Origin of the sequence: Pseudomonas sp. C11, assembly GCF_034683865.1 — a bacterium.
Taxonomy (GTDB): domain Bacteria; phylum Pseudomonadota; class Gammaproteobacteria; order Pseudomonadales; family Pseudomonadaceae; genus Aquipseudomonas.
This window is the reverse complement of the sequence record NZ_JAWIIP010000001.1, coordinates 1-57,671: the sequence shown is the minus strand read 5'-3', so window position 1 is coordinate 57,671 and position 57,671 is coordinate 1. Positions and strand designations below refer to the sequence as shown.

The window sequence follows — 57,671 nt, the reverse complement described above, 5'->3', positions numbered from 1 at the left end:
CTCACGGCGAAGGCGCGCCTCGCCAACAGCACGCTACGCCTCGGTACCCTGCAGCCCGTGCTGCCGGTGGTGATGTACAACGATACCCGACTCCTATCGAGCGCCTTCAATGGCGGCATGCTCACATCCGACAAGGATATCCCCGGCCTGACCCTAAACGCCGGTCGCCTGAACCAGGTCAACCAGCGTGACTCCAGCAGTTGGGATGACCTGAGCTTCGTCTACAACGGTGCCCAGAGCGATCACTTCAGCTTCGCCGGTGGCGCTTATGACCTGCTCGACAACCTCAGCGCCAGTTACTACTACGGCAAACTGGACAACATCTACGATCAGCACTTTCTGGGGCTGGTGAACACCCTGCCACTGGCAGACAAGATCAGCCTGCGCACCGACCTGCGCTACTTCCGCAACAGCGATAGCGGCGAAGGGCTCGGCGGCAAGATCGACAACGACACGATCATGGGCATGCTCACCCTGAGTGTGGGAGCACACAAGTTCGGCGCGGCCTATCAGCAGATGTCGGGCGACGGCAACTTTCCGTTCCTGGCCGGCGGCGACCCCTACAGTGTCAATCTGGTCACCTACAACACCTTCGGCAAAGCGGATACCGATGCCTGGCAACTGCGTTATGACTATGACTTTGCCAGCCTGGGCATTCCCGGTCTGAGCTTCATGACCCGGTACGTGAACGGTTCGGACATCGATACGCCGGTCGTCAGCAACGGCAAGGAATGGGAGCGCGATACCGACCTGGCCTACGTCATCCAGGATGGCAGCCTGAAAGGTCTGAATGTGCGCTGGCGTAATGTCACGTTCCGTTCCGGCAACGGCCTGACCAACGACCTCGACGAGAACCGTCTGATCATTGGCTATACCTTGCCACTGTGGTGATAGCTGAAATCTCTCCTGTGTGAAGAGTCCATTTGGCGCCGCAAGGCGCCATTTTTTTTGCCTGCATCATGCATCGCGCGTTGCGCGTCTGTGTTGGTCGGCGTGTTCTATGGCTGTGAAGTCATCATGTGGGCGTACCGGTACACCGGCCGCTCGGAAGCAATAACGTCATTGGTGGGTAAGTCATTACCCTTTAGCGCAGGACGACCGAATCGCCAGCTTGAAGGCAAGCAGACTGCCTATCCCGGAGCCCCCCATCAGCAAGCTCATGGGCACAGCAGTGCCGTCGTGGAAAACGCCTACCAGCCCACTGAAGACCACACCCAAGCCAAACTGCAGGGAAACGGCCAGCCCGGAAGCGGCCCCAGCCTGCTGAGGGAAGTGCGCCAGCAGGCTGGCCAGGCAGTTGGCGCCGATCAGCCCGGTCACGCTGACGTAGAGCAGGATGCAGATGACCACGGCAGGCAAGCCGCCCAGGCCCAGGCCTCCCACGAGCGCTAGCGCCACCCCGGCCAATGCCACGATAGCGGTGCCGCCTTTGAGCATCTGCTGCGTACCGAATCGGGAAACCAGTCGAGCATTGAGCAGTGTGGCGACGATCACCCCGGCGATGTTCAGCGCGAACAAGCCACCGTAGTGCTGCGGTGATACGCCGAAATACTCGATATAGACGAAGGGCGAGGCTGTGATGAAGGCAAACATGCCAGCGAAGGACAAACCCATGCACAGGATGAAACCCAGCGCCACTGGAGCCCGGAGCATCTGCCCATAAGCGCGAAAGACCTGCCCCAGCGAAGCCCCGCGCTGCTGCAGCGGATGACTTTCCGGCAAATTGAAAGCCACTAGGGCGAGGCAGACGCTGGCGAACGCCAGCAGCAGCAAGAACAGCGAGCGCCAGCCTGCCAGTAGCATCAGATAGCTACCCAGCAAGGGCGCCACCAGCGTCGCCAACATGGTCACCAGGTGCATGAGCGAGAACACCTTGGCGGCCTCGGTCAGGGGAAACAGATCACGCACCACCGCCCTGGCCAACACCGCGGCAGCCGCGCCTCCCAAAGCCTGCAGGAAGCGATACAGCAACAGGGACTCGGCGCTGCTCGCCAACGCACAGCCCAGGCTGGCCGCCACATAGAGGCTGATGCCGAAGAGCAACAGCGGACGCCTACCGAAACGATCCGAAAGCGGTCCGTAGAACAGCATGCCCAGGCACAGGCCAGCCAGAAATACGCTGATGGTGAGCTGAATACCCGCCTCCTGAGCGCCCAGATCAGCCGCGATCAATGGCAGGCTGGGCAGATACAGGTCGATGGAGAGCGGGCCGAAAGCCGTCAGTGCGGCGAGCAGGACAATCAGACGCTGCGGATTGGCGACTGTGGACATACATAATCTCTCGAGGTTGGGGCCGGACAGCTGCCAGATAGTTTGCTGCGGAAGATGAAGAAGCCTTTGCAGGCCAAATGGGAGTTCACTCGACGCGCAAACTAGTTAACAAATTAACAATTTGAATGACCCTGTCAACCTCGGCCTACCACCAGCGCCGGAAAGACGCTCGGAAATACCATTAAGAATCATGTTGATCAGATAGAGATGAAACGAATGACCAGGCGGGAATCGCACACATCAGTTCCTAGGCGACAGCATGGCGAGAGATCCCACAGGTAACCGATGAGCGATAACGAAAAGCACCGAGCGGCCTGAGGCCGCTCGGTCTTTGAGCGCGTGCAAACCAGGCGTCGCCATCCGCATATCGCCAGGTGGAGGCTGCTACACCAACGCCTTTACCTCAGAAGGGAACGGCCACGGTGAACTGGCTGTAAACGTTTGTGCCGTTGCCACCACCCTGCACACCGCCGTTATCCAGACTCTTGTCAGGCTGATACAGGCCGATCAGGGGGGTAATGATCAGGTGATCACTGACAGCCCATTCGGCATACAGATCCAGCTCACGCCCGCTGGTATCGGTGTTGCCACGGGTCTGCAGGGTGTCGAAGTCGAAATACAGCACACCCAGTTTCAGACCTTCCTGCGGAGTGGCCGTGAGACCGACATGGTGGATCTGCGTGTTGCTGTTGAACGGGCCGGCATAGTTGGCGGCCACTTCGCCCTGGAACCAGGTGCCGTAACCACGGCTGAAGCCGTTGAACATCGAATCCCAGCCTTCGGAATAGCGGCTGTAGCGATAGGTAAGGTTGGGCGACCAGGTCACATCGGCAAAGGTGTAGCCTGCCTCGACATACCAGGCTTTTTCATCGCCAGCCGACTTGTCCTGCCAGGCGTACTCGAAGGCGAAGTTGGCGTTCTCCACGCCTGCATTACCCGCCCCGCGCACGCTGTAGATGTCCATGCCGTCACGCTGACGCTGGAAGTCGCTGGCATAGCGCTCATCGACACCAATGCCGTGGATATAGGTGAATGCCAACTCACCCGGCTCGGTGGTGTAGGCCAGTGTGCCAGCGGCCAGCTCGGTCTTGGCCTGGGCGCGGTTATCCGACTTCATCCACATCAGGTCGCCATGCAGGCCTTGCTTGCCACCGATGCGTACCACCGCAGTCTGATCAAAGGCATGACGAGCGGCGAGGTAATAGGCACCGCCTCGGTTCAGCTCGCCATCGGCCACGCCTTTGCCAAAGTTCAGGCCGTCATCGTTGATGATGAAGCCATCACCGATCTTCACCACCTGGCGACCAAAGGAGACATCCAGGCCGTCCTCGCCGAGAACTGGCATCAGGTTACCGGAACGCCAACCGAGATAGGCGTCGTCGATCTTGGTGGTGCGCTCGCTGCCATCCGTGATGCCAGCAGCGTCACCGCTGCCCCAAGTGCCGGAGCTGACCCAGTTAAGCGCGCCATAGGTGGTACCGTTGCCAGAGAGGCCTTGTTCGAAACTCACACCGTACTTGATAAAGCCCTCACGCCAACTGGTACCACCACTGTTGCCGTCATAGCTCTTGCGGCTGTTGAACCAGCCATATACGGCAAGAACATCGGCGTTCAGCTTGGTTTCGCCTTGGTTATAGAACTCATAAGCCTGGGCAGACTGGCCGGCACCAAGGACGGCGACAGCAAGCCCAACGGCTGCGGAGATAGAGATATAGCGACGTTGCTGCATGAGCTGCTCCTATTGTTCTTCTGGCCCGTCCGATAGGACAGGTCTCCAGGTTTGCGCCCTGCAGCGCAGGACGTACCACCGCCCAGCCCTGGTACCCTCCCTCGGCATACCGGATGAGCCTCGACAGCGATGACGACCTATTAGGGAGCGTGTGGATCGGCAATGCTTGACCGCACTTGCCATCGAACTTGACGCCCCACGCCAACAGCGGCGACGCACTCGTTGTGTGCAGCAGTAACAACGGGCGCACCGGGAGTCAGCAACCGAACCGCCGCGGCATAGGGTTCCAGCCCTTGGCAATGGTGTTGCCGACCTTTTGAATGCATTACCTGGACACGGCACGGTTCATGCTTAACATGTTAACGGAAGTGCCAATGCTTCATTCAGTAACATATTAATAATTACAAAGAGGTCGCCATGCACGCTCAGCAGGCCACGTACAGCTCACTCGAAAACTGGCAGCGCTCGATCCAATCGGTTTGTGGCAATTACGAGACCCGCCTGGCTTTCAACGGCACCCTGTTCATCGGTGATGTCTATGCCAAGGAACATGCCGGTCTAACACTGGCGCACCTGAAGACCAATGCCGGCCTGATCTCCCGCACGGCCAAGGCGGATCGCGATGACGACCGTTACTGCTTTCTGGTCAGCCAGCGCAGTGGCTGCTCGCAGATATCCCAAAACGGCCAGACCGTGCACTTGGCACCGGGCGACCTGGTGCTCATGGACTCGGTAGGCTCGTGCGAAATAACCCCACAGGGATTGATCGAGCATGCATCCCTGCACCTGCCGCGAGAAGATGTCCTGCGCACACTCCGTAATGACCGCTCGCTGTTCGGCAAGGTTTCGCCTCGCTGCACCAGCGGCCGCATGCTGCGTCTGCTGGTCGACCAGCTATATCTCAACGAAGCAGGCATCCAGGCCGACGCCAGTGAAGGCGAAGCCATGCTGAGTGCCTTCACCAGCTTGCTCGGCCCCGCCCTGACACAGCGTGATCAGGAAGCAGAGGTCGCCGATTCGATTGCTGGCAATAGCCTGCGGCGCCAGGCGCAACAGTTGATCGAAGAGTCGCTGAGCCACCCCAACCTGACGCCTGTCGCGCTGGCAAGCCGTCTGCAGATATCTGTACGCCAGCTCTATCGACTCTTCGAGGAACAAGGCGACAGCGTATGCCGTTATATCCAACGTACCCGCCTGCAACGCAGTGCCAGTGACCTGATCAACCCCAACCTGCGCCGTGAATCGATTACCGCCATTGCCTACAAGTGGGGTTTCACGGACTCGGCGCACTTCAGCCGTGCATTCAAGAAACAGTTCGAACAATCGCCTAAGGAGTACCGCGTCCAGGCCATCGATCAGTAGCGCAAGGTCGCTGCCCGTAGGAGTCGGCTGAGGCGACCGAGGGTCGCCACGGCCACAGGCTCAGCCAAGCGCGGCCTGGGTTTCCGGAAGAGTCGCACCACCATCCACTACGATGGTCTGACCAGTGATGTAGCTAGCCGCATCCGAAGCTAGGAAAAGCATGGCACCGGCAATATCAGCAGGCTCACCCAGACGCCCCAAGGGTACCCCGCGAGCGATATCTGCGCTGTGGGAGCCATCGCCCAGATTGCCCATCGCCGGGGTGCGGATCATACCCGGCTCGACGCCATTGACCCGCACCCCGCGCCTGGCCAGCTCCAGCGCCGCACTGCGGATGAAGCCATTGACCCCGGCCTTGGACGCCGCGTAGTGGCTCAACCCCGGATAGGCGACCCGTGGCCCGGTGACCGACGAGGTGACCAGCACGCAGCCCTTGCCGCGCTGCTCGAACAACGGCAACGCGCCCTGGGTCAGCCAGAACAGCGCACTGAGATTCACCGCCAGGGTGCGCTGCAGGATCGCCGGGGTGATCTCGGCGAAAGGCGTCAGGGGAAAGTAGCCGGCGTTGTGCACCAGGATGTCCAGGCGCTCCAGCCCGCCCAGCAAAGCGCCGATGGCGGCTTCGTCGGCCAGGTCGATAGCCAGCGCCTGCACCTCATGCCCCTGGCTCTGCAGCTCGCGCGCCAGAGCCTGGGCCGACTGCACCTGCAGGTCGGCAATCAGCACGCGCGCGCCGCTGCCGGCAAAGCCCTCGACGATGCTGCGACCGATACCCTGGGCGCCACCGGTGACCAACACGGTCTGTCCGGCGAAATCGAAGCGCACGGTCATCAGGCACCTCCCAGGCGGTCGAACACCAGGGTCGGCACGTCGACGATACTGGAACCACCATCGGCGACGATACTGGCGCCGGTGATGATCGAGGCTTCGTCACTGATCAGGAAACGGCACACGCTGGCGATCTCCTCGGCACTGGCCGGACGCCGCAGGGGCACGTCGGCGGTAACACGGGCGTAGGCGGCGTCGAGATCTTCGCCGAAGTGCTGCATCAGCGGCTGCATCTCCTCGTCGGCCATCGGCGTGCGCACCCAGCCAGGGCACACGCAGTTGACGCGCACGCCCAACGGGCCATAGTCCCGCGCCAGCGAACGATTGAGACCGAGCAACGCATGCTTGGCTGTGGTGTAGCCGCACACCTGCGGGCCGGCAGCCAACGAGGCGATGGAGCCGAGCAGGACGATGCTACCGCGCCGCTCGATCAGCAACGGCAGGCAGGCCCGGGCGCTGTGGAAAGCACTGTCGAGATTGCTGCGCATAGCGGCCTGCCAGCCTTCGTCGGAAGTTTGTGTAGCAGTGCCGAGGCCATGACCGCCGGCACAGGCCAGCAGCGCATCGAGGCCACCGAAACGGCTGCGGATCTGCTCGACGAAGCCGCTCCAAGCCTCAGCACTGGCGGCATCGCCGACCAGCACCAGGGCACCGGTTTGCGCTGCCACCCGATCCAGTGGCTGACGGCGACGGCCGAGCAGCACCAGGTTGTGCCCGTCCTGTGCCAAGCGCCGGGCGCAGGCTTCACCGATGCCGGTACCTGCCCCGGTGATAACGATAGTCTTCACCTTATTCATCGGGGTATTCCGTACGGTTGATCACACTGCAGTAGGAAGCCACTGGAAAATTGGACAGCTCGTCGAAACCGCCGCCAGCATAGCCGAAGATCTTGCCATCGCTGCGGTGGTTGGCCATGTCGATCATCACCAGGCCCAGGGTCGGCACGATCTTCTCGCGCCAGACGAACAGATACAGCTCATCGGCGATCTTGTAGTAGTGGCAACGATCGGTGTCGCACAGACCCGCCTCCACACCTTTCAGGCACTGCCAGGTGTAAAAGTTTTCGTTGAGGTAGATGTGTTCATAAACCTCAGTCGGGCTATAGCGATAAAGGTTGCGTAACCCTACCAACTCACGGGTCGGCGCATGGGGGCAAGCGCCATCCTGCCACGGCTTTTCCAGGCTGCCATGGAAGAACTCGACGTCCACGCCGGTCAGCAGCTTGCCCGCCAGAGCGCGGTGGTAGAGGCCTTCATGGGTGGTCTGAGCCTCCGGCATGCGGCCGATCACGGCAGTGAAGGAGGTACTGTTGAAATCCAGCACCAGGCTGATTGACCAGTCTTGGCCTTGCTCGTGCTTTAGGAAATCTACCAGGTAGATACCGGGGCGTACCGAAGTGGCGCGGTAGGCTGCGCTGCCCTGCGAATGGCCATCGGCCGCCTGCCAGCTCAGGCTTTCGGACTCGAAGTGGTGAGCGATCTGCCAACCATTGGCGAAGTACAGAGTCAGGTTTCGACCAGCGAGGTCGGCCAGCTTCGGCAGGATGAAGGATTCCGGGGCGAAGCCATCAGCCAGGGCCCCTACAGTGATCCAGTCAGATTTCGTGCTCATGCGGACATCTCGAAGTGGTGGGTGGAGCCTGCATGGTGATGGCTCCAGCCAGTTACGCCTATCAACCAGATGGTTGATAGGCCTGTTATTGCCCTGTGCCTCGATCAGTTCGCGCACCCACTCCGCCGGGCGTTTACCGGGGGCACGCGAGGCGCCCAAGGCTGAGCTTTCTCCAACTGTGCGGCCAAGGCCAGCAGGGTGGCATCGCCGCCGAAGCGCCCGGCAAAATGCGCGCCGATGGGCAAACCACTTGCCGTCCAGTACAGCGGCACCGACATCGCCGGCTGGCCGGTAGCGTTGAAAAGCGCAGTGAATGGCGAATAGCTATGGAACTGCGCAATCATTTCGGCCAGGCTGAGCTGCTCATCGAAAGCATCTAGCTCACCGATGCGTGGCGGCTCACGGGTCAGAGTTGGCGTGAGAATCACGTCGAACTTCTGCAGGAATCCGGCGAAGACGCGCCCCAGCGCGTGAATCCAGTCGACCGCCGCCGCATATCGTGCGCCAGCGATCTCGCCACGCTCACGCAGGATGATCCGGGTACGGGGTTCCAGCTCCTCCAGTGCCACCGGTTGACCACGCATTTGCCCAAGCATGTCGACATAGCCACGAGTGCTCGCCCCGATGATGTCGAAGACACGATCCAGGAAGACCGGCATGTCGACCGGCAACCGAGCCACCTCGACAGAGTGGCCGAGGCTTTCGCACAAGCGAGCGGCATGCCGCACTGCCGCCAGACTTTCGGCAGTGCTTGGCCAGGGGTCGAGATTCTCGATCAGCGCGATACGCAATGGGCGCGACGGCCCCTGCGCAGCAGCGAGATAGGAGGTGTTGTGCAAGGGCGCTGCGTAAGGCGCGCCCAGATCCATGCCTGCCGTCACATCGAGCAGTGCGGCGCTGTCACGTACGGATAGGGTGATCGCATGCGGTGTCCCCATACCGGCCCACCCCTCACCTACCAGCGGCCCGGAGGGCATGAGCCCACGACTCGGCTTGAAGCCGAACACGCCACAACAGGACGCAGGAACCCGCAGTGAACCGCCACCATCGTTGCCATGGGCGAAAGGCACCGCCCGTGCGGCGACCAACGCCGCGGCACCACCGCTGGAACCACCGGCACTGCGTTCAGTATTCCAGGGATTACGAGTGGCTCCGAAGCGCGTCGACTCCGTTGTGTAGGAGGTACCGAATTCGGGCGCCGTGGTGCTACCCGCAAATACGCACCCAGCCTGCCGTAGCCGCATCACCACCTCGGCCTCGAAATCCGCACGCACCTCTCCGCAGGCCAAGGAGCCGTTGGTCATCAGCGCACCACGCAGCGGAGAGAACAGATCCTTGATCAGGGTTGGCACACCGGCGAAGGTGCCCTGGTTAACGCCGGGCGACTGCACATCGAGACGAGCCCTGTCAAAGAGTCTTTCGCAAACCGCGTTGAGCTGAGGTTCGACCTGCTCGATACGCTCGATAGCCGCTTCCAACAATTCGCCGGGCAGCACCTCCTTCTGGCGTACCAGCTCGGCAAGCCCATAGCCATCGTGACTGTCCAGCAGCGAGTGAATGCTGTGCATAGTGAGTTTCCTTGGAATCAGGAGTGGGTAGAGATGAGTAGGCCAGCCGAGCGTTTGCGCTGGATCAACCCGGTGACCAGCCACAGCGAAGCAGCCAGAAGGCTGGCCAGCGCCAGCCAGTGAATCGAGGCGCGCAGATCGCCGGTGAACGCACCAACCAGTGCCACCACCAACGGGCTGACGAACTGGCCGATGTACAGACAGGCCGTGAACAGGCCGAGACCGCGTCCCCGGGTATTGATGTTCAGGGCGTTCATCACAGGTGCCATGGCATTGGGCACCAGCAGGCCGGCGCCGAGGCCGTGAACGCTTACAGCCAGCAAGACCTCGTTGTAGCTTTGCGCACGGGTGAGCAACCAAAGGCCCAGTGCCAGCAAGGTCAGCAGCGCCACATTGCAACCGGCAATTCCCATACCTCGACGCAGCAGCGGCCAGATCAGCGAGCCGCCAAGAGTGGCCAGCAGCCCCAATCCGGCAGACAGACCAATCAGGGTGCTGGAGGTGATACCCAGCTCCACCAGCAGAACAGGTGTCTGTACCGGCACGATCAGACTGAGGATCATCCCTCCCAGAATCAGCAGGTAGCCACTGACCAGCGTCGGAATCGAGACCTGCTGATTGTCCTCGTCGGCTGCCGTCTCCGCCCGCTCGCGAACCGGCTCCCAGAGCACCCGGATCATCGCTGGCACCAACAGCAGCGGCAGCAGATAGAGGTAGAACGGCAGGCGCCATGACTGCTCGCCCAGCGCCCCGCCGACGACGAAGAACAGTGCACCCACCAGGCCGATGGTGACCACCTGCAGGTTGACGTAGCGCATGCGTGCCTCCCCTCGCCAGTAGTCGGCGATCAAGGTGGCGCAGCAGGTCATGATCGCCGCTTCGGTGCAACCGAAGAGCAGGCGTACCCCGACGATGGCCGTGAGGTCGTTGAGCAGCGCCGGAATCATTCCCAGCACTGCATAAAGCACTGTTGCGATGATCAGCAGTGCCTTGCGCCCTACCCGGTCGGCCAGCCAGCCGGCCAGCGGCGCGCACAGGGCGATGGCCAGAGCCGGCCCGGTCACGGCCAGCGGTACCAGCAGCTCGGCATGCGCCGAAGTCGGGCCGAACTCGGCGGCCAGCTTCGGCAGCATGGGGGCGACCATCACCGCGCCCATGATGGTCAGGCTGCTGCCGAGCATCAGTACCACGCCTTCACGCCGACCACTGGCCTGACGGGAGTTGGGCGCCACAGCGCCTGCAAGGGAATGTTCCAGGGACATGCTGAAGACCTCGAAGATGTGATGAGGCATCCGCGGCACGTGTCAGAGCACCCCGTCTGGGACAGGGCTCAGGCACTCGCCAAGCGGCTCCGCGACGTCCGGCTAGTTGCCGTAAGTCGACTTTACGCAGGCATCCTAGGGCGCTGCTCCAAGCGACCGTTATCCAAATTCGGCAGAATGACGGCGCCACCAAAGAGGCTCTGAATACCAATAGCGAAGTCACCCGGAAAGGGCGAAAGAAAACGCAGAGCTATACGTAGGGAGCATATGAAAGGCTCACGAGCAGGCCGCATTTGGCCCCAGGTAAGCCTTACAGGAAGAGGGTCGCCACCAGTTCGGTACGATTGCTGACACCCAGCTTGCGGAACAGATTGATCAGATGGGTCTTGACGGTGGGCAGGCCAACGTCGAGCCGGCGGGCGATTTCTTTGTTGCTGCAGCCGGCTCGCAGCAACTCTGCCACCTGCCACTCCCTCGCAGTCAGTTGCATGCGAGAAGCAACAGATGCAGGCGGTGCCACGGCGATCTCGAAGAGCCCCTGCAGAGCCTGCAGTTGCTGCAGTTCGTGCATGACGAATGGGCCAAGCTCCCGGCCACGCAGCAGCGAGATACCCGCAACGGGTCGCCCCTGCTCGAAAGCCAGCACCTCGACGACATCGACAACGCCGAAGCGCTCAAGGAAATCCCCGTAACGCCGATTGGCTGCTGCGTCCTGTGCACTCATACCCAGTTGCAAGGGCACCACACTGCTGCCCGTGCGTTGGCAGTTGCGCGGCTGCAGTGGATCGACTTGACGAAAGTCAGACAGATAGCGCTCATGCATGTCCAGGCGCATCTGTTGCAGAAGGAAAGCGTGTGGTTCGAGCTGGTCGGCGATGCGATAGAACACGCCAGCGGAGACGGGTAGCAACGCCAGGAAGCTGCTCAGGCAACGCTGCCCCACCTCTGCGTCATACATGATGGCGTGACTCGGTTAGATCCTGGCGACCGCATCGACCGCCAGGTTATGCGGCCGGTGATTACACCACGGCCATGTAGTGTTTGGTAAAGCTATCACTGAGCACATCCCACAGCACAGAGGTGCCCTTGGTCACGAACCAGCTGTCCCCGGCCTTATAGCGGGTACTCTGACCAGTGGCTTCGTCGGTAAGGATGACCTCGCCGAACACCACGGTGGCCTGTTCGTTGAACGGGTAAACCATGCGGAACTTGCTCTTGGTTACGGCGAAGTAACCGGCACTGAGCGCATCAGTCGGGGCACCGAAGGTCATCTTGCCGAAAGCCTTGCCCTCGCCCTCGAGAATCTCCGAGCCCAGATCGGCAACGGTGCCCCAGGCATCCAGCTCGTTGAGGGTGGTGCCTTGCTTGATGGGAGTCATTGGATATTTCCTCTGTTAATGATCATCAATGGATGGATCAGCGCCGCCCGTTCCAGTAACCCGACAACTGGTGCCAGGATTTGCCAGCAGTGAGCAGCAACGGACGGATCTGGTCTTTACCGATAACCTGGATGCGGCGCACCGAGCTGATCAGGTCATAGCGCACCGAGCCTTCGCTCATACCCTCGGCCAGCACCTTGCAGATGATGTGACTGGGGGTGACACCGAAGCCCGAATAACCCTGCACGAAGAACACATTGGGGTGCTGCGGCAACGTGCCGATCTGCGGAAACAGGTTGGGGCTGCAGGCCATGGGGCCGCCCCAGGCCAGATCGATCTTCACGTCTTTCAGGTACGGGAAGATCTTCAGCATCAGGTTGCGATTCCAGGCCTTGAGGTCGCTCGGAATGTGCTCGACGAAGGGGGTCGCCGAACCGAACAGCAAGCGGTTCTCACGGGTAACGCGGTAGTAGTCGATGACCGGGCGAATGTCGCTGTAGGCACCACGAATCGGGCTGATACGCTCGATCAGCTCATCGCTTAGCGGCTCGGTCACCATCTGGAAGGCGTAGGTATTGATGGTGGTCTTGTGCAGCTGCGGCTCCATCTTGTTGAGGAAACTGTCGCAGGCCCACAGCAGCTTGCTGGCCTTGACCGAGCCCTTGGCGGTACGCACCGTTACACGCTCGCCGTAAGTCACTTCCAGCGCCGGGCTGTACTCGAAAATCTTCACGCCGTGACTGGCCAGCGCCTTGGCCTCACCCAGCAGCAGGTTGAGCGAGTGCACGTGACCGGCGCCCATGTGCAGCAGGCCGCTGGAGTAGGCATCGGAGCCGATCATCTGCTTGAGCTCGGAGCCCACCAGCAAACGAATCTCCTGCTCCGGGGCGAGCGTCTTGAACTCCTTCTCCCAGGTGGCCAGAGTCTTTTCCTGACGAGCATTGAAGCCCATGTAGCCGTAGCCATGGCAGAAGTCGGCATCGATACCGTACTTCTCGATACGCTCCTTGATGATGCGAGCGCCCTGGTCGCTGATTTCGAGGATCGCGCGCAGGCCATCCTCGCCGACATCCTTGCGAATCTTCTCCAGGTCATGGCCGATGCCCGCCATGATCTGTCCGCCATTGCGCCCAGTGCCGCCGAATCCCAGGTAGCGACCTTCCAGCACGACGATATTGGTGATGCCCTTCTCAGCCAACTCCAACGCCGTATTGATGCCGGAGAAGCCGCCACCGATCACGACCACGTCTGCTTCGATGTCCGCCTCAAGGGACGGAAAGCTGAGGTCGTATTTCTTGGTGGCCGTGTAGTAGGTAGGCGTTTCGATATTGATCATGGGAAGCAACCTGAGTATTCGAGAAGGAACGACTGCTAAACGGGCCCGGCTCCGTGCACGTTGCGTTCTGCTGGATCACATTAGGAACTCTCCGGGCCAACCACGTCTTGATTCACCCTGCCCGGGCACTTGACCATTCCTGCCAGAGCCTGCGCTTTCAGGCGACGCCGCGCTCTGCAATCGCCTCCACGGCAGCCGCCACACAGCGAACCGCCGCGTCAGCACAGGCAGCATCCTGCGCTTCGGATGCGCCTGAAACGCCCACGGCCCTGATCACTGCACCGTCAAGCAGGAAGGGCTCGCCACCGCCGAACAGCACCAGGCCACCCTGCAACGGCAACCCTTGTCGCACCATGTCCGAGCTCCGCTGCAGCCGTTCGGCCCAAGCGCCCGTGGAAAGGCCAAACCCGGCAGCAGTGAGCGCCTTGTTCGAAGCAATCGCCCGACAGGGCGCCGGTGCTCCATCCATGTGCGCCATATGGATCGGTTGCCCGGCAGCATCCACGATGACAATGCTTACCCTGACCGAGGCGCGCTGCGCCTCCTCCAGCACAGCCTGTAGTGCACGCATGGCCAACGCCAACGTAATGGTTGTCATGTGTCGTAGTTCTGTCGTCATAGCATGTCCACCAGAGAGCCTGACGCCAGAAAATAAACATGTTAACCATAAAGCTGCAAGGCCCACTATCTGGGGGATTGCGCGACAACCATTCATCCGCTGGCCTCTGGCAGCAGCGATCAATCAAAAGGCACGCTTGATCAAGACAGTTATACGTCTTAACTTCGTACTATCATCACTCGCATAGGCCATAACCTGCTACTCAGCGGTGAAGGCAATGCAACAAGGAGAGCCGCCACCCTGCGACCCCATCCATTCGCAAGGTGGTCTGCCCCAGTCGCGCCACGAGCCGAACTGAAAAGGCTGCTTACTTAAAGAAATCGTCAACAAGAACAACAAAGAACCTTTCCTTAACTGCAGCTCAGGTGTTTCCCCTAGTGGGAATCGTCTGGTGCCTTACTGGTGACTACCCAGACTCCATCTGGACATGGATCGCCGCAGACGGCAAAACGCATGATGCGAATGCCCTCCGCTCCGGAGAATGGCTCATCAGCAAGCACCGCACCGACGGCGTTCGAGCGGACTTAATGAGCATGTACGACGTATTCGCTTCATCCACCGTCTCCCGGCGGATCAGCACCACTCCCTTTTCCCGGCGCGTCAGCTCGCAGGATATCGACGAACATGCCGAGCAGGTCAGCGACTGGCAGCTGACCTATGACCAGATGACCGCCGGCCGCTTTCATGGCGAACTGACGGAGTTCAGCCTTGACTGGATGCAGGTCATCCGCGACAGAACCAACCAGTCGCTGATCAAGCGAGGGTCGGCCAAGCCCGGCACCATCAACTTCAGCATTCCGCTCAGTTTCAGTGGCGACCTTTACTGCGATGGCAATCTCGTTTCCGAAGGCAATGCCCTGGTTGCCCATGCCGATGATCTGCCACAACTACGCACGCCAGACCAAATGGATCTGGTTGTAATAGCCGTGGACATGGCGATACTCGAGCAGGAACTGACATTGCAGGGCATCCCCTTCGAGAGCCGTCATTTACCCAAGACCTACCAAGTCAAAGGGCTAGATCTGCCCCATAACCTGCGCACCATCCTCGAAAATCTCGAATACAGCTCCACACACTCGGCGGTCGAGCTGAACGACGAGAGGCTGCGGCATCAGTTCCGTGACGCGATCATGCTGCAACTATTCGAGCTACTCCCTTCCAGCCAGCCTATGGAGATCACCCCGTCGGCACGCAAACGTACAGTCGACCGCGCCTGCGAATATGCACTGGCGCACTTGGATGAGCCGCTGAGCATTCTCGACCTGTGCCGCACCCTGGGCGCTAGTCGGCGCAAGCTGCAGTACTGTTTTCAGGAAACTCTTGGCATCAATCCGGTGGCCTACCTGCGCACGCTACGCCTGAACGCAGCACGCCGGGAACTACGCCGGGGCGCCGACCTGGTGTCCGTACAAGACGTCGCCAGCCGCTGGGGTTTCTGGCATCTCAGTCGTTTTTCCAGCGAATACCGGGCGATGTTCGGCGAACGACCCTCGCAGACCCTGCATCGCTGACCCCATCGGCGCACTCCTCCTAGCCCCCCAGCCATACGCCCCCAGATCAGACTGCTGACGGCCATGTCTGGGGGCGTCAGCTTTTCTCTCTCCCGCCTGCATCTTTGCCGTTTTTGGCTAACGCGCACTTCGCCCCCCTCGTAACCTGAACGCAACGGACGAGCTGCCACGTCCTGGCCTCCGCCTATCCAGGCGGGCAAATACACCCTGTTGACAATAAAAAAGTCTCACAACGGAGGTAACTGGGAGATGGACAAGAAATTCGCCTTGTATCCCCTCGCCATGTCCATCATGGCGTCGATATCCCCGGGCGTTCAGGCGTTCCAGCTTGATAGCGGAGATCCCGATCTCAAGCTGCGCTGGGACAATACGCTCAAATACAGCACCGCCAGCCGCCTCAAAGGCGCATCCGATCAGCTCACCGCGCTACCCAATCATGATGATGGCGACCGTAATTTCAGTCGTGGCCTGATCTCCAACCGCTTCGACCTGCTCTCCGAGTTCGACGCCATGTACAAGAACGTCGGCGCACGGGTCTCCGGCGCGGCGTGGTACGACAGCGCCTACAACGAGGGCAACGACAACAACTCCGCGGCGACCGCCAACGCGCTCTCGGTCGACCACGACGAGTTCACACGCGCCACCGAAAAGCTGCACGGGCGCAAGGGTGAACTGCTCGATGCGTTCGTCTTCGCCCGCTTCAGCGTGGGCGACGCCAAGGGTACGGTGCGTGCCGGCCGGCATGCCCTGGTCTGGGGAGAAAGCCTGTTCTTCGGCGCCAACGGCATTGCCGGCACTATGGCGCCGGTGGATGCTGTCAAAGCCGCCTCGGTGCCCAATACCCAGTTCAAGGAGCTGATCCGTCCCACCGAACAGTTCTCCGGGCAGTTGCAACTGACGCCCGACATATCCGTTGGTGCGTTCTACCAATGGCGTTGGGAGCAGACCCGTCTGCCCGCCTCGGGTAGCTATTTCTCGGTACTCGACACCATCGGTGATGGCGCCGAGCGAATGATCGCCGGCCCGAACCCGGTCATCCCAGGTGGCGAGCCGCTTGCCTTCTTTCGCGAGCAGGACATGAAGGCCAAGGATTCTGGTCAGGGTGGCGTCCAAGTACGCTTCCGCGCAGGTGAAACCGACTTCGGTCTGTATGCCGTTCGATACCACGACAAAACACCTCAGATCTACATTCGTCCCGGTGCAGGTGCCCCCGACTTCAACAGCGGACGCCTGGGTACTTACCAGTGGGTCTATCCGGAAAACATCCGCGCCTTCGGTGCCAGCGTCAGCCACACCTTCGGCGACTACAACGTGGCCGCGGAAATCTCCACCCGTCGCAACATGCCGCTGAGCAGCGATGGCGTAACCATCCTCGACGGCAGCGGCGACAACGATGGTGATGCCCGTTACGCAGTCGGCAATACCCTGCATGCACAGGTCTCCTGGCTGGCGACGCTCGGCCCGTCTTTCATCGCCAACGAGGCAGACTTTCTCGGTGAGGTGGCCTGGAACCGCGTGCTCGATGTCACCAAGAACCGCCAGGCGCTCAACCCACTGGCCGATCGCGATGCCACCAACGTGCGCTTCGTCTACGAGCCCCGCTATCGCCAGGTGTTTCCAGGTGTCGACCTGTCGGTACCGGTTGGGCTTGGCTTCGGCGTCGGCAACTCCGCAGTGGTCGGTGCATTCAATGGCGACAAGGTGGGCGACCTCAGCATCGGCCTGACCGCGCTGTACCTCAACGAATGGCGAGCGGGCCTCACCTACACCCACTACTTCGGGCCAGCTGGCACTTCGGTAGACGAAGACAACCACATCTCTTTCAAGCAATCGCTGAAGGATCGCGACTTCATCGCCCTGTCGATCCAGCGCACTTTTTAAGCAGAGGAACCTCACATGACCCGTTTCTCCCTTCCCATGCTGGGCCTGGCATTGCTCTGTGCTCAGCAGAGCATGGCTGCGGTGACGGCCGAAGAAGCCGCCAAGCTGACAGGCGAACTCACACCGCTCGGCGCCGAACGTGCCGGCAACGCCGATGGCAGCATTCCCGCCTGGACAGGCGGACTGACCACGCCCATCCCAGGCGACAAGCCCGGCGGCCGTCGCTCGGATCCATTCAAGGATGAAAAACCGCTGTTCAGCATCAACGCTGGAAACGCCGCGCAATACGCCGAGAAGCTCACGGATGGCACCCGCGCGATGCTGGCCAAATACCCCGACAGCTATCGCCTGGATGTGTACCAGACGCACCGTACCGCCGCCGCGCCGCAATGGGTGTACGACAACACCCTGGCCAACGCGAGCCGAGCGAAGATCGATAACGACGTGGTTGTCGGCGCGTTCGGCGGTATCCCCTTCCCGATTCCCACCAGCGGCGCCGAAGTAATGTGGAACCACCTGCTGCGCTGGCGCGCACCGACCGCACGCTTCTACGCCACGGCCTACCAGTTGACCGCCGATGGCCGCGCGGTGCTGGCAAGCGATGCCAGTTCGATCCAGCAAGTGCCGTACTACTTCCAGGACAGCAATCTGGAGGATTACGCCAAGTCCAACCTGTACTTCAATATCCGCGTCAACCTCTCCGCCCCGGCCATCCGCGCGGGCGAAGGCATCGTCGGCCGGCAGAATCTGGACGCCGCCAAGGACCAGGCCTGGGTCTATCTGGTGGGCCAACGCCGCGTGCGCAAGCTGCCCAATACCTGCTGCGACACCCCCAGCCCGACCATGGCAGGCCTGATGAGCTTCGATGAACTGGAAGTCTTCTCCGGCCGTCTGGATCGCTTCGACTGGAAGATTGTCGGCAAAGAGGAAAAGTACATCCCCTATAACGCCAACAAACTGATGCAGCCGACCTCGGACAAGGAGGTGCTGAGCGCTCATCACCTCAACCCCGACCACGTGCGCTGGGAGCTGCACCGTGTCTGGGTGGTCGAGGCCACGCTGCGCCAGGGCCAGCGCCACCAGGCCGCACGCAGCCGCTACTACTGCGACGAAGACACCTGGACCTGCGTACTGGGCGACCGCTGGGATGCCAACGGCCAACTGTGGAAGACCACCTGGGGTCAGGTCATGGCGATGCCGGATCTGCCTGGCAACTTCATGTTCGCCTTCGGCTTCAACGACCTGCTCTCCGGCGCAGCCATGGTCGCCGGTCTGTTCAATGAGAAGCCGGTGCATTACGAACTGCTCGAACGCCTGCCGGATGTCGAGTTCACCCCCGACGCACTGGCCAATGATGGCATTCGCTGAACCGCTATCGGCCAGCCGCGACAGCATTACGGAGCGCGCTCATGAACACTCATAGCAGTCAACCTTCGCGCGGTACGCTGGGACGCTGGCAGTGCTCGCTGCTGGCGGCCTGCCTGTGCCTGACCGGCGCGGTGCAGGCGGCGCCGGTCGGCGCGGCGCTGGAACGCCCGGCACTGCGCGCGGTCAACCCGGCGCACGCCTATCTGCTGGGCATCGCCCAGGCCGGCCAGCGCCTGGTGGCCGTCGGCGAGCGCGGCCTCATCGTGCTGTCCGACGACCAGGGGGCGACCTGGCGACAGGCCGCCTCCCCGGTCAGCGTCACCCTGACCGCCGTGCGCTTCGCCGACGCCGAGCACGGCTATGCCGTCGGGCACGGCGGCAGCGTGTTGGTCAGCGAGGATGGCGGTACGCACTGGACTGCCAGCCTGGATGGCCGCCGAGCCGCCCAGACGCTGCTGGCGGCGGCGCAGGCGCAAGGTAACCCGCGTGCGATTGCCGAAGCCCAGCGCCTGGTCGAGGACGGCCCGGACAAACCCTTCCTCGACCTGTGGGTGAAGAGCCCGCAGGAGGCCTATGTCGTCGGCGCCTACGGCCTGGCCCTGCGCACCGTAGATGGCGGCAAGAGCTGGCAGCCCTGGCTGCAGCGCAGCGTCAACCCAGGTGGGTTGCACCTCAATGCCATCCGCAGCCGTGGCCAGCGCGTGGTCATCGCCGGTGAGCAGGGCCTGGTGCTGATCTCCGAGGATGGCGGCGCCAGTTTCAGCCCAGTGGAAACGCCCTACTCCGGCAGCTTCTTCACCCTCGAACTGCCAGCCGATGGTTCCATCGTGCTCGCCGGCCTGCGCGGCAATGCGCTGCGCAGTGAGGATGGCGGCGCAAGCTGGAGCCCGCTCGCCTCCCCCGTAGAGGCCTCGATCACCGCCTCGGCGCTACAGGCCGACGGCACGCCGCTCTTCGTCAACCAGGCCGGCATGCTCCTGCGCGAGCAAGGCGGTCGCCTGCTGCCGAGCAACCGCCAGCCACTGCCGCCCCTCAACAATCTACTACCCATAGCAGATGCCGATATCGTCCTGGTGAGCGGAGCAGGTGTCAGTGTGCTGAAAGCTGGAGACGTGAAGTGAACAACGCGCCAACCGACCTGGCGGAAGCCTCCGCTGCCTTCGATCCACGCTCGGGCTCGCTGCTCGAGCGCCTGCTTTTCAACTATCGCCTGCTGGTGGTGGCGCTGTGCGTCATCACCACCGGGCTGCTGGCCTGGCAAACCACCAAGCTGGAGCTCAACGCCAGCTTCGAGAAGACCATCCCCACCGCGCATCCCTACATCCAGGTGTTTCAGCACTATCAGAGCCAACTGACCGGGCTGGGCAACTCGGTGCGGATCGCCGTGCAGAACCCGACCGGCGACATCTACGACCCGAACTACCTCGACGCCCTGCGCCGCCTGTCAGACGCCATCTTCCTGCTGCCGGGGGTCGACCGGGTCAATATGAAATCCCTGTGGACGCCCTCGACCCGCTGGACTGGCGTGACCGAAGACGGCCTCGAAGGCGGCTCGGTCATCCCCAACGGCTACGATGGCAGCCCGGCCAGCCTTGAGCAGCTTCGCGCCAACGTCGCCCGCTCCGGCGAGATCGGCCAGTTGGTGGCGGTCAACGCCCGCTCCACGGTGATCTACGTACCGCTGCTGACCCAGGACGGCAACGGCCAGCCGCTGAACTACGCGACCTTCGCCAACCAACTCGAACAACTGCGCCAGCAGTACCAAGGCAAAGGCCTGAACATTCACATCACCGGCTTCGCCAAGATAGTCGGCGACCTGATCGACGGCGTGCGGGCAGTGCTGCTGTTCTTCGCCATCGCCGTGGTGATCGCCACGCTCACCCTGTTCTGGTACACCCGCTGCCTGCGCTCCACCCTGCTGGTAGTCACCGCGTCCCTGGTGGCGGTGGTGTGGCAACTGGGCCTGTTGCCGACGCTGGGCTACTCGCTCGATCCCTATTCGATCCTGGTGCCCTTCCTGGTCTTCGCCATCGGCATGAGCCACGGCGCGCAGAAGATGAACGGCATCATGCAGGACATCGGTCGTGGCGTGCCCAAACTGCTGGCGGCGCGCTTCACCTTCCGCCGCCTGTTCCTGGCCGGCATGACCGCCCTGCTGGCCGATGCGGTGGGCTTCGCGGTGCTGCTGGTGATCGACATTCAGGTCATCCGTGAGCTGGCCATCGCCGCCTCCATCGGCGTTGCGGTGCTGATTTTCACCAACCTCATCCTGCTGCCGATCCTGCTCTCCTACACCGGCGTCAGCGCACGGGCGGCCCAGCGCAGCCTGCGCGCCGAGCAGGCCGATGCGCGTGGCGAACGCAAGCACCCGCTGTGGTCGTTCCTCGACCGTTTTACCCATCGACCAATGGCCAGTGCAGCGGTGGCCGGCGCCTTGCTGCTCGGCGCCGTCGGCTTCGTGGTCAGCACCCACCTGAAGATCGGCGACCTCGACCCAGGCGCCCCGGAGCTGCGCCCCGACAGCCGCTACAACCGCGACGTAGCCTTCATGAACGCCAACTATGGCGCCTCCAGCGACGTGCTGGCGGTACTGGTGAGCACCCCGGACGGGCAATGCGCGCAATACGACATCCTCAACCGGCTCGATGCCCTGGAATGGCAACTGCGCCAGCTCCCCGGCGTGGAGTCGACCCAGTCGCTGGCTTTGCTCAACCGCCGCATGATGGTCGGCCTGAGCGAGGCCAATCCCAAGTGGTACGAGTTCATGCCCAACCAGGGCATGCTTAACTCGGTCGCCGCCAGCGCCCCACGTGGCCTGTATAACGATGGCTGCAGCCTGCTGACGCTGTACATCTACCTGCGCGACCACAAGGCCGACACCCTGACCGGCGTGGTCGACCACGTTGCAGCGTTCGCCCGGGTCAACGACACGGCGGACGCGAAATTCCTCCTGGCCGCTGGCAACGCCGGCATTGATGCGGCGACCAACATCGTGGTCAAGGAAGCCTGGTGGCAGATGCTGGTGCTGGTCTACGCCGCCGTGGCTCTGCTCAGTCTGATCACCTTCCGCTCCTGGCGTGCGGTGCTGGTGGCCGTGCTGCCGCTGATGCTGACCTCGGTGCTGGCCGAGGCGCTGATGGTGCTGCTGGGCATGGGCGTCAAGGTGGCGACCCTGCCGGTAATCGCCCTCGGCGTGGGCATCGGCATCGACTACGCGCTGTACATCCTCTCGGTGACCCTGGCGCAATTGCGCGCAGGCAAGAGCCTGTCGGAGGCCTATTACCGTGCCCTGCTGTTCACCGGCAAGGTGGTGATGCTGACCGGCGTGACCCTGGCCATTGGGGTGATCACCTGGGTGCTGAGCCCGATCAAGTTCCAGGCCGACATGGGCCTGCTGCTGGCCTTCATGTTCGTCTGGAACATGCTCGGTGCCCTGATCCTGCTCCCGGCACTAGCGCATTTCCTGCTGAAGCCGAAGCGGCTCGCTACAGCCACGTTTGTGCAGCAAGCGCCCGGTGGTGCCGACGTCTGCGACCCGGTGAGAATGACCTGAACGCACCGTCGCAATAGCAAAGGCGCCCACTCGGGCGCCTTTGTGCATGGATAACCAGAAATCATTGCACTCCCCATCCTCGTGACTCCTGTCGCTGACAACGCGAAAAGACCGGTCGTGCTCTCTTGGCTGGATATGCCTGACGGGCAGAGATTGTTCGCAAAATCTGGATTGAGCTCCTGCCGCTACGTCCAACATAGCGGCAGGCCTTAGGTCAGTCGGGTTGAGGCGCAGAGGTCTGGGTACGCGCCAGCATCGCCTGGATTTCCTGAGTCGCCTGGCGCGTGCTCTGCGCCAGCTTCTTCACCTCGTCGGCGACCACGGAGAAACCGCGCCCCACCTCGCCGGCGCGGGCCGCTTCTATCGCCGCATTCAGCGCCAGCAAGTTGGTCTGCTCGGCGATGCCCTTGATCACGCTGACCACTTGGGCGATCTGCCCGTAAGTGTCCTGGTTATGCCGCAGCATCTGTTCATGGGCGGCCTGGGCGTTACGCTCATCGGAGATATCCCGCACCGCCCCAATAACACGGTAGAGACGTCCCTGCTCATCGCGCACTGAACGCCCACGCTCCCGAAACCAGATGTAGCCACGCGTCTTGTGGCGCATAAGGTACTCGATCACGTACTCGCCACTACCGGCCGGATCGATGATCTCTCGCTCGAACAGGCTGGCGATGCCCCCAAGGTGATCCGGATGAATAAGGCTGGCCTGACTTTCCAGGCCATCCGGCAACTCGTCGCGGCTATAGCCCGTCAATGAACGAAACTGGTTGGAGATGCGCATGCTGCTGGCCGGATCATCGATACGCCCATTGACCACTATGAAGTCCCAGTAGCCTTCGGTCAGCGTCGACTGCGCAAGCTCCCATACACGGGCTTCCTGCTGGCAGTGCTGCAGCGCATCCTGCTGTTCATGGCACTGACCATGCAGCGTTTCCAGTTGCAGCGCCTGGCACTGTAACTGTTCCTGCAACTGGCGCTCACGCACGGCGGCCTGTTGCTGCGCCTCAGCTTGTGTATCGATGCGTGCCTGCAGGTGCGCCTGCTGCTCCTGAAGCTGGCGCAGATGATTGGCCACTCGCGACAGCGCATCGTTCAAGCGAGGCTGCTCGGCCAATACGGAAGAACGCACCGAGGCAAGCTCGGCGCCCCGGCCCAAGGCCTCGAGCTGTTGCTCCAGCGCTTCGGCGATATCACGCCCTCGATCACGGAAAAACATAACGACTACTCCCGTCAGATGGGCGACGCCCTTAGCGCCGCACGCTGCTTGATCAATTGCCACTGCTGGTCGATGGCCTGCTTCTGTCCGGATTTGAGCGGTTCGAGAAAGTACAGGCGACGCCGCTCGCCAGCTGCCGGCACGAGGCTTGGCGTCTGCCGCGCCAGCTCGATCATTTCCGGCAGTTCGGTGCGCAAGGGTGCGTAGAAGTGGGTGGCCTGGGTATTCAGACGGGCGTTTTCGGGCGCCAGCATGTAGTCGATGAAGCGATAGGCCAGTTCGGGCGCCCTGGCATCGGCGGGGATGGCCCAACTGTCGACGGTCAGCAGCGCTCCTTCCTGCGGTACCAGGAACTCCAGCGATGATCGCCTCGAAGCCGCCTCCAGTGCATGCCCGCTCCAGGCCATTGACGCGCATAGGCGACCGGCAGCCAGCGCTTCGATGTAGCCCTCGTTGTCCAGCGTTCGCAGCGTGCCTGCGCTATCGGCCAAAGACGCACCCGCAGCCTGCAAACGCCTGAGCGTGGCCTCGGAAAGGCGCCGCCCCTTGGCATTCATCCACAACGAGAAAGTTTCTTCCGGCGCATCCAGCCAACCGATGCCACATGCTTTGAGTGCCTGGACGTAGGACTCATCGAACAACAGACGCCAACTCGGTGGCGCCTGCCGTCCTAATGCTTGCTCGACCTGATTACGGTCGATCACCAGGCCAACGGTGCTCCACAGGTACGGCACAACATAGCGCGGCGCCCCGGCGAAGCTCGCCAGGGCAGACGTCAGTTTCGGATCAAGGTTGTCGTAGTGCCTTAATCTCTCCAGCTCCAGTTTCTGCAGACGCCCCTCCTCGATAAGCCGCTGCAACTGGAAATGCGATGGCACCACCAGATCGAAAGACGCGCCCTGACTGAGCGCCTGATCCAACTCCTGGGCCGTAGTGAAGGTCTGGTAGTCGACATCGATACCGGTGTCATGCTCGAAACGGGCGAGCACCTGTGGGTCGATATAGTCCTTCCAGTTGTAGATACGTAGCGTCTCGGCATGCCCGCTGACACTCGACAGCATGAGCACGGCTAGCAGCAAGCCTCTCATCATCCGACTCCCCTGATGTCGTCGACACTCAGCGACAGCGCATTACGCAAGGGCAGCTGACGCTGGCCTTGCGTATGCGGGCGCGTCATTCGCCACGCCTTATCGAAGACGTGGCGCGGAGCATCTAGCCGAGGTCGGGCTCGAACAGCTTGCGCTTCATGTACAGCTTGACCCACAGCAGGGCGATGACGCTGATCAGCAGCAGGATGACGCCGAGGATCTTGTAGACCAGTACGGTCATCTCCGGCGATGGCGAATTGTTCATCGCGACGTAGAGCATGGCGACGATGCCGAGGATCTGTGGCAGCGGGTAGAACGGTGTCTTGTAAGGCCGCGCAATGTTCGGCATGCGCCGACGCAATACCAGCACGTCGATATGCGCCACCACGTAGGCCAGCAGCCAGCTGGTCGAGGCGGCGATCACCAGCGGGATCAGCGAGTCGATGTCCATCAGCAGCAGCGGGATGGCAATGGTCGCTGCCATGAACAGGATGCCCACCCAAGGCGTACCAAAGCGCTGGCTGACAATCTTCATCTGCGGGAAAGCCTGGCCGTTCTCAGCCATGCCCTGCATCATGCGCGGCACGGCGGCCAGCACCGTATTGACCGTGCTGCACGTCGCGGTCACCGCCATCACGGCGGCGATGATCCAGCCGGCCTTGCCAAAGACGGCATTGGCGTAATCCAGATACGGCAGCGGCGAGCCGGTGAGCGTTTCCACATTCAGGTAGAAGCTCACGCCATAGACGAACAGCAGGAAGATCCCAAGCATGGCACACAGCGACAGCATCATTGCGCGCGGGATATTGCGTTGCGGATTGTCTACCTCATTGATCATCGGGCAGATGAACTCCACCCCCACCATCAGCCACATGGCCATGGCGATCAGACCGATGAAACTGCCATTGAGGACGGGTTCGAAACTCCAACTCACCGGCGTGCCCGTGACCTGGGCATGAGGCTCGATGGCACCGCTGACCGCACACAGACCGATGAGCAGCAACGCCGTCACCAGGATGAATGCCAGCAGGTTCTGCACCTTGGCGAACACATCCGCGCCGAGGATGTTGGTCACCACCAGGACACCGAGGATCAGAAATGGCAATACCAGCGGCGGGAACATGCCGGGCAGCAGCTCGCCGATGATCGCATCGACCAGAAACATCTCCACCGGCAGGGCCAGCATGGCCACCACCACGTAGCCGGCGAACACCGCAACGATGGCCGGGAAGTGCCCGATGGCCTTTTGCGTGTAGGTCGCCAGCGTCCCTTCCTGGGGGAACATCAAGGACAATTCGGAAAAACTCATGGCGTTGAATTGCGCCAGGATGAAGGCAACGATGAGCGCGGCGATGAAGCCCATGCCACCGATACCGATGCCCTGCGTGGCGGTAATCATAGAGCCCTGTACGATCACCAGGCCGACGCAAATGGCCATCATGGTGATGAAGCCAAGTTTCTTCTGCTGCATGAAAGTGCTACTCCCCGCCTGCATCGAGGCAATGTCAGGGGCGTTGGTCTTGTTCATTCGATTATTCTCCCGCTCGGGCCGGATGGCCCAGTGGTGCCCACGAAAATGACGTCAGTTGGCTACCGCGTCGGTCATCACTTTGCGCCTGTGAAAAGGGGAATTCTTGCCTCTGGCTGCCGGGAGCTTGCCCTTGCGTGTCAGGGAGGCAAAGCACGCCTGGCGGGCGCGGAACCTCCGCTCTTCAGCCGTAACAAGCAGGCCTCATCTGCGCAGCCGGTAGGGTGGGCTTCAGCCCACCAGATTGCCCAGCAGACGGCTTGTCATTGGTGGGCTAAAGCCCACCCTACGGCGGCTGATTCCAAGGGCCGGTCGAGGTAATACCTGGCCGCACTTCAACCTTGGGCGATGACCGCCTTGAGCATGCTCTTGAAGGTTTCGATCTGCTCGGCGCTGAAGGCCGCGAACACCTTGTCCTGCTGCTCGCCAGCGATACGCCAGAGTTCTTCGGCCTGATCCACGCCAACGGCGGTCAGCACGTAGCGCTCGTCGGCGTCGGCCACCATGCCCTTGCGCTTGAGAATCTCCACCGCCTGCTCGATCTCGCGCACCGGCATGGCCACCTCGCGCAGCAGGTCACCCATGCTCAGCCCCGCATCGTTCTCCAGCACCATCAGCATGCGCGCCTCGCTGGTACGCAGGCCGGTGGAAAGCTGGCGCGGCTGATAACTGCTCTGGTAGCTGCGCACGGCCTGGGTCATCAGGTAGTAGAGGTTGTGGCTCAGGCGCCCCTGGAAGGCACTGCTGGGCTGCTGGCCTTCGCTTTTCTGGGTCATGCGCGTGTGCGGCAGCACCATGGAATAGGCGCCCTGGTGATAGAGCAGCGGCGAACGCCCAAGATCATCGAAGGCCACCACCTTGCCAATCAGGATCCAGTGGTCACCACCGTCGACCTGCTGGTACATCTCGCACTGAAAGCGCGCCGCGCAATCGGCCAGCAGCGGCGCACCGCCGGCCCCGGCCTCGTGCACGATACCCTCGAACTTGTCGTCACGCGGGCGGGCGAACTGGTTGGAAATGTCGATCTGGTCGGCGGCCAGCACGTTGACCGCGTAATGCGTGGCGCGCTGGAACACCTCGTAGCTGCCGGAGCGCTTGTCGATGCTCCACAGCACCAGCGCCGGGTCGAGCGATACCGAGTTGAAACTGTTGGCGGTCACGCCGACCTTCTCGCCATCGGGCGTGGCAGCGGTGATGACGGTCACGCCCGTGGCGAAGTTGCCCAGCGCGCGGCGAAAGGCGCGCGGGTCGATGCACGTAGTCATGGGATTCTCCCTGGCCGCAGCGATGCGGCTTATTGTTCGAGTAGCGGGGCCGCCAGCGGCCCCACGCAAGGTGCAGCCGGACTCAGACCATGCTCGGGTCAGGCTCCAGGCCCATCAGCTCACGGCCGAGGATCTGCGCGCAGACGTCGTAGTCGGTGTAGGCATGGGCGCCGGTCATGTGCGAGTCACGGAACAGGCGCTGCATCTCGTTGCTCTCGAACCAGGAGGTGCCACCGGCCGCCTCGAACAGGCGATCCACGGCCTGGATGCACATCTTCACTGCATAGGCCTGGTTGGTGCGCCAGAACGCCAGGGTCTCGCGGCTCGGGTACTGGTGACGCTCGGCATGATCAGCGTGCTCGGCCCAGGTCTTTTCCAGGAAGGCCCGCGCGGCGCCGACCTGATGGGTCGACTCGGCCAGGCGCATCAGCGCTGGCGTGGCGGTGCCGACGTTGACACCGGTGTAGGCGCGCACGCGATTCTTGGTCTTTTCCTTGTAGGCTTCGAGCATGCGCTCGGCGATGCCCAGGCCGATGGCGGCAAAACCGCTGGCGAAGTACGGGCGATAAGGCGCGTAGAAAATCTTGCTGTCGGGGTACAGACCGAACCCGGCGGACTTGCCCTCCATCATATCCTTGGCCTTCTGGATGCGATGGTTGGGCACGAAGGCATCCTTGATCAGCAGGGTCTTGGTACCGCTGCCCTTCATACCGGCGGCGAACCAGTCGTCGCGAATCTCGTAGTCATTGCGCGGCAGCACGGCGAAGCAATAATCCTGGCCGCCCTCGCCGTTCTGCCGGCGGCAGCCGACGATGGCCCATTCGGCGTGATCGCTGCCGCTGCTCCAGCCCATCTCGCCATTGAAGATGACGCCGCCTTCCACTTCCTCGACCTTGCCGAACGGCGCGATGCTGCTGCTCGCGGTGGCATCGGAGTTCTCACTCCAGACCTCATCCTGCAACTGCTTGGGAAACAGCGCCAACTGGTGGCTATGGGTGCACAGCAGGCTGAAGGCCCAGGCGGTGCTGGCACAGGCGCCGGCCAGGGCCGCGACGCAATCGGTGAATTCCGGCAGGGAGATTTCCAGGCCGCCATAGACCTTGGGCTGGAAGGCACGGTGCATGCCGATGCCCTTGAGCAAGGCGATGTTCTCCTCGGGCACCTTGCGCTCCTGCTCGGCACGCGAAGCATTGGCAGCGATGGCCGGGAGGATGGCTTTGAGGTCTTCGAGGAGCGGATTTGGCTTTTTCATCTGAGTACGAGCCCTGATTATTGTTAGCGGTAGATCGCGGCAGGCGACTCGTTGGCGACACTGACAAGCTGCTCGTGCAGCCCGTCAGCCTGAGCATCAAGTGCGATACCGGCCGAGGGACGCGCTCATTATGGGTACTGGCCAGCGGGCTAAAAATGCACCTTACGAGGACTCGATTGTACTTTTCATAGAAATTTGAGCGGCAACTGGCAAAAAGTTAATCTATTAACAACTTTCCTCTTGCGACCCATCTCAGGACGCGCCCGATGCCCGCCTTGCCCTTCTATGCACGCCCCAACCTGCTGCGCGCCCTGCGTCACCGCAACTTCCGCCTGTACTTCGCAGGCCATGCCATCTCCACCCTGGGCACCTGGATCCAGCAGGTGGCGCTGGCCTGGCTGATCTACCGCCTGAGCGGCTCAGCCGCCCTGCTCGGCCTGACCACCTGCGTCGCGCTGCTGCCGCAACTGTTCGTCGGCCCCCTGGCCGGCGCCTGGATCGACCGCCACGACAAACGCCGCCTGCTCATCCTGGTCGAAGCCCTGCTCGGCGTGCAGGCACTGGTGCTGGCCCTGCTAACCTGGCTCGGCTGGATCAACCCGACGCTGATCGTCGTCATGGCCGCACTGATGGGCGTGCTCAACGCCTTCGACACGCCCTTGCGGCAATCGCTGCTCAGCCAGTTCGTCGAAGACCGCGCCGACCTGCCCAACGCCCTGGCCCTCAACGCCATGCTGTTCACCTCGTCACGCTTCGTCGGCCCGCCCCTGGCGGGGCTGCTGCTGGGCGTATCCAGCGAGGCGCTGTGCTTTTTCCTCAATGGCCTGTCCTACCTGGCGCTGGTGATCGGCCTGCTGCTGATCCACCTGCGCCCCACCGAACGCGCGGCGGGCTCCTACCGCGACCTGCTCGGCGAAGGCCTGCGCTACGCCCGGCACAACCCACGCATCCGGGCGATGATGCTCAGCGTACTGGTGATCAACTTCACGGCATCGAGCTACGTGGTGCTGCTGCCGGTGTTCGCCAAGGACATCTTCGCTGGCGATGCCACCACCCTCGGCTGGCTCTGGGGCGCAGCCGGGCTCGGCTCACTGCTGTCGACGGTGCTGCTGGCCTCGCGCCTGTCCGTGGACTCGCTGCCGCGCACCATCCTCGCCGCCAGCGCAGTCACCGCCCTGGCCCTGCTGGTCTTCGCCGGTAGCGACATACTGCCGCTGTCGCTCGCCGCCATGGCGCTGATCGGCTTCGGCATCACCGTGAGCAACGTCGGCACCAATATCGTGCTGCAGAGCGAAGCCCCGGAAGCCCTGCGCGGGCGCATCGTCTCCCTCTACACCTCCACCCGCTTCGGCTTCGACGCCCTCGGCGGCCTGCTGGTCGGCCTACTCGCCGCCCACCTCGGCGCACCATGGGTGATGGCGCTGGCTGGCGGGGGGTTGTTGGTGTATTGCGGGGGGCTTGGGTTAAGGCGCGGGCACGGGTAGTGTCGCTTCACAGATTCATGCGATTGGTATATTGCGGCAGACGATACTGTGACTACCGAAAACGCGCTGTCAGCGAATACCATCCAGGCATTAGGTTCTGTACGAAAAGTGCCTGCACTCGGTGATGCTTCGTTAAAAACAGGTTCGGAATGCTCATTTACAGCTCGTAAACTCCGCTTCCTCACCTGTTTTTGCCTCGCCTGACCTTCGCTCGACGACTTTTCGTACAGAGCCTAGGAGAGGGAAGACGGCAGATAGATCTGTGTTCTGTACTTATAAGACTGCTTTCGGCCAGAGGCGATAACCGCCTTATGATGCACGCTCCTGAATATCGGAACGCTTCGGAGACAGCCATTGGACCTTGAGAGCAAGCTATTAGATCGCTATGCCGGATGCCTGCTAGGCCTGGCTTGTGGCGATGCTGTCGGCACTACCCTCGAATTCAGCTCACGCGAGACCCTGAGCCCCATCACGGATATGGTCGGCGGAGGGCCCTTCACCCTGGCCGCTGGTCAATGGACAGACGACACCTCGATGGCACTTTGTCTGGCAGAAAGCCTGCTCTCAAAAAACGGCTTCGATGCAAAAGACCAGATGACTCGGTATCTCAATTGGTGGCATTGGGGTTACTTGAGTTCGACGGGACAATGCTTCGATATCGGCACGACAGTCAGACAGGCGCTAATGACTTTTCAGAAGACTGGAGAGCCGTTCGCCGGCTCCATTGATCCGGAAAGCGCCGGAAATGGCTCAATCATGCGCCTGGCGCCCATCATCCTCTTCTACTTTCCGGATGAGAAATTGGTGGCATGGGCCGCGAGACAAAGCTCCCGCACAACCCATGGAGCCCCCGAGGCAATCGAGTCGTGTCTGTTACTAGCAGATGTGATTTCCAGGGCATTGGCAGAATATGAAAAAGAGGATGTGCTTGCACTTTCTTCGGCACAGTATTGCGAACCTGCGATCAAAGACCTCGCTTCCGGTAGCTTCAAGCATAAGCACCGAGACCGAATCAGGGGTACCGGGTACTGCATTGCTTCGCTCGAAGCCGCACTCTGGTGCTTTTGGTTCACTGACTCCTTCGAAGCTGCAGTGCTGCAAGCCGCCAATCTGGGCGACGATGCCGACACCACCGCTGCGATCGTTGGCCAGATAGCCGGTGCGTTCTATGGGAAACAGGGTATTCCACCTCAATGGTTGGAGAAGTTGCACCTGGCGTCAGAAATTGAAAGCATCGCCATCGCACTACTCAAGTCAGCCCAACTTAGAATCCCGGAAAGCCCGGACTGTCTTGGAGAATAACTGCGTAGGGTGGACTCAGGAGCGTAAGAGAACAGTCCACCGGCCAGGATAAAAGGCGTACTGCTTCGCGAGTACGCCCTACAAAGCTGTTCCCAAGGATGGGACGACTCATTCAAAAAAACGGCAACTCCCCCACATCGACTCCCACGCTAGAAATATATTTAAGTGTGGATATTTGCCTTAGCTTCTTTAGCCCCAGAATAATTTTAGGTGCAATAAAGCTCTTCCCATTCAGATATCCGGAAAATTCAGCACTATCACTTCCACCACATTCATACTGATCACATAAACCGTCGTATGCCTCAGAGTAGCAAAGTGGACTACTAACATCAGCAAGGGCTAGCAATGCACTCATTTCTCTTATCGAAAAATTCTTACACAGAAAAGAATAAAGCTCACGCTCCAGGCCGGAATCATACAACAAACTATCACGCCAGCTTGACTTGCTAGATTCAGCTGTCGCCCTAATACGAAGCTCAAGAAAGCGAGCAATTTTTTCTGCAGAGACATCTTCAATTGATATTTCCACACCAATATTAAAAGCAAACTCCCGATGAACCTTTATTACATCTATAATTTCAGACAAACCTCTCTGACTAATTGAGTATCTCTCACATATTTCATTCTTTAAAAATCTGAAGCAAGGCTTTCCCCAGTTGGATTTTCGGGTTAACTCCTTTGAAATATTTTCAATCACAGATCTCGAAGCATGCTTCGTGTATGTTCCCGTGCCGTACTCATCGGAGAGAAAATCAGTAAGAATTTCCGCATTCTTTATACCTTCCGAGAGCGCACAGAAAGCTGAATAAAAAACTTCAATATTAATTAGCGAGACGCTATCCTCAAGATGCTTTTTATTACTATTGTCATAGGCATATCGAAAGGTCTCTCCGGTAGGATCAATCAACGAAAATTCACGAATTGCAGGCTCTATTGTTGAGACCACCTCTTTATATCGAGGATCACACTGCCCAGATGCAGCCACATACATCTCCCACAACGCACCGAGATTATGAGTCCTCATCAGCTTTGGGTCAGATACAGTGATATGTCCTCTGACTCTTTCAATTAGCCTGATTTGCATCTTCAGAAACAATTCTATTCTATGCCGAGCGCAGAATACGATCGGATACACTACTTCGTCCGGGTCAAATCCTCTGGATATGGTATCTCTGCACATTGTGTGAACGGCACTGTCAAATCCATTTGCATAGTAATTTGTTCCAGGCCAGCCATTTCTGCCCACACATGCATTCAGCTGCGTATTCTCACCGCTCGCGAATAAATTCATGCAAACATTCCCTTTATACTGTTTAGCCATAGTTCCCCGCACATCACTGCAACCACAGTGCGCGCGACAGATAACTTACCCACACTACTGAAGCTTCTCTGCTTTCGATCAGACTTTAAATTAATCGCGCCTGAGTTTGCTCATCAATTTAAGGGGCAACTCTGGCCGATAGCCGCCGGTCAGATAGATGAGTGATTGTCCAGATTGAGCGCTGCAATATATGAACAAGCGCTCGCCCCTACTCCACCGCACCCTTCGTCACCCGATACTCCCCCGGCGTCGCGCCCGCATTGCGGGTGAAGAACCGGCTGAAATAGGCCGGGTCCTTGAAGCCAAGCTGGTAGCAGATTTCGTTGACCGAGCTGCCGGTGAACAGCAGCAGGCGTTTGGCTTCCTGCATCAGGCGGTCGAACACCAGGCGTTTGGACGGCAGGTCGGCGATGCGCCGGCAGATGTCGTTGAGGCGCGCTTCGGTGACGCCCAATTGCGCGGCGTAGCGGCTCAGTGGCCAGTGTTCCTGATAGTGGGTTTCGATCAGGGCGTTGAAGCGCTGGAAGATGTGCAGGTCTTCACCGCGCGCCGGCTGTGCCTGGATGGTGCGGGCGGACAGGCGCAGCAGGCTGACGAAGATCAGCCGGGTCAGCGCCGCCAGGCTGAGTTCGCGGCCTGGGCGGTCGTCGGCGAACTCACAGCGCAGTTCGTCGAACAACAGGTTCAGCCGCGCCACCTCGCCGTCGTATTGCCCGTCCAGCTCGCCCACCGCCACGCACAAGGGGGCGATCTGCGGCCCCTGGGCCAGGCCCTGGCGGCTCTCCAGCAGCGGCCAGACCAGTTCCTGGCGCACGGTGAGCACATGGCCGTCGCTGTCGGCGTCGGTGACGAAGGCATGGGGAAAGGTCGGCGGGGTGAGGAAGAACATCGGCCCCTGCTGCTGGTAGCGCTGGTCGTCCAGGTACACCCGCACCACGCCGCTCTTGACGTAGTGCACCTGGAAAAAGCGGTCGTGCCGATGCACCGGCATGTTGCGGCCAAAGAAGTCGGCCAGCTTGCCTAGGGCTTCGTAATGCACGTCCGCATCGGCGTAACGCTGGTCGTAGACCTGGCCGATGTTGATGTTGGGGATGGGTTGAGGATCGTGCATGGGGCCCCCCCTAGCAGGCTGTTGAAAAACTACCTACGTTGCCATTGCTGCGTTAAAAACAGGCTCGTGCGCGAGTCCGATCAAAATGCTCATTTACAGCTCGTAAAGTCGAGCGCGACTCCGACCGTTTTTCGCCTGTTTTTGTGGGGCCGCTGTCGGTATTGCACTAGCTGCCTCGGCTCGGGCTTCCTGCTTCGCTCTACCTCCTGCATCCATGCAGTCGTCGCCTACGTTTTTCAACGGCCTGCAGGCCCATCAGGCTCAGGGCTTGATCTGCTTGAGTTCGTTGAGCAGGCCAAGCAGTTGTTGCAGCTTCTCTTCGCCGAACTGCTCTTGAATGCGCTGGTAGTTGCGCTCCATGCCGTCGCTCATGGAGAGGAAGCAGGCATGGCCTTTTTCGGTGAGGTTGATGTGCACGCGGCGCTGGTCGGTGGCGGACTTGCGCCGTACGACGATGCCGTCGCGCTCCAGGCGGCTGAGCACGCCGGTCATGCTCGGTTTGAGGATGCAGGCCAGCTCGGCCAGGCGAAAGCTTTCCATTTCCCCGTGCTGGCGCAGGATGCGGATGACTCGCCATTGCTGCTCGGTGAGGCCGTGTTCGTTGAGCTGCGGGCGGAAGAAACTCATCGCCGCTTCACGGGCCTGCAGCAGGGTAAGGGTCAGGGAAGGTCGGGCTGTTGGCATGTTGGCGTTCACAGTGCTGGATTGATAAACATTTTAACGAGATAAGGCAGATGGCACACCAGCGTCAATCATTGCAGATGTGCCTGGCATTCTCATACATGGCCAGCGGCAGCCTCGATCAAGCTCGCCACCCAGCCTGGCTCTTATGCTGCTCCCCAAATGACTCGTGCAACAGCTCGATGTCGGCAACTCATCCGCAGCAGGAGCTTCGCGCCCATGGACACTTCAATCGTACCGACCCTTCCCGCCGTCGAGGGGTTCCTGAACCAGCGTCATCGCTCCTTCATCGATGGCAGCCAGAGCCGCCCGGCGCATGGCGAGAGGATGGATATTTTCAACCCGGCAAGCGCGCAAGTCCTGGCTCAGGTGGAGCTGGCCGACGCGGCGGCGGTGGACGCCATCGTCACCTCGGCCCATCGCGCCTTCACCTCGGGCTGCTGGAGCAAGCTGGCGCCTGCCGCGCGTGAACGCATCCTGCTGCGCTTCGCCGATCTGGTCGAAGCCCATGGCGAGGAACTGGCCCAGTTGGAAACCCTCAATCAGGGCAAGTCGATCCACCTGTCGCGCGCCGTTGAAGTCGGTGCCTCGCTCAACTACATGCGCTACATGGCCGGCTGGGCCACCAAGATCGAAGGCCAGACGCTCGACGTGTCCATCCCAGTGCCGGAGAACGCGCGCTTCAACGCCTACACCCGCCGTGAGCCGGCTGGCGTGGTAGCGGGCATCGTGCCGTGGAACTTCCCGATGATGATTGCCCTGTGGAAGGTCATCCCGGCGCTGGCCTGCGGCTGCACGGTGATCATCAAGCCCGCCGACGAAACCCCGCTGACCGCCCTGCGCCTGGCCGAGCTGGCGGTCGAAGCCGGCATCCCCGCCGGGGTGTTCAACGTGCTGATTGGCCGTGGCGCCGAAGTCGGCCCGGCGCTGGTGGCGCATCCGCTGGTGAACAAGGTGTCCTTCACCGGCTCCACCGCGGTCGGCAAGCAGGTCGGTATCGCCGCGCTGCAGAACATGACCCGCTTCACCCTCGAACTGGGCGGCAAGAACCCCATGCTGCTGCTGGAAGATGCCGACATCGACAAGGCCGTGGCTGGCGCCATCGGCGGCGGCCTGCTCAACCAGGGCCAGGTCTGTGCGGCGGCCTCGCGCATCTATGTACCGGCACGCCACTACGGGCGCTTCGTCGAGGCGCTCAGCGCCCAGGTCAGCGCGCTGAGCGTCGGCGCCGGCATGGACGCCACCGCGCAGGTCGGCCCGCTGGTGTCGAAGAAGCAGCAAAGCAGCGTGCTCAATTACCTGGAGATCGCCCGCCGCGAAGGTGCGCGCTTCGCCGCTGGCGGCCACCCCGTGGATCTGCCTGGCTACTTCGTCGCCCCGACCGTGCTCGCCGACATGCAACAGCGCATGACCTGCATTCAGGAAGAGATCTTCGGCCCGGTGCTGTCCGTGGTGCCCTATGACAACCTCGAACAAGGGCTACAGATGGTCAACGACAGCCGCTACGGCCTGACCGCCAGCCTCTGGAGCAATGATCTGGGCCGAGTGATGGAGCTGATCCCGCAGATCGAGGCCGGCACCGTCTGGGTCAACAACCACGTCCCAGTCGACCCCAACCTACCCTTCGGCGGTTACAAGCAGTCGGGCATGGGCCGTGAGTTCGGCCGCAGCGCCATCGAGGGCTTCACCGAGCTGAAATCGGTGTGCATCACCTATTGATTGCGACGAGCGGCGGCGACATGCCCAAGGCAGTGCCGCCAATGCCGACACCAGCAAAAGTGCAATTGATTCGCCGAAACTGCCATTAAAGCCCGCATTCAGCGCCATCAATATCACCACGACACGATCTGACTGACAGCGGGCCTAGAATTTCGTTTACATATTAACTTTAAAATTAATATATTAACGAAAGACACATGCCGCCCCGGCAACGCCAAACGCCCCGAGCAGGAGAACAAGAAATGAGCCGCCCCACCGAACAGGCCGCTACCGGAACGCTTTTCGGCGTTGCGCTGAACTATCAAGGCCTGCTGCGCAGCCGCCTGGCCGAGTTCAACGAGCCGCCTTACCAGCAGCCACCGCTCAAGCCGGTGCTGTTCATCAAAACGCCGAACACCCGCAATGGCGATGGCCAGCCGGTGGTGATGCCAGCCGGCGAGCGCCTGCAGCCTGGCCCAGCCCTGGGCGTGGTGATCGGCAAGAGCGCCAGCCGCGTCGCTGAGGGCGATGCCCTCGCCCATGTCGCCGGTTATGTGATCGTCAACGAATTCAGCCTGCCGGAAGAGAGCTACTACCGCCCTGCCGTCAAGGCCAAGTGCCGCGATGGCTTCTGCGCCCTCGGCAGCGAAATGATCGAACTGGCCGACCCACACGCGCTGACCCTCAAGGTGCTGGTCAACGGCGAAGTGCGCCAGGAAAACACCACCGCCAACTTCGTGCGCAGCGTGCCGCGCCTGATCGCCGAACTCAGCGAGTTCATGACCCTGCATGAAGGCGACGTGCTGATCACCGGCACCCCGGAAGGTCGCGTCGACGTGCAGCCCGGCGATGAAGTGAGCGTGGAAATCAGCGGCCTGGGCCGCCTGACCAACCACATCGTGGCGCAGTAAGGAGAGCAAGATGAAACACGCCCGTATTCGCTACGAGAACCAGATCCACGCCGTCACCGTCGAGGCGGACAACGCCGTACGCCTGGCCGATGGTCGCCTGCTCGCCGAAGCTGACGTCGAGTGGCTGCCGCCTGCCGAAGGCAGCATGTTCGCCCTCGGCCTGAACTACGCCGACCACGCCGCCGAGCTGGCCTTCAAGGCGCCGACCGAGCCGCTGGCCTTCATCAAGTCGCCCGGCACCTACACCGGCCACAACCAGGTGACCTGGCGCCCGGACAACGTCAAGTACATGCACTACGAGTGCGAACTGGTGGCGGTGATCGGCAAGCCGGCGAAGAACGTCAAGCGCGAGGACGCCCTGCAGTACCTGGCCGGCTACACCGTGTGCAACGACTACGCCATCCGCGACTACCTGGAAAACTACTACCGCCCCAACCTGCGGGTGAAGAACCGCGATGCCACCACCCCGGTCGGGCCGTGGATCGTCGACGTCGCCGACGTGGCAGATCCGTCCAAGCTCAAGCTGCGCACCTGGATCAACGGCGAGTTGAAACAGGAAGGCAGCACGGCGGACATGATCTTCGACATCCCCTACCTGATCGAATACTTCTCCAGCTTCATGACCCTGCAGCCCGGCGACATGATCGCCACCGGCACACCGGAAGGCCTGGCCGACGTGGTGCCGGGCGATGAAGTGGTGGTGGAAGTGGAAGGCGTTGGCCGCCTGGTCAACCGCATCGTCAGCGAATCCGAATTCTTCGCCGCGCGCGGCAAGTGACACCTACGAGGCACAGAACATGATCAAGCATTGGATCAACGGTCAGGAAGTCGAGAGCAACGAGACTTTCACCAACTACAACCCGGCCACCGGCGAAGCCATCGGTGAAGTCGCCAGCGGCGGCGCCGAGGAAATCAACCGCGCCGTGGCTGCCGCCAAGGAAGCCTTCCCCAAGTGGGCGGGCACCCCGGCCAAGGAACGCGCCAAGCTGATGCGCAAGCTGGGTGAGCTGATCGACCAGAACGTGCCCAAGCTGGCCGAGCTGGAAACCCTCGACACCGGCCTGCCGATTCACCAGACCAAGAACGTGCTGATCCCGCGCGCCTCGCACAACTTCGACTTCTTCGCCGAAGTCTGCACGCGCATGGACGGCCACAGCTACCCGGTCGACGACCAGATGCTCAACTACACCCTGTACCAGCCGGTCGGCGTGTGTGGCCTGGTGTCGCCGTGGAACGTGCCGTTCATGACCGCCACCTGGAAGACCGCGCCCTGCCTGGCGCTGGGCAACACGGCGGTGCTGAAGATGAGCGAGCTGTCGCCTTTGACCGCCAACGAGCTGGGCCGCCTGGCTCTGGAAGCCGGTATTCCGCCGGGCGTGCTCAACGTGGTGCAAGGTTACGGCGCCACCGCTGGCGACGCCCTGGTGCGCCACCCGGATGTGCGTGCTATCTCCTTCACCGGCGGCACCGCCACCGGCAAGAAGATCATGCAGACCGCCGGCCTGAAGAAGTATTCGATGGAGCTGGGCGGCAAGAGCCCGGTGCTGATCTTCGACGACGCCGACCTCGATCGCGCACTCGACGCCGCGCTGTTCACCATCTTCTCGCTCAACGGTGAGCGCTGCACCGCAGGCAGCCGCATCTTCATCCAGGAAACCGTCTACGACCAGTTCGTCGCCGAGTTCGCCGCCCGTGCCAAGCGCCTGATCGTTGGCGACCCGACCGACCCGAAAACCCAGGTCGGCTCGATGATCACCCAGGCGCACTACGACAAGGTCACCGGCTACATCAAGATCGGTATGGAAGAAGGTGCCGAGCTGCTCGCTGGCGGCCTGGAGCGCCCGGCCAATCTGCCGGCGCACCTGGCCAAGGGGCAGTTCATCCAGCCCACCGTGTTCGCCAATGTCGACAACCGCATGCGCATCGCCCAGGAAGAAATCTTCGGCCCGGTGGTGTGCCTGATCAAGTTCAAGGACGAAGCCGAAGCGCTGCGTCTGGCCAACGACACCGAATACGGCCTGGCCTCCTACATCTGGACGCAGGACATCGGCAAGGCACATCGTCTGGCCCGAGGCATCGAAGCCGGCATGGTGTTCATCAACAGCCAGAACGTGCGCGACCTGCGTCAGCCGTTCGGCGGCGTGAAGGGTTCCGGCACGGGCCGCGAAGGTGGCGAGTACAGCTTCGAGGTGTTCGCCGAGATCAAGAACGTGTGCATCTCCATGGGCAGCCACCACATCCCGCGCTGGGGTGTTTGATCGCGCCGAGCCGTGACAGCTCCCCGCCTGCCATGCAGGCGGGGATACTGAGATGACACCGAACATTTTGCCGGACGTGCGAACAATCACAATCAAGCACGAAAGCGCCGCACAGCTAGGCCTTTCCAGCAGGAGAATCACCATGGGCAAACTTGCTCTCGCCGCAAAGATCACCCACGTACCCTCGATGTACCTCTCGGAACTGCCCGGCCCGCGTCAGGGCTTTCGTCAGGCGGCCATCGACGGTCATATCGAAATCAGCAAACGCTGCCGCGAACTGGGCGTCGACACCATCGTCGTGTTCGATACCCACTGGCTGGTCAACGCCAACTACCACGTCCTCTGCGGCCCGCACTTCAAGGGGCTGTACACCAGCAACGAACTGCCGCACTTCATCAGCAACATGGATTACGAGTTTCCGGGTAACCCGGAGCTGGGCAAGATCCTCGCGGCCGAGTGCAACCGCCAGGGCGTCGAGACCATGGCGCACGACGCCACCACCCTCGGCCCGGAGTACGGCACCCTGGTGCCGATGCGCTACATGAACCAGGATCAGCACTTCAAGGTGGTCTCGGTATCGGCGCTGTGCACCTCGCACTACCTGGCTGACAGCGCCCGCCTCGGCTGGGCCATGCGCAAGGCCGTGGAAGAGCACTACGATGGCACCGTGGCGTTCTTCGCCAGCGGCTCGCTGTCGCACCGTTTCGCCCAGAACGGCCAGGCACCGGACTTCTCCACCAAGGTCTGGAGCCCGTTCCTGGAAACCCTCGACCACCGTGTGGTGCAGATGTGGGAGGACGGCGAGTGGGACGCCTTCTGCAACATGCTCCCGGAGTACGCCGTCAAGGGTCACGGCGAAGGCTTCATGCATGACACCGCCATGTTGCTCGGCGCACTGGGTTGGTCGAAATACGACGCCAAGGCCGAAGTGGTGACGCCTTACTTCGGCTCCTCCGGCACCGGCCAGATCAACGCCATCTTCCCGGTCACTGCGCAGGACGGCTCCGCCATTCCCGAGGCCCAGGCCTCCAACCTGGCTGGCGTCCTCTCCACCAGCCGCCTCTGACCCCGTAGGAGCGGCTTCAGCCGCGAAACGCGCCGCTCCTGCTCTTGCGAGGACATTACGATGCCCCATCTGGTACTGCTCTACACCCCCGACGTCGAACGTGACGTAGATGTCGGGGCCCTGTGTCGCGCCCTGGCCGACTGCATGCTCGAACAACGCGACGAAGCCGGCAAAGCGGTGTTCCCCACTGGCGGCACGCGCGTGCTGGCCTACCCCGCCGCGCACTCGGCGGTGGCCGATGGCAAGGGCGACTACGGTTTCCTCTACGCCAACCTGCGCATGGGTGCCGGGCGCAGCCAGGCGGTGCACCAGCAGGTCGGCGACAACCTGATGGGCGTGCTGCGCGCGCACCTCGACGACCTGCTGGCCAAACGCCCCACCGGCGTCACCCTGCAGATCGACGAAAGCCCCGGCCAGGTCTTCGACGCCAAGCACAGCAGCCTGCATCCCCTGTTCAACAAGACTTCCTGAGGTTCATTGACCATGCTCGATGCCAGCATCATTCAGCAGGCCGCCGCGCGCCTGGACTCCGCCGAGCGTTCGCGCCAGCAGATTCGCCAGTTCTCCCTGGATTACCCCAGCATCACGATCGAAGACGCCTACGCCATCCAGCGCGCCTGGGTCGAGCAGAAGATCAAGGATGGTCGCAAGCTGGTCGGCCACAAGATCGGCCTGACCTCGCGCGCCATGCAGGTGTCGTCCAACATCACCGAGCCGGACTACGGCGCCCTGCTCGACGACATGCTGTTCGAGGAAGGCAGTGACATCCCCTTCGAGCGCTTTATCGTGCCACGCGTTGAGGTGGAACTGGCGTTCATTCTCGGCAAGCCGCTCAAAGGCCCGAACGTGACCATCTTCGACGTGCTCGATGCCACCGAGTGGGTGATCCCGGCGCTGGAGATCATCGACGCGCGCATCCAGCAGATAGACCCGGACACCAAGGTCACCCGCAAAGTGTTCGACACCATCTCCGACAACGCGGCCAACGCCGGCGTGGTCATGGGCGGCCGCCCGATACGCCCGACCGAAATCGACCTGCGCAAGGTGCCGGCGGTGCTCTACCGCAACGGCGTGATCGAAGAGTCCGGCGTCTCCGCCGCCGTGCTCAACCACCCGGCCAAGGGCGTGGCCTGGCTGGCCAACAAACTGGCGCCGTACGACGTCACCCTGCAGCCTGGGCAGATCATCCTCGGCGGCTCCTTCACACGCCCGGTGGCGGCCAGCCCCGGCGACACCTTCCACGTCGACTACGACATGCTCGGCAGCATTGCCTGCCGGTTTATCTAAGCCGCAAGCGGCAAGCTTCAAGCCACAAGAAAAGCGGCGCTTGCTTGCGGCTTGCAGCTCTGCGAAGGAGCTCCCATGGACATGCCCATCAACACCTTCAAACAACGCCTGCAGTCCGGTGAAGCGCAGATCGGCCTGTGGCTCGGCCTGGCCGACCCGTACTGCGCCGAGCTGGCGGCCAATGCCGGCTTCGACTGGCTGCTGATCGACGGCGAACACGCGCCGAATGACCTGCGCGGCCTGCTCGGCCAGTTGCAGGCAGTGGCGCCGTACGCTTCACAGCCGGTGATTCGCCCGGTGATCGGCGATACCGCGCTGATCAAGCAGCTTCTGGATATCGGCGCGCAGACCCTGCTGGTGCCCATGGTAGAAAGCGCCGAGCAAGCCCGTGAGCTGGTACGTGCCATGCACTACCCACCGCATGGCGTACGCGGCGTCGGCAGCGCCCTGGCGCGCGCCTCGCGCTGGAACAGCATTCCCGGTTACCTGGACAAGGCCGACGCGCAGATGTGCCTGCTGGTGCAGATCGAGAACCTCGAAGGCCTGGCCAAGCTGGATGAGATCGTCGCGGTCGAGGGCGTCGATGGCGTGTTCATCGGCCCCGCCGACCTCAGCGCGTCCATGGGCCATCGCGGCAACCCCGGCCACCCGGACGTGCAGGCCGCCATCGAAGACGCCATCGTGCGGATCGGCAAGGCCGGCAAGGCCGCCGGCATCCTCAGCGCCGACCAGAGCCTGGCGCGGCGCTACCTGGAACTGGGCGCCAAGTTCGTCGCAGTCGGCGTCGACACCACCGTGCTGATGCGCGGCCTGCAAACCCTGGCATCGGCCTTCAAGAACGCGTCGGCCCCCACCAGTGGCGGCGGCGTGTACTGATACCGCCTCCCACGTATTGCCAAGAGAACGACATGAAACTCTCCGATCTGAACCTGCTGCGTGAACAGGCCTACATCGACGGCCAATGGGTCGAGGCCGACGACGAGTCGCGCTTCGCCGTGACCAACCCGGCCAATGGCGAGCTGATCGCCGAAGTGGCCTCCCTCGGCCAAGCCGAGACCGCCCGCGCCATCGCCGCCGCCAAGGCCGCCCTGCCCGCCTGGCGCGAGAAGACCGCCAAAGAGCGCAGCACCATCCTGCGCACCTGGTTCAACCTGATCATGGAAAACCAGGAAGACCTGGCGCGCCTGCTCAGTTGGGAACAGGGCAAGCCGCTGGCCGAAAGCCGTGGAGAGATCGCCTACGGCGCCAGCTTCATCGAGTGGTTCGCCGAGGAAGCCAAACGCATCTACGGCGACGTGATCCCGCATGACAAACAAGGCCGTCGCCTGGTGGTGATCAAACAGGCCATCGGCGTGGTCGCCGCCATCACCCCGTGGAACTTCCCCAACGCCATGATCACCCGCAAGGTCGGCCCGGCCCTGGCCGCCGGCTGCACCGTGGTGCTCAAGCCGGCCTCGGAAACCCCGCTGTCGGCCCTAGCCCTGGCAGTGCTCGGCGAGCGCGCCGGCATTCCGGCTGGTGTGCTGAACATCGTGCCGGGCAAGAACTCGCGCGCCATCGGCGGCGAGCTGACCGGCAACCCGGACGTACAGAAACTGTCGTTCACCGGCTCAACCGGCATCGGCAAGCTGCTGATGGCGCAGTGCGCCGAGACCATCAAGAAGGTGTCTCTGGAGCTGGGCGGCAACGCGCCGTTCATCGTCTTCGACGACGCCGATCTGGATGCCGCCGTGCAGGGCGCGCTGGGTTCCAAGTTCCGCAACAGCGGGCAGACCTGCGTGTGCACCAACCGCCTGCTGGTGCAGAACGGCGTCTACGACGAATTCAGCAAACGCTTGGTCGCGGCGGTGAATGCGCTGAAGGTCGCGCCGGCCGACGAGGACGGCGCCCAGCAAGGCCCGCTGATCAACACCAAGGCGGTGGAAAAGGTCGAGGAACATATCGCCGATGCAGTGAGCAAGGGCGCCAAGGTACTGGCTGGCGGCAAACCGCATGCGCTGGGTGGCAGCTTCTTCGAGCCGACCGTGCTCGGCGACGTCACACCGGACATGCTGGTGGCGCGTGACGAAACCTTCGGCCCGCTGGCGCCGATCTTCCGCTTCGACACCGAGGCTGAGGCCATCGCCATGGCCAACGACACCGAATTCGGCCTGGCCTCCTACCTCTACACCCGCGACCTGGGCCGCGCCTGGCGCGTCAGCGAGGCGCTGGAGTACGGCATGGTCGGCGTCAACGAAGGCCTGATCTCCACCGAAGTCGCCCCGTTCGGCGGCATCAAGCAATCCGGCCTGGGCCGCGAAGGCTCGCACTACGGCATCGACGACTACATCGAGCAGAAGTACATGTGCCTGGGCATCGGTTGACCCCTCTCCACTGTGTCACCCTTTAGCGGCTCTCCAGTAGAGCCGTTTTTTTATCGTTAACAGGGGCACATCGTGAGCAAAGCCTTCCTCACTACGGCCATGCCAGTTCTCCTGTAGGGGCTCGGCGCAACCGCAATCGAGCTCGACGCAGCCTGTCGCCAAGCATTTCTCGATACAACGCAGCCCCCCTCCTTCCTGCTGAAACGCTAGCGGTAGATAAGCCGCTGGTTCCTGCCTGTTCAGCTCTGACGCAAGCGATGCTTTCGATCTCATATAATCAATTAATTTATAAATATTCATTTATATTATTTTTGGAAATAAAAAATATCTCTATAACGGAGACACCCGGGACGCATCCAGCGCCTCGACCACGCTTCAGGTGTCGACATGCCCCCCCTCACACTCGCCAGCACTCGCCTCACTTCCAGACACCCGCATCGTGCTGCAGATTCTCACCGCCGAGGGGCTCGAACAGGCGGTCATCAATGGCGACCTCGACCTGGCCATCGGCGTGTTCGACCACCAGCTGTCCGGCGTGCACTACCAGGAGCTGTTCGAGGAACAGCAAAACCTCTACTGCGGACGTAGCCACCCATTCTTCGCCCGCACCGACAGCACCCTGAGCGACACGGAAATCTTCAGCGCCGAATACGTCGACCGTGGCCTGGTGGTGGAGAATCGCAAGCCATTCACCTTCCCCTTCAACAGCGTGTCGAGCGCCGCCTCGACCGAGGCCGTCGCCTCGCTGATCGCCTCCGGCCACTTCATCGGCTACCTGCCCGGGCACTACGCCGAAGTACTGGTGGCGCGCGGTACGCTGCGCCCGATCTGGCCTGCGCGCTTTTCCTACAACGCCAAGTGCCACTGCATCACCCGCCAGGGCGTGCCGCACAGCACTTCGATGGAGCGTTTCATCGCAGCCCTGAGCAGCGTCACGGCTACGCTCGTGTCCTGACGCCCAACCGCACCGTCGTGCCCAGCCAAGCAACCTGAGACAGGATGGGCTGTGGTTCGGCATGCCAAGTGATACCATTACGCGCTTCGACGCCGCGCTGAGCACCACCAGGCCACGGCGTCACGATGCCCGACACTCCCACCCATGCCTCACCAGCCTTAGCGGCTCGTCTGCCGGCAGGGTCGTAGCGTTCACTCATTTGCGCAGGTTGGTCTTCCTCGGTTCGGGCCGGGTTGCAAGGCTCGAAGCGGTATCCCCCGTTAAACAGCGCACTTCAAGTTACTGATAGGTAAGTCCTTTGATCTCCACCGCGAATATCACCATGCAGTTCGGCGCCAAGCCGCTGTTCGAGAACGTTTCCGTCAAGTTCAACAACGGCAACCGCTACGGTCTGATCGGCGCCAACGGCTGCGGCAAGTCGACCTTCATGAAGATTCTTGGCGGCGATCTGGAGCCGTCGGGCGGCCAGGTGATGCTCGAGCCGAACGTGCGCCTGGGCAAGCTGCGCCAGGATCAGTTCGCCTACGAAGAATTCAACGTGATCGACACCGTGATCATGGGCCACGCGGAGCTGTGGAAGGTCAAGGCCGAGCGTGACCGCATCTATTCGCTGCCGGAGATGAGCGAAGAAGACGGCATGAAGGTCGGTGAGCTTGAGGGGGAGTTCGCCGAGATGGACGGCTACACCGCCGAGTCCCGCGCCGGCGAGCTATTGCTCGGCCTGGGCATTCCGCTGGAACAGCACTTCGGCCCGATGAGCGAAGTGGCACCCGGCTGGAAGCTGCGCGTGCTGCTGGCCCAGGCGCTGTTCGCCGACCCGGACGTGCTGCTGCTCGACGAGCCGACCAACCACCTGGACATCAACACCATCCGCTGGCTGGAAACCATCCTCACGGCGCGTAACAGCACCATGATCATCATTTCCCACGACCGTCACTTCCTCAACGCGGTCTGCACCCATATGGCTGACCTGGATTACGGCGAGCTGCGCCTGTTCCCGGGCAACTACGACGAGTACATGACGGCCTCGACCCAGGCGCGTGAGCAACTGCTGGCCGACAACGCCAAGAAGAAGGCGCAGATCGCCGAGCTGCAAACCTTCGTCAGCCGCTTCTCGGCCAACGCCTCCAAGGCCAAGCAGGCCACCAGCCGCGCCAAGCAGATCGACAAGATCCAGCTGGCCGAGGTCAAGCCGTCGAGCCGCGTCAGCCCGTTCATTCGCTTCGACCAGAACAAGAAGCTGCACCGCCAGGCAGTGACCGTCGAGAAGCTGTCCAAGGCCTTCGACGACAAGGTGCTGTTCAAGAACTTCGGTTTCACCATCGAAGCCGGCGAGCGTGTGGCCATCATCGGCCCCAACGGCATCGGCAAGACCACCCTGCTGCGTACCCTGGTCGGCGAAATGCAGCCGGACGCCGGCAGCGTGAAGTGGACAGACAGCGCCGAGGTGGGCTACTACGCCCAGGATCACGCCCACGACTTCGAAGCCGACGAAACCCTGTTCGAGTGGATGGGACAGTGGACCAGCGGCGAGCAGAACATCCGCGCTGCACTGGGCCGCATGCTGTTCTCCTCCGACGAGATCCAGAAGTCGGTGAAGGTACTTTCCGGTGGTGAACAGGGCCGCATGCTGTTCGGCAAGCTGGCCTGCCAGAAACCCAACGTGCTGGTGATGGACGAACCGACCAACCACCTGGACATGGAATCCATCGAAGCGCTCAACCTGGCGCTGGAGAACTACCCGGGCACGCTGATCTTCGTCAGCCACGACCGCGAGTTCGTCAGCTCGCTGGCCACGCGCATCATCGAGCTGTCGGATAACGGCGTGACCGATTTCAGCGGCACTTACGACGATTACCTGCGCAGCCAGGGCATCATCGTCTGACGCCTGTTGCAGCCATGAAAAAGCCCGCGATTGCGGGCTTTTTCATGGGCGCAGGATCAGGCTAGGGCGTCAGATGCGGAACTGACGCACCAGCCCATTGAGGCGATCCCCCAACCCGGCCAGGCTGCGCGCAGTCAGCGCGCCCTGTTCGGTTTCGCTGGCGACGCTGTCCACCGCTCCGGCGATCTGGTGCACGCTGCGGTTGATCTCCTCGGCCACGGCGGTCTGCTCTTCGGCGGCGCTGGCGATCTGCGCGTTCATCGCATTGATGGTGGCGATCAGGTGGGCGATGGCGTCCAGGGAAGCGCCGGCCTTGTTGGCCTGCTCGCTGGTCAGCTCGCCGGCATCGCTGGAGCGACGCATCGCCGTGACCGAGGCCTGGGTGCCCTGCTGCAGGCGATCGATCATGCCCTGGATTTCCTGCGTGCTCTGCTGGGTGCGGCTGGCCAGCGCGCGAACTTCGTCGGCCACAACGGCGAACCCGCGCCCTGCCTCACCGGCACGCGCCGCCTCGATGGCCGCGTTGAGCGCCAGGAGGTTGGTCTGCTCGGCGATGGAACGGATGACGTCGAGCACGCTGACGATGGACTGGACGTCCTGCTGCAGGCTGTCCAGGGATACACCACTGCTGCGAATGTCCTCGACCAGCGCATGAATACGCTGAATGCTGCCATCGACCACACGCTTGGCCTCCTGGCCTTCCTGGTCGGTCTGCTGGGCGGCCTCGGCAGCGCCCTGCGCGCTCTTGGCGACTTCCTGGGCGGCGGCCGACATCTCGTTGATCGCGGTGGCGACCTGATCGGTCTCGTGGCGCTGCTGCACCATGGCCTGCTCGGAGCGCTGGGTCTGGGCGGAAACCTGGCCTACCAGTTCGGTGAGCTGGCCGGTCATTTCCGCGATCTGCCGCACCAGGCCATGAATCTTCTCGACGAAGCGGTTGAAGGAGCCGGACAGCTGGCCGAGTTCATCCTGGCTGGCCACGGGCAGACGCCGAGTCAGGTCGCCGTCGCCTGCCGCGATGTCATCTAGGTTGGCCTTGATCTGCGCCAGCGGCCGCAGGAAGGCGTTGCCCAGCCAAACCGCGACGATACCGACCAATACCAGCAGCACCGCTGCAACGACGACGATACTGGTGATGATGGTGGTGATGCGCTTGTCGATGGCCGCCTGCACCTCGGTGATCTGCGCTTCGACACCATCGAGGTTGAGCGCGGTGCCCAGGGCCATGTCCCACTTGGGCAGGTAGTAGCTGTAGGCGAGCTTGGGCACCTGCACCGCCTCGTTGCCCGGCAGCGGCGAGGAATAATTGACGTAGTAGGTGTTGTTCTTCGCGACATTGACCAGCTCACGGTTGATGTACACACCGTTCACATCACGCCGATCGTTCAGGCTCTTGCCAACGTCCACCGGGCTATCACTGCGGAACAGGCGCACCACGTTAGAGTCGTGGCCGAAGAAATAACCATCGGAGCCGTATTTGATCTTGGAGAGGATGGCGATGGCCTGCTCGCGACTGGCCATGTCGCCCTGACTGGCATTGTCATAGAGGCTTTTCACGGCCCCGACGGCGATCTGGATGTAGCTCTGTAGCTCGCTGCGCTTCTCCTGCAGCAAGCGCTCCCGGGTCTCCGCTACCTCATCGGCAGCCAAGCTCTGCAGCACCTTGGCAGCGGTACCGCTGAGCACCAACGCAAACAACATCACCGGCACCAGAGCCAGCAGTATTACCTTGGTTTTCAATGTCAGGCGCATTCTTGTTTTCCTCTAGGCCAGGCAGACGCAAAAACGGGGCTACCACTTGTATCGGCAGCCCCGCTCTGGAGTTAAGCGACTCGAAAGCCCAAGAAATTTAGTAACGGCGCCTGCACTTACAGGAGCATAGCGGCAGCCCAACCGAACGCCAGCAACGGCAGGTTGTAGTGCAGGAAAGTCGGCACGACGCTGTCCCAGATATGGCTGTGCTGGCCGTCGACGTTCAGCCCGGCAGTCGGCCCCAGGGTCGAGTCCGATGCCGGGGAGCCTGCATCGCCCAGGGCACCGGCAGTACCGACGATGCAGACGATGGCCAGCGGGCTGAAACCAAGCTGCACGCCCAGCGGCACGAAGATCGCCGCAATGATCGGCACCGTGGAGAACGATGAGCCAATGCCCATGGTGACCAGCAGCCCGACCAGCAGCATCAGCAGCGCGCCAATGGCCTTGTTGTGGCCAATCAGTTCGGCGGCGCCGTCGACCAGCGCCTTCACCTCGCCGGTTGCCTTCATCACTTCGGCGAACCCGGCGGCGGCGATCATGATGAAACCGATCATGGCCATCATCTTCATGCCCTCGGTGAACAGGCCGTCGGCCTCGCGCCAGCGCACCACGCCGGATACCGAGAAGATGACGAAGCCCACCAGCGCACCGACGATCATCGAGTCCAGCCAGAGCTGCACGACGAAGGCGGCGGCGATGGCGACGCCAGCCACCAGCAGGCTCATGGGGTTGTACTGGACGTCCACGCGCTCGGCCTGCTCGATGCTCTTCAGGTCATAGCTGCGCTTGCCGCGATAGCTGATGAACACTGCGACAAGCAACCCGCAGAACATGCCCAGCGCAGGAATCGCCATGGCCTGAGTGATGCTCACGCCAGTGATGTCGACACCCGCACGGGCGACGTTCGCCAGGAGAATCTCGTTGAGGAAGATGCTGCCGAAGCCGACAGGCAGGAACATGTAGGGCGTGACCAGACCGAAGGTCAGCACACAGGCGATCAGGCGTCGATCCATCTGCTGCTTGCTCATCACGTACAGCAATGGCGGAACCAGCAGCGGGATGAAGGCAATGTGGATCGGCAGGACGTTCTGCGAGGCGATGGCCACCAGAAGCAGCAGCGCGATCAGTGTCCACTTGAGCAGGCTACCGCCGCCCTCCTGCTGCCCGCCAACCAGCCCGAGCGCCTTGTCGGCCAAGGCATGGGCCAGGCCTGACTTGGCGATGGCCACGGCAAAGGCGCCCAGCAAGGCATAGGACAACGCAACCGTGGCACCGCCACCGAGCCCCTGGTTGAACGCCGCCAGGGTGCCCTCGCCCCCCAGCCCACCCAACATGCCTCCGGCCAGCGCACCGATGATCAGCGCGACCACGACGTGAACCCGACAGAGGCTCAGGATCAGCATGATGCCAACCGCAGCGATTACAGCGTTCATGAAAAGCCTCCAGCACTCAACGCGCGGCCATCGACCGCAAAAAGCGGCGTACTCTGCCGGAAGTGGTTCGAGGTGTCAAAACGGCAAATGTTCGATATATTGCTCAGTGCGTGCAACATTCGGATCATGCGAGGCATGGACGGTCGCTGAAAACCACTTGCAAGCATTCAAGATTCAGCCATCACCCGCCGACACCAACTGTATATCCAAGCCGGAAGTAGGATGCCCATGCCATTCAGTCGCCTATCCATCCAGTGGAAGATCACCTTGCTGGCCGGGCTTTGCCTGCTGGCCATCGTCACGCTGCTGGTCGGTGCGTCGCAGTACCAGTCCAGCCGCAGCGCCACGCTGGTCAAGGACGCCAGTTCCGCCATGCTGGAGGAAAGCGCCAAGCAGCGCCTGAAGGCACGTGCCGATCTGCAGGCCATTCGCATCCAGCGCTATTTCATGGATGCCTACCAGTACGGCAAGGGGTTCTCCAGGCAGATCCTGTTCCTGCGCGAGCAAGCCAAAAAACGCTTTCTCGATGCCTTCGACCTGCGTGAGGATCTTACCCGTCAGGTACGCACCAGCCTCGAAGCCAACCCCAGCCTGCTCGGCCTGTATCTGGTGTTCGAACCCAACGCGCTGGACGGCAAGGACGAACTTTTCGCTGATCAGCCCAACCTGGGCAGCAACGATGCCGGGCGGTTTTCGCTGTACTGGTCTCAACCGACGCCTGGTCAGCTGACCTCAGAGGCAATGCCCGAATCGCTACTGGCGGACAGCACTCTGGGTGACAATGGCGTGCCCTACAACGCCTGGAATACCTGCCCTCGCGAAACACGCCAGGCCTGCGTGCTCGAACCCTACTATGACGAGGTGGCCGGGCAGCGCATCCTCATGACCAGCATCGCCTTCCCGCTGGAGCAGGATGGCAAGATCATCGGTGTGATGGGCCTGGATATCAGCCTCGACAGCCTGCAAAACATCAGCCTGGAGGCCAACCGTGAACTGTATGACGGCCAGGGCCATGTCAGCATCCTCAGCCCGGCCGCGCTGCTGGTCGGCCACAGCAGCGATGCCAGCTTGCTGAGCCAGCCGGTGGAGCGTGCGTATCCGGAGCAGGCGGCCCAATTGCGCCAAATGGTGCAGAACGGCACCTCGGCTGAACTCGATCACGGCGATACGCTGCGAGAGCTGAGCCCTTTCCGCCCGTTCCCCGAAGCCAAACCCTGGAGCGTACTGCTAGACGTGCCCAAAGCCGTGCTACTGGAGCGCGCCATTCAACTCGGTGGCCAACTGAGTGAACGTCGAGCCAGCGACAGCCTGTTCGCCCTGTTGCTCGGGTTCGTCGCCATGGCAGCCGGCCTGCTGTTGATGTGGCTGACCGCGCGCGGTGTCACCCGCCCGATTCTCGGTGTGGCGGCGATGCTCAAGGACATCGCCAGCGGCGAAGGCGACCTCACGCGCCGCCTGAGCTATGCCAAACAGGATGAGTTGGGCGAGCTGGCCAGTTGGTTCAACCGCTTCCTCGACAAGCTGCAACCCATCATCGCCGACGTGAAGAACAGCGTCGTCGATGCACGCAGCACCGCTGATCAGGCCGCGGCCATCGCCAGCCAGACCAGCGCAGGCATGCAGCAGCAATACCGCGAGGTGGATCAGGTCGCCACGGCCTTCCAGGAGATGAGTGCTACGGCCCATGACGTCGCGCATAACGCCGCGCAAGCCGCCGAAGCAGCGCGCAGTGCCGATCAAGCCAGCCGCGAAGGCCAGCAGGAAGTCGACAAGACAACCAGCAGCATCGAGTTGCTGGCCAACGAGATGAATGTCGCCATGCAGGAGGTCGAGGGGCTGTCCAGCAGTAGCGAGCAGATCGGCTCGGTGCTGGAGGTGATTCGCGCCATCGCCGAACAGACCAATCTGCTGGCCCTCAACGCCGCCATCGAGGCCGCCCGGGCCGGCGAGGCAGGCCGCGGCTTCGCGGTGGTCGCCGACGAGGTACGCAACCTGGCCAAGCGCACCCAGGACTCGGTCGAGGAAATCCGCCAGGTGATCGAAAAGCTACAGAACGGCACTCGCGAGGTGGTCAGCACCATGCAAAGCAGCCATCGCCAGGCACAGGGCAGTGTCGAGCAGGTGCAGATGGCGGTCGCCGCACTGCAGCGCATCAGCCAGGCGGTGACGGTAATCACCGACATGAATCTGCAGATCGCCAGCGCGGCTGAAGAACAAAGTTCGGTCGCCGAAGAGATCAACCGCAATGTCGCCTCGATTCGTGACGTCACCGAAGCCATTACCGCACAGGCCAGCGAATCGGCTCAGGTCAGCCAGAACCTCAACCGCCTGGCCAATCACCAGCAGGGCTTGATGGATCAATTCCGCGTGTAGCGCCTTGAATGGCCATCACCTTGCGTGGTGGCCCGCGCTGCCCTAGCCTGCGTTCTTTTTCCAGGAATTCCGCATGTTGAACATTGCCTTGGTTGCCGGCTCCAGCCGCAATAACAGCCAGTCCGAGAAGGTCGCGCGCTTTCTCCGTCAGCGTCTGATCGAACTGGGCCACGCCAGTCAGTCGAGCACCAGCGTCATCGATCTGGGCCTGGCGCCTCTGCCGCTGTGGCCCGCTGAAGACAGCGGCCCGTGGGAGCTCTATCGTCAGCAACTGGCCGCTGCCGATGCGGTGGTGATCATCGCCCCCGAGTGGAATGGCATGGCCTGCCCGGCGATCAAGAATTTCTTCATCTATGCCAGCAAAGCCGAGTTGGCGCACAAGCCTGGGTTGCTGGTGGGGGTTTCCTCGGGCATCGGCGGGGCCTATCCGATCAGCGAACTGCGTGCCTCCAGTTACAAGAACTGCCGGCTTTGCTACCTGCCCGAGCATCTGATCGTGCGCCAGGTGGAGAAGGTGCTCAACGGCCCGCAACCGCAGGACGAAGCCGACCAGCGCATGCACCAACGCGTCGACTACGCGCTGGACGTCCTCATCCGCTACGCCCATGCCCTGCAGCCGGTGCGTGCGGCCATCGGGTTCGACAACCCGGCCTTCGCCAACGGCATGTAGCCGCTAGCGCCGCGGCAGCTCCAACAGCACACGCAGCCCGCCCAGCGGGCTGTCCTGCAAGGCGATGGAGCCGCCCCAGGCTTCGACGATATCGCGCACGATCCCCAGGCCCAAGCCATGGCCGGCGACCTGTTCATCGAGACGAGTACCGCGTCCGAGTACATCCTCGCGCCGCTGTGGCTCGATGCCAGGGCCGTCATCATCGACATGAATCCGCAGCATGCCACCCTCCTCGACCAGCTCCAGCTGGACGCGGCTGTCAGCCCATTTGCAGGCGTTGTCCAGCAGATTGCCGAGTAGCTCCAGCAGATCCTCGCGGTCACGCTGAACGATTAGACCAGCAGCCGCCTTCCACTCGAGGTTGAGCCCGTGGTCGTGAATCATCGCCAGGGTGGCGAACAGGCCTGGAAGTTCCTGCGCGCAGTCGAAGCGCGCTCCGGGCAGCGCCTCTCCCGCCAGGCGGGCGCGGCCCAGTTCACGACTCAGGCGTTGTTCGATCTGCTCCAGTTGCTCACGCAGCGTGGCCCGTAGCGCCGGGTAGGCCGCCAGCTCGTCACGGCCAGCGAGGCTGATCAATACCGCCAGGGGCGTTTTCAGGGCATGCCCGAGGTTGCCCAGAGCATTGCGCGAGCGCTTGAGGGTTTCCTCGGTGTGAGCCAGCAGGTGGTTGATCTGTGCCACCAGTGGTTCCAGCTCTTCGGGCACCTGCGCGTCCAGCTCGCTGCGCTGGCCCTGCTGCAACTGGGCGATCTGCTGGCGCACCTGTTCAAGCGGTTTCAGCGCTCGTCGCACCGTATAACGCTGGGCGATGAGGATCAGCAGCAGTGCGGCACCGCCCATGCCCAAGCCCAACCACTGCATGCGCCGAAAGCCCTGCAGGATCGGCGCGTAGTCCTGCGCAACGCTGATCGTCAGATTCTGCCCGTAGCGTCGGTAATCGGCCCGGTAGACCAGCAGGCGCTGACCTTGTGGGCCGTCACCCAGTTCTGCATGCATGCCGGGGCCATCCGGCTTGAGCAACTCCCGATCCCACAAGGAACGGGAACGCCAGCTCTGCTCGGAAAAGTCGATACGAAAGTAATGCCCGGAGAATTGCCGCTGAAAGGACGGATCCAGCCGGCGCTCGTCTAACTGTAAACCTGCCGGACCGCGCACCAGGGCAGCCAGCAGCCCTTGCGCCTCGTCCCGGAGATCTTCCTCCAGGTAGGCACGCAGCCCCCGGTCGAATACCCACAGGCTCGCTTGCGCGAGAATCAGCCCTACGAGCAGCAAGGCGCCGGCAAGCCCCAGGCTCAGACGCCGTTGAATCGACCTCACCCACGCTCTCCGGTGAAGCGATAGCCCTGGCCGCGCCGGGTCTCGATCACCTCTCGGCCCAGCTTGCCGCGCAGACGATTGACATGCACTTCGATCACGTTGGAGTCACGTTCGGTCTCGCCGTCATACAGATGGTCGGCCAAGTGGCTCTTGGACAGGATCTGCCCGGGATGCAGCATGAAATAACGCAGCAAGCGAAACTCGGCCGCCGTCAGATCGATGCTCTGCCCGCCGGAACTGACGCATTGGCGGCTTTCGTCAAGCTGCAAGCCTGCCGCTTCTAGCTGCGGCTGATTGGCCAGGCCATGTGCGCGGCGCAACAATGCCTGAATGCGCAATGCCAGCTCTTCAGGGTGGAAGGGTTTGGTCAGGTAGTCGTCGGCCCCCGCCTTCAAACCTTCGATGCGCTCAGCCCAGGAGCCACGTGCGGTAAGCACCAGCACCGGTGTTTTCAGGCCACCGGCACGCCACTCCTGCAGAACCTCGAGCCCTGGTTTGCCGGGCAGGCCGAGATCCAGAATGATCAGGTCATAAGGTTCGCTCGCCCCTTGATAGGCGGCATCACGGCCATCGGCTAGCCAATCGACGGCATACCCCTGCCGTGTGAGACTGGCCGTGAGCTCGTCGGCCAGCGGCACATGATCCTCAACCAAAAGCAGCCGCATCAGTCGTCTTCCTCATCCTTCAAGATTTTCCCATTGCGGGCGTCCAGTTCGAGCTCACGTACCACGCCCGATGGCGTGAGGATCTCGACCTCGTAAACCAGTACGCCGTCCTCTTCCTCGAGTTCAGCCTCCAGCAGAGTGGAGCCAGGATGCTGCTGCTCCAGCTGTTTCATCATTTGCTCGAAGGGCAGGATGACGCCCTCGCGCCTCAGACGCAGGGCTTCGTCCTGGTCGAGGTCACGCGCGACGCTAGGGACGGCGCTCAGGGCACCAACCACTAGAGCCAGGATGGAGAGGATACGGATACTACTCATCAGTCGTCCCGGTGATGCTTGAGAATGGCACCTGTGCTGGCGTCGAGCTCCAGATCCCATTGCACGCCCTGGGCGTCGCGCAATTCAATCTGATAGATGTAGCGACCATATTCGTCTTCCAGCTCGGTTTCCTGGATGCTGCCACCCGGATGCTGGGCCAAGGCCAGCTCGTTGAGCTGCTCGAAGGACTTGATGGTGCCGGCATCGCGCAATCGCAGCGCCTCGTCCGGCCCCAGGTCACGGGCTTGGGCAATGGTAACGGTGCTGGTGGATACGGCAAAGGCCAGAAGCAGGATCGAAGGTTTCATGCATGAGCTCCATCGGCTAATCAGGATGGAACCACTTTATGAGGTAGCACTTAATTCAAGCTGAATCATCGCCAATGCAGTCCCATTCATGGGCTGAAGCCACTTGGCCCTGAGCACCGGCATTCTATAATCGCCAGCTTGCCGAGCGGAGAGCATGATGAGCGCGATACAGATCAAATCCCCAGCCCTGACCATCAAGGCCGGACATCGAGCCCTGGCACGCATCCGCGACCAAAGCCTGAGTCCACAGGATGTCGGCATTCTGCCGGGCGCGGCCGGTGGCCCGAAAGGATTGGGCATCCAGGGGCTTGATCTGGCGCTGTTCGGCGATTGGCTCGCGCGCGTACCTCGCGAGCGCGCACTGATAGGCGCTTCGATTGGCTCCTGGCGATTCGCAAGCGCCTGTCTGCCCGACCCTGCTGCAGGTATCCGCCGCCTGGGCGAGCTTTACACCTCACAGCGCTTCGCCAAGGGCGTGAGCATGGCTGAGGTGTCCGGCAGTTGCCGGCGCATGCTCGAGGAGCTGCTGGAGGATCAGGACGTCAGCATCATCGGCAATCCCCATTACCGCTTGCATATCGTCGTGGTGAAAAGCCACGGCCTGCTGCAGCACGATCACCGCGGCAAGCTGAGCCTGGGTCTGTCTTCGGTGATCGGCAATAACCTGTTGGCCAGACAGCGTCTTGCACGCCATTTCGATCGCATCATCCTGCACGACGCTCGCCAGTTACCCCCTCTCGAACCACTCAATGACTTCCGCTCGCACTTCCATGCGCTGACCTCGGAAAACCTGCGCCATGCTCTGCTGGCGTCTGGATCGATTCCCATGGTCATGGAGGCGATTCGTGAGATTCCCGGACTGCAACCAGGCGCCTATCGCGATGGTGGCCTGCTCGACTACCACCTCGACCTGCCCTACCACGGCGAAGACATCGTGCTCTACCCGCACTTCACTGATCGAGTGATACCGGGCTGGTTCGACAAGAGCATGCCCTGGCGTCGTGGCGACCGCATGCGCCTGCAGGATGTAGTGCTGCTTGCTCCGTCACGCGAATATCTGGCACGTCTGCCGCACGGCAAACTACCGGATCGCACAGACTTCAAACGCTACCTGGGCAATGATGCAGGGCGCGAACGTTACTGGCGCCAGGCCATGGCGGAAAGCGTCAGGCTCGGGGACGAATTTCTCGAGCTGGTCGAGAGTGGCCGCCTAGCAGAACGCCTGCAGCCACTCTGATACCGATCACTTGCAGTGCAGCCCTGATAAGGCAGCCACCGAGTCAGACCTGATAAACTGCGCGACTCAACGCCAGTCAGGCGGAATCTTTTACGCGAGCGCTGTTCAGTGGAATTGTTCAAAGAGTTCATCTTCGAGGCGGCCCATCGCCTGCCACACGTACCGGAAGGCCACAAATGCGGCCGCCTGCACGGCCACTCCTTCCGAGTCACCATCTACATCGAAGGTGAAGTCGACCCTTATACCGGCTGGATTCGCGACTTCTCCGAGATCAAGGCGATCTTCAAGCCGATCTATGAACAGCTCGACCACAACTACCTCAACGATATCCCCGGCTTGGAGAACCCAACCAGCGAAGTGCTGGCCAAGTGGATCTGGCAACAAGTCAAACCATTGCTGCCGGAGCTATCGCGAGTGCGTATCCACGAAACCTGCACCAGCGGTTGCGAATACTGCGGCGATTGATCAGCCCGCAAAAAACACCAAAGGCCACCTTCGAGGTGGCCTTTTTATTGGTTCAACGTGTCAGAACCTAGTGCGACATCCCAGTCGTCAGACCTTTCCGTCGCACAAAGAAGAAACCCCAGACCGCTAGGCGATCTGGGGTTTCGTATAGGAGCTTGACGATGACCTACTCTCACATGGTG

The 57,671-nt window shown here is 61.9% G+C and carries 47 protein-coding genes and 5 pseudogenes (1 of these 52 running past the window's edge); 25 read left to right on the top strand and 27 right to left on the bottom strand.

What is annotated here, in order from left to right:
* On the top strand, window positions 1–891 hold the 3' portion of the coding sequence (locus VC352_RS00245) for an OprD family porin (RefSeq protein WP_416340034.1). It extends 357 nt beyond the left edge of the window; 891 of the gene's 1,248 nt are visible here — the last part of the coding sequence; its start codon lies beyond the left edge, outside the window; its stop codon occupies window positions 889–891.
* Window positions 892–1,077: 186 nt separating this feature from the next.
* Here VC352_RS00245 and VC352_RS00240 read toward each other — a convergent pair whose 3' ends face one another.
* Window positions 1,078–2,271 (bottom strand): Bcr/CflA family multidrug efflux MFS transporter, encoded by a 1,194-nt coding sequence (locus VC352_RS00240; RefSeq protein ID WP_322977581.1) that lies wholly within the window; start codon window positions 2,269–2,271, stop codon window positions 1,078–1,080.
* Between the two features lie 403 nt (window positions 2,272–2,674).
* The gene (locus tag VC352_RS00235) at window positions 2,675–4,000 is read right to left on the bottom strand and encodes an alginate export family protein (protein ID WP_322977580.1); all 1,326 of its coding nucleotides are present in this window, start codon (window positions 3,998–4,000) and stop codon (window positions 2,675–2,677) included.
* 417 nt (window positions 4,001–4,417) lie between these two features.
* On the opposite strand from VC352_RS00235, the gene feaR reads away from it, so the two are divergent.
* Window positions 4,418–5,362 (top strand): transcriptional regulator FeaR, encoded by a 945-nt coding sequence (gene feaR, locus VC352_RS00230; protein WP_322977579.1) that lies wholly within the window; start codon window positions 4,418–4,420, stop codon window positions 5,360–5,362.
* A 60-nt stretch (window positions 5,363–5,422) separates the two neighbouring features.
* Here feaR and VC352_RS00225 read toward each other — a convergent pair whose 3' ends face one another.
* The 9 genes from VC352_RS00225 to VC352_RS00185 all read right to left on the bottom strand — a co-directional run bounded on the left by VC352_RS00225 (window position 5,423) and on the right by VC352_RS00185 (window position 13,944).
* Window positions 5,423–6,193 (bottom strand): SDR family oxidoreductase, encoded by a 771-nt coding sequence (locus VC352_RS00225; protein WP_322977578.1) that lies wholly within the window; start codon window positions 6,191–6,193, stop codon window positions 5,423–5,425.
* Window positions 6,193–6,987, bottom strand: a complete 795-nt coding sequence (locus VC352_RS00220) for an SDR family oxidoreductase (RefSeq protein WP_322977577.1) — start codon at window positions 6,985–6,987, stop codon at window positions 6,193–6,195. The genes VC352_RS00225 and VC352_RS00220 overlap by 1 nt, the downstream gene beginning before the upstream one ends.
* Window positions 6,980–7,801 (bottom strand): molybdenum cofactor biosynthesis F family protein, encoded by an 822-nt coding sequence (locus tag VC352_RS00215; RefSeq protein WP_322977576.1) that lies wholly within the window; start codon window positions 7,799–7,801, stop codon window positions 6,980–6,982. Before VC352_RS00215 ends, VC352_RS00220 begins: the two co-directional genes overlap by 8 nt.
* A 104-nt stretch (window positions 7,802–7,905) precedes the next feature.
* Window positions 7,906–9,369 (bottom strand): amidase, encoded by a 1,464-nt coding sequence (locus VC352_RS00210; protein WP_322977575.1) that lies wholly within the window; start codon window positions 9,367–9,369, stop codon window positions 7,906–7,908.
* A 17-nt stretch (window positions 9,370–9,386) separates the two neighbouring features.
* Window positions 9,387–10,631 carry an MFS transporter gene (locus tag VC352_RS00205; RefSeq protein WP_322978132.1) on the bottom strand — a complete coding sequence of 415 codons (1,245 nt, stop codon included), beginning with the start codon at window positions 10,629–10,631 and terminating at the stop codon, window positions 9,387–9,389.
* Window positions 10,632–10,941: 310 nt separating this feature from the next.
* On the bottom strand, window positions 10,942–11,589 hold the full coding sequence (locus VC352_RS00200) for a helix-turn-helix transcriptional regulator (RefSeq protein WP_322977574.1): 648 nt from the start codon (window positions 11,587–11,589) through the stop codon (window positions 10,942–10,944).
* A 61-nt stretch (window positions 11,590–11,650) separates the two neighbouring features.
* Entirely contained in the window at window positions 11,651–12,010 is a 360-nt protein-coding gene (locus VC352_RS00195) for a cupin domain-containing protein (protein ID WP_322977573.1), read from the bottom strand.
* A gap of 37 nt (window positions 12,011–12,047) precedes the next feature.
* Complete coding sequence (locus tag VC352_RS00190) at window positions 12,048–13,346, bottom strand: FAD-binding oxidoreductase (RefSeq protein ID WP_322977572.1); 1,299 nt, start codon at window positions 13,344–13,346, stop codon at window positions 12,048–12,050.
* A 157-nt stretch (window positions 13,347–13,503) separates the two neighbouring features.
* Entirely contained in the window at window positions 13,504–13,944 is a 441-nt protein-coding gene (locus tag VC352_RS00185; protein ID WP_322977571.1) for a heme-binding protein, read from the bottom strand.
* Window positions 13,945–14,498: 554 nt separating this feature from the next.
* On the opposite strand from VC352_RS00185, the gene VC352_RS00180 reads away from it, so the two are divergent.
* The 5 genes from VC352_RS00180 to VC352_RS00160 all read left to right on the top strand — a co-directional run bounded on the left by VC352_RS00180 (window position 14,499) and on the right by VC352_RS00160 (window position 22,278).
* The gene (locus VC352_RS00180) at window positions 14,499–15,476 is read left to right on the top strand and encodes a helix-turn-helix domain-containing protein (RefSeq protein ID WP_416340063.1); all 978 of its coding nucleotides are present in this window, start codon (window positions 14,499–14,501) and stop codon (window positions 15,474–15,476) included.
* 249 nt (window positions 15,477–15,725) lie between these two features.
* A complete protein-coding gene (locus tag VC352_RS00175; RefSeq protein WP_322977569.1) occupies window positions 15,726–17,357 on the top strand; it encodes a DUF1302 domain-containing protein in 1,632 nt (543 codons plus the stop codon).
* 15 nt (window positions 17,358–17,372) lie between these two features.
* Window positions 17,373–18,725 (top strand): DUF1329 domain-containing protein, encoded by a 1,353-nt coding sequence (locus VC352_RS00170; RefSeq protein WP_322977568.1) that lies wholly within the window; start codon window positions 17,373–17,375, stop codon window positions 18,723–18,725.
* A 41-nt stretch (window positions 18,726–18,766) separates the two neighbouring features.
* Window positions 18,767–19,846: a WD40/YVTN/BNR-like repeat-containing protein gene (locus VC352_RS00165; RefSeq protein ID WP_322977567.1), complete on the top strand. Its 1,080-nt coding sequence runs from the start codon at window positions 18,767–18,769 to the stop codon at window positions 19,844–19,846.
* The gene (locus VC352_RS00160; RefSeq protein ID WP_322977566.1) at window positions 19,843–22,278 is read left to right on the top strand and encodes an efflux RND transporter permease subunit; all 2,436 of its coding nucleotides are present in this window, start codon (window positions 19,843–19,845) and stop codon (window positions 22,276–22,278) included. The genes VC352_RS00165 and VC352_RS00160 overlap by 4 nt, the downstream gene beginning before the upstream one ends.
* A 291-nt stretch (window positions 22,279–22,569) precedes the next feature.
* Here VC352_RS00160 and VC352_RS25230 read toward each other — a convergent pair.
* The 6 genes and pseudogenes from VC352_RS25230 to VC352_RS00135 all read right to left on the bottom strand — a co-directional run.
* A pseudogene (locus VC352_RS25230) lies at window positions 22,570–22,792 on the bottom strand (methyl-accepting chemotaxis protein); the annotation flags it as partial.
* Window positions 22,766–23,062: pseudogene (locus VC352_RS25225) on the bottom strand (PAS domain-containing protein); the annotation flags it as partial. The pseudogenes VC352_RS25225 and VC352_RS25230, both read right to left, overlap by 27 nt.
* 449 nt (window positions 23,063–23,511) lie before the next feature.
* Entirely contained in the window at window positions 23,512–24,585 is a 1,074-nt protein-coding gene (locus tag VC352_RS00150) for an extracellular solute-binding protein (RefSeq protein WP_322977564.1), read from the bottom strand.
* Between the two features lie 124 nt (window positions 24,586–24,709).
* Window positions 24,710–26,113, bottom strand: a complete 1,404-nt coding sequence (locus VC352_RS00145; RefSeq protein WP_322977563.1) for an APC family permease — start codon at window positions 26,111–26,113, stop codon at window positions 24,710–24,712.
* A gap of 335 nt (window positions 26,114–26,448) precedes the next feature.
* Window positions 26,449–27,378 (bottom strand): p-hydroxyphenylacetate 3-hydroxylase reductase component, encoded by a 930-nt coding sequence (locus VC352_RS00140; RefSeq protein ID WP_322977562.1) that lies wholly within the window; start codon window positions 27,376–27,378, stop codon window positions 26,449–26,451.
* 82 nt (window positions 27,379–27,460) lie between these two features.
* Window positions 27,461–28,630, bottom strand: a complete 1,170-nt coding sequence (locus tag VC352_RS00135) for a p-hydroxyphenylacetate 3-hydroxylase oxygenase component (RefSeq protein ID WP_322977561.1) — start codon at window positions 28,628–28,630, stop codon at window positions 27,461–27,463.
* 266 nt (window positions 28,631–28,896) lie between these two features.
* Here VC352_RS00135 and VC352_RS00130 point away from each other — a divergent pair, with 266 nt between their 5' ends.
* Both VC352_RS00130 and VC352_RS00125 read left to right on the top strand, forming a co-directional pair.
* The gene (locus VC352_RS00130) at window positions 28,897–30,114 is read left to right on the top strand and encodes an MFS transporter (protein WP_322977560.1); all 1,218 of its coding nucleotides are present in this window, start codon (window positions 28,897–28,899) and stop codon (window positions 30,112–30,114) included.
* 354 nt (window positions 30,115–30,468) lie between these two features.
* Complete coding sequence (locus VC352_RS00125) at window positions 30,469–31,416, top strand: ADP-ribosylglycohydrolase family protein (RefSeq protein WP_322977559.1); 948 nt, start codon at window positions 30,469–30,471, stop codon at window positions 31,414–31,416.
* A gap of 112 nt (window positions 31,417–31,528) precedes the next feature.
* On the opposite strand, the gene VC352_RS00120 is transcribed toward VC352_RS00125, so the two are convergent.
* The 3 genes from VC352_RS00120 to hpaR form a co-directional block, all read right to left on the bottom strand.
* On the bottom strand, window positions 31,529–32,707 hold the full coding sequence (locus VC352_RS00120; RefSeq protein WP_322977558.1) for a hypothetical protein: 1,179 nt from the start codon (window positions 32,705–32,707) through the stop codon (window positions 31,529–31,531).
* A 238-nt stretch (window positions 32,708–32,945) separates the two neighbouring features.
* Complete coding sequence (gene hpaA / locus VC352_RS00115) at window positions 32,946–33,848, bottom strand: 4-hydroxyphenylacetate catabolism regulatory protein HpaA (RefSeq protein WP_322977557.1); 903 nt, start codon at window positions 33,846–33,848, stop codon at window positions 32,946–32,948.
* A gap of 261 nt (window positions 33,849–34,109) precedes the next feature.
* Window positions 34,110–34,532, bottom strand: coding sequence for a homoprotocatechuate degradation operon regulator HpaR (gene hpaR / locus VC352_RS00110; RefSeq protein WP_322977556.1), 423 nt, complete (start codon window positions 34,530–34,532; stop codon window positions 34,110–34,112).
* A gap of 216 nt (window positions 34,533–34,748) precedes the next feature.
* Here hpaR and VC352_RS00105 point away from each other — a divergent pair, with 216 nt between their 5' ends.
* From VC352_RS00105 to VC352_RS00055, 11 genes are all read left to right on the top strand, one after another.
* Complete coding sequence (locus VC352_RS00105) at window positions 34,749–36,248, top strand: aldehyde dehydrogenase family protein (RefSeq protein WP_322977555.1); 1,500 nt, start codon at window positions 34,749–34,751, stop codon at window positions 36,246–36,248.
* A gap of 242 nt (window positions 36,249–36,490) precedes the next feature.
* A complete protein-coding gene (locus tag VC352_RS00100) occupies window positions 36,491–37,138 on the top strand; it encodes a fumarylacetoacetate hydrolase family protein (protein ID WP_322977554.1) in 648 nt (215 codons plus the stop codon).
* Window positions 37,139–37,148: 10 nt separating this feature from the next.
* On the top strand, window positions 37,149–37,916 hold the full coding sequence (locus VC352_RS00095) for a fumarylacetoacetate hydrolase family protein (protein WP_322977553.1): 768 nt from the start codon (window positions 37,149–37,151) through the stop codon (window positions 37,914–37,916).
* A gap of 19 nt (window positions 37,917–37,935) precedes the next feature.
* Window positions 37,936–39,396 carry a 5-carboxymethyl-2-hydroxymuconate semialdehyde dehydrogenase gene (gene hpaE / locus VC352_RS00090; RefSeq protein ID WP_322977552.1) on the top strand — a complete coding sequence of 487 codons (1,461 nt, stop codon included), beginning with the start codon at window positions 37,936–37,938 and terminating at the stop codon, window positions 39,394–39,396.
* Window positions 39,397–39,538: 142 nt separating this feature from the next.
* Window positions 39,539–40,462 (top strand): 3,4-dihydroxyphenylacetate 2,3-dioxygenase, encoded by a 924-nt coding sequence (gene hpaD / locus VC352_RS00085; protein ID WP_322977551.1) that lies wholly within the window; start codon window positions 39,539–39,541, stop codon window positions 40,460–40,462.
* A gap of 60 nt (window positions 40,463–40,522) precedes the next feature.
* Window positions 40,523–40,933 (top strand): 5-carboxymethyl-2-hydroxymuconate isomerase, encoded by a 411-nt coding sequence (locus VC352_RS00080; RefSeq protein WP_322977550.1) that lies wholly within the window; start codon window positions 40,523–40,525, stop codon window positions 40,931–40,933.
* Between the two features lie 12 nt (window positions 40,934–40,945).
* Window positions 40,946–41,749: a 2-oxo-hept-4-ene-1,7-dioate hydratase gene (hpaH, locus tag VC352_RS00075; RefSeq protein WP_322977549.1), complete on the top strand. Its 804-nt coding sequence runs from the start codon at window positions 40,946–40,948 to the stop codon at window positions 41,747–41,749.
* 75 nt (window positions 41,750–41,824) lie between these two features.
* Window positions 41,825–42,625, top strand: coding sequence for a 4-hydroxy-2-oxoheptanedioate aldolase (gene hpaI / locus VC352_RS00070; protein WP_322977548.1), 801 nt, complete (start codon window positions 41,825–41,827; stop codon window positions 42,623–42,625).
* Between the two features lie 32 nt (window positions 42,626–42,657).
* Window positions 42,658–44,112 carry an NAD-dependent succinate-semialdehyde dehydrogenase gene (locus VC352_RS00065; protein ID WP_322977547.1) on the top strand — a complete coding sequence of 485 codons (1,455 nt, stop codon included), beginning with the start codon at window positions 42,658–42,660 and terminating at the stop codon, window positions 44,110–44,112.
* A gap of 292 nt (window positions 44,113–44,404) precedes the next feature.
* Window positions 44,405–45,067: a substrate-binding domain-containing protein gene (locus VC352_RS00060; RefSeq protein ID WP_322978131.1), complete on the top strand. Its 663-nt coding sequence runs from the start codon at window positions 44,405–44,407 to the stop codon at window positions 45,065–45,067.
* 298 nt (window positions 45,068–45,365) lie between these two features.
* Window positions 45,366–46,952: an ABC-F family ATPase gene (locus VC352_RS00055; protein WP_322977546.1), complete on the top strand. Its 1,587-nt coding sequence runs from the start codon at window positions 45,366–45,368 to the stop codon at window positions 46,950–46,952.
* A 69-nt stretch (window positions 46,953–47,021) separates the two neighbouring features.
* Here VC352_RS00055 and VC352_RS25220 read toward each other — a convergent pair.
* From VC352_RS25220 to VC352_RS00045, 3 genes and pseudogenes are all read right to left on the bottom strand, one after another.
* A pseudogene (locus VC352_RS25220) lies at window positions 47,022–48,020 on the bottom strand (methyl-accepting chemotaxis protein); the annotation flags it as partial.
* Window positions 48,021–48,173: 153 nt separating this feature from the next.
* Window positions 48,174–48,653 (bottom strand): annotated as a pseudogene (locus tag VC352_RS25215) (cache domain-containing protein); the annotation flags it as partial.
* Between the two features lie 167 nt (window positions 48,654–48,820).
* Window positions 48,821–50,140, bottom strand: a complete 1,320-nt coding sequence (locus VC352_RS00045) for a Na+/H+ antiporter family protein (protein ID WP_322977544.1) — start codon at window positions 50,138–50,140, stop codon at window positions 48,821–48,823.
* A 222-nt stretch (window positions 50,141–50,362) separates the two neighbouring features.
* On the opposite strand from VC352_RS00045, the pseudogene VC352_RS25210 reads away from it, so the two are divergent.
* The 3 genes and pseudogenes from VC352_RS25210 to VC352_RS00035 form a co-directional block, all read left to right on the top strand.
* Window positions 50,363–51,607: pseudogene (locus VC352_RS25210) on the top strand (chemotaxis protein); the annotation flags it as partial.
* 150 nt (window positions 51,608–51,757) lie between these two features.
* Window positions 51,758–52,513, top strand: a complete 756-nt coding sequence (locus tag VC352_RS25205; protein WP_416340062.1) for a methyl-accepting chemotaxis protein — start codon at window positions 51,758–51,760, stop codon at window positions 52,511–52,513.
* 73 nt (window positions 52,514–52,586) lie between these two features.
* Complete coding sequence (locus VC352_RS00035; protein ID WP_322977542.1) at window positions 52,587–53,183, top strand: NADPH-dependent FMN reductase; 597 nt, start codon at window positions 52,587–52,589, stop codon at window positions 53,181–53,183.
* Between the two features lie 3 nt (window positions 53,184–53,186).
* Here VC352_RS00035 and VC352_RS00030 read toward each other — a convergent pair whose 3' ends face one another.
* Genes VC352_RS00030 through VC352_RS00015 form a run of 4 tightly spaced genes read right to left on the bottom strand, consistent with a single transcriptional unit; the run spans window position 53,187 to window position 55,787 of the window.
* Complete coding sequence (locus VC352_RS00030; protein WP_322977541.1) at window positions 53,187–54,500, bottom strand: sensor histidine kinase; 1,314 nt, start codon at window positions 54,498–54,500, stop codon at window positions 53,187–53,189.
* A complete protein-coding gene (locus VC352_RS00025) occupies window positions 54,497–55,165 on the bottom strand; it encodes a response regulator transcription factor (RefSeq protein WP_322977540.1) in 669 nt (222 codons plus the stop codon). Before VC352_RS00025 ends, VC352_RS00030 begins: the two co-directional genes overlap by 4 nt.
* Window positions 55,165–55,479, bottom strand: a complete 315-nt coding sequence (locus tag VC352_RS00020) for a PepSY domain-containing protein (RefSeq protein ID WP_322977539.1) — start codon at window positions 55,477–55,479, stop codon at window positions 55,165–55,167. Before VC352_RS00020 ends, VC352_RS00025 begins: the two co-directional genes overlap by 1 nt.
* Complete coding sequence (locus tag VC352_RS00015) at window positions 55,479–55,787, bottom strand: PepSY domain-containing protein (RefSeq protein ID WP_322977538.1); 309 nt, start codon at window positions 55,785–55,787, stop codon at window positions 55,479–55,481. The genes VC352_RS00020 and VC352_RS00015 overlap by 1 nt, the downstream gene beginning before the upstream one ends.
* A 157-nt stretch (window positions 55,788–55,944) precedes the next feature.
* Between VC352_RS00015 and VC352_RS00010 the strand changes: the two genes are divergently transcribed.
* Together VC352_RS00010 and queD are read left to right on the top strand one after the other, a co-directional pair.
* Window positions 55,945–57,024, top strand: a complete 1,080-nt coding sequence (locus tag VC352_RS00010; protein WP_322977537.1) for a patatin-like phospholipase family protein — start codon at window positions 55,945–55,947, stop codon at window positions 57,022–57,024.
* Between the two features lie 108 nt (window positions 57,025–57,132).
* Entirely contained in the window at window positions 57,133–57,489 is a 357-nt protein-coding gene (gene queD, locus VC352_RS00005; protein WP_322977536.1) for a 6-carboxytetrahydropterin synthase QueD, read from the top strand.
* Window positions 57,490–57,671: the final 182 nt, after the last annotated feature.

Coding starts and splice junctions, on each gene's coding strand:
- VC352_RS00240 (WP_322977581.1), bottom strand. CDS start 2,271: ATGTCCACAGTCGCCAATCCGCAGCGTCTGATTGTCCTGCTCGCCGCA.
- VC352_RS00235 (WP_322977580.1), bottom strand. CDS start 4,000: ATGCAGCAACGTCGCTATATCTCTATCTCCGCAGCCGTTGGGCTTGCT.
- feaR (WP_322977579.1), top strand. CDS start 4,418: ATGCACGCTCAGCAGGCCACGTACAGCTCACTCGAAAACTGGCAGCGC.
- VC352_RS00225 (WP_322977578.1), bottom strand. CDS start 6,193: ATGACCGTGCGCTTCGATTTCGCCGGACAGACCGTGTTGGTCACCGGT.
- VC352_RS00220 (WP_322977577.1), bottom strand. CDS start 6,987: ATGAATAAGGTGAAGACTATCGTTATCACCGGGGCAGGTACCGGCATC.
- VC352_RS00215 (WP_322977576.1), bottom strand. CDS start 7,801: ATGAGCACGAAATCTGACTGGATCACTGTAGGGGCCCTGGCTGATGGC.
- VC352_RS00210 (WP_322977575.1), bottom strand. CDS start 9,369: ATGCACAGCATTCACTCGCTGCTGGACAGTCACGATGGCTATGGGCTT.
- VC352_RS00205 (WP_322978132.1), bottom strand. CDS start 10,631: ATGTCCCTGGAACATTCCCTTGCAGGCGCTGTGGCGCCCAACTCCCGT.
- VC352_RS00200 (WP_322977574.1), bottom strand. CDS start 11,589: ATGTATGACGCAGAGGTGGGGCAGCGTTGCCTGAGCAGCTTCCTGGCG.
- VC352_RS00195 (WP_322977573.1), bottom strand. CDS start 12,010: ATGACTCCCATCAAGCAAGGCACCACCCTCAACGAGCTGGATGCCTGG.
- VC352_RS00190 (WP_322977572.1), bottom strand. CDS start 13,346: ATGATCAATATCGAAACGCCTACCTACTACACGGCCACCAAGAAATAC.
- VC352_RS00185 (WP_322977571.1), bottom strand. CDS start 13,944: ATGACAACCATTACGTTGGCGTTGGCCATGCGTGCACTACAGGCTGTG.
- VC352_RS00180 (WP_416340063.1), top strand. CDS start 14,499: ATGTACGACGTATTCGCTTCATCCACCGTCTCCCGGCGGATCAGCACC.
- VC352_RS00175 (WP_322977569.1), top strand. CDS start 15,726: ATGGACAAGAAATTCGCCTTGTATCCCCTCGCCATGTCCATCATGGCG.
- VC352_RS00170 (WP_322977568.1), top strand. CDS start 17,373: ATGACCCGTTTCTCCCTTCCCATGCTGGGCCTGGCATTGCTCTGTGCT.
- VC352_RS00165 (WP_322977567.1), top strand. CDS start 18,767: ATGAACACTCATAGCAGTCAACCTTCGCGCGGTACGCTGGGACGCTGG.
- VC352_RS00150 (WP_322977564.1), bottom strand. CDS start 24,585: ATGAGAGGCTTGCTGCTAGCCGTGCTCATGCTGTCGAGTGTCAGCGGG.
- VC352_RS00145 (WP_322977563.1), bottom strand. CDS start 26,113: ATGAACAAGACCAACGCCCCTGACATTGCCTCGATGCAGGCGGGGAGT.
- VC352_RS00140 (WP_322977562.1), bottom strand. CDS start 27,378: ATGACTACGTGCATCGACCCGCGCGCCTTTCGCCGCGCGCTGGGCAAC.
- VC352_RS00135 (WP_322977561.1), bottom strand. CDS start 28,630: ATGAAAAAGCCAAATCCGCTCCTCGAAGACCTCAAAGCCATCCTCCCG.
- VC352_RS00130 (WP_322977560.1), top strand. CDS start 28,897: ATGCCCGCCTTGCCCTTCTATGCACGCCCCAACCTGCTGCGCGCCCTG.
- VC352_RS00120 (WP_322977558.1), bottom strand. CDS start 32,707: ATGAATTTATTCGCGAGCGGTGAGAATACGCAGCTGAATGCATGTGTG.
- hpaA (WP_322977557.1), bottom strand. CDS start 33,848: ATGCACGATCCTCAACCCATCCCCAACATCAACATCGGCCAGGTCTAC.
- hpaR (WP_322977556.1), bottom strand. CDS start 34,532: ATGCCAACAGCCCGACCTTCCCTGACCCTTACCCTGCTGCAGGCCCGT.
- VC352_RS00105 (WP_322977555.1), top strand. CDS start 34,749: ATGGACACTTCAATCGTACCGACCCTTCCCGCCGTCGAGGGGTTCCTG.
- VC352_RS00100 (WP_322977554.1), top strand. CDS start 36,491: ATGAGCCGCCCCACCGAACAGGCCGCTACCGGAACGCTTTTCGGCGTT.
- VC352_RS00095 (WP_322977553.1), top strand. CDS start 37,149: ATGAAACACGCCCGTATTCGCTACGAGAACCAGATCCACGCCGTCACC.
- hpaE (WP_322977552.1), top strand. CDS start 37,936: ATGATCAAGCATTGGATCAACGGTCAGGAAGTCGAGAGCAACGAGACT.
- hpaD (WP_322977551.1), top strand. CDS start 39,539: ATGGGCAAACTTGCTCTCGCCGCAAAGATCACCCACGTACCCTCGATG.
- VC352_RS00080 (WP_322977550.1), top strand. CDS start 40,523: ATGCCCCATCTGGTACTGCTCTACACCCCCGACGTCGAACGTGACGTA.
- hpaH (WP_322977549.1), top strand. CDS start 40,946: ATGCTCGATGCCAGCATCATTCAGCAGGCCGCCGCGCGCCTGGACTCC.
- hpaI (WP_322977548.1), top strand. CDS start 41,825: ATGGACATGCCCATCAACACCTTCAAACAACGCCTGCAGTCCGGTGAA.
- VC352_RS00065 (WP_322977547.1), top strand. CDS start 42,658: ATGAAACTCTCCGATCTGAACCTGCTGCGTGAACAGGCCTACATCGAC.
- VC352_RS00045 (WP_322977544.1), bottom strand. CDS start 50,140: ATGAACGCTGTAATCGCTGCGGTTGGCATCATGCTGATCCTGAGCCTC.
- VC352_RS25205 (WP_416340062.1), top strand. CDS start 51,758: ATGCAGCAGCAATACCGCGAGGTGGATCAGGTCGCCACGGCCTTCCAG.
- VC352_RS00035 (WP_322977542.1), top strand. CDS start 52,587: ATGTTGAACATTGCCTTGGTTGCCGGCTCCAGCCGCAATAACAGCCAG.
- VC352_RS00025 (WP_322977540.1), bottom strand. CDS start 55,165: ATGCGGCTGCTTTTGGTTGAGGATCATGTGCCGCTGGCCGACGAGCTC.
- VC352_RS00020 (WP_322977539.1), bottom strand. CDS start 55,479: ATGAGTAGTATCCGTATCCTCTCCATCCTGGCTCTAGTGGTTGGTGCC.
- VC352_RS00015 (WP_322977538.1), bottom strand. CDS start 55,787: ATGAAACCTTCGATCCTGCTTCTGGCCTTTGCCGTATCCACCAGCACC.
- VC352_RS00010 (WP_322977537.1), top strand. CDS start 55,945: ATGAGCGCGATACAGATCAAATCCCCAGCCCTGACCATCAAGGCCGGA.